The organism is Paractinoplanes polyasparticus (assembly GCF_019710575.1).
Taxonomy (GTDB): Bacteria; Actinomycetota; Actinomycetes; order Mycobacteriales; family Micromonosporaceae; genus Actinoplanes; species Actinoplanes polyasparticus.
Genome location: NZ_JAHWFK010000065.1, coordinates 1 through 57,671, shown reverse-complemented (window position 1 = coordinate 57,671; position 57,671 = coordinate 1). Strand labels below are relative to the sequence as shown.

Sequence of the window (57,671 nt, the reverse complement as noted above, 5' to 3'; positions counted from 1 at the left end):
AAAAGTCGTGCCCGAGTCGATGAACGTCGACCCGGTTGCGTCCGTTCTCAGGGGACACTCGCGTTGGAGAGGACACCCGAGGCAATGAAGATGGTGATCGGCCGGCTACGCGGGCTGGGCGCAGCCGGCGTGCGGGCCGCGCGCTCGTTACGCAGCACCAGGCAACGTATCGAGGTCGGAGTGGCACTGCTGGCAGCCGTAGCGTGCATTGTGGCCGCCGGCATCCAAGTCGGCCCGGCGCTGGCGGAGACGAAGATCGAGGGTGAGAAGGTGCCGGCCTCGATGTTGCCGGCGATCGTCGTGGGTGCGACATCCTGCCCGGCGGTGACCGCACCTCGGCTGGCCGCCCAGCTGATGGCGGCCTCGAGGTTTCAGGCCACCGCTCGGACTGACACCGGTGAGGGCCTCGCGAACCTGAACGCCGAGGACTGGAGGAAGTGGGCGCCGTGGGCGGAGGCGCAGCGCAGCGACGTGCTGGCGAGTGTGCTGGCGCTGGCCCACCAGACGTGCAATTTCGTCGGGACGGCCAGGGAGAACGGCGTCGACGGCAGCGAATGGGAAGCGGCCGTGGCCGGTGACCTGGTGGGGATGGACGAAGTCCTCCGGGCCGGGGCGGTGCCGGAGGCCGCCCGCCGCCATGTCGAAACCGTGGCCGGTTACGCCAACTGGTACGCAGACCAGCCACAGTTCAGCGACCCTGCTGACGCGGAGCCGTCCGGGTCGCCCAGTCCTCCGGCCAACGTGGTCAAGGTACCCGAGGAGCTGGTGGAGCCGATCCGAGCGGCCGGTCGCATCTGTCCCGGCGTGCTGCCGGCGTCGCGGGTTGCGGCTCAGGTGATGGCGCTGTCGGGGTTCAACGCCAGTCTCCGGGGCCCGAACGGTGGTCAGGGCATTGCCCAGTTCACCGAGTCGATGTGGGAGCAGTACCAGCCATCGTCACTCGCCTCGGTCTGGGACCCTGCGGTGGCCATCCCGGCCATGGGCACGGCGATGTGCGATTTGCGGAATCAACTTTCCGGCCTGCAGCCCGACGATTCGTCGGGCGATTCGTTCACCCTGGCGATGGCCGCCTACCAGTGGGGACCTACCGCGGTGCGGGCCGAAGGTGGCGTCCCTCGTCACGCCCGGGTGAAGCAGCTGCCCGACCTCGTCGCCCGCTATTTCTCCACCTACCAGGCCGATGCCCGCCTGGGGGAGCCGAAGAAGGAGCCGGTGGAACCGGCGAAGCCGGTAGAGCCGGTGCAGTCCGGGGAGCCGGAGAGCAAGCCGTCGACCTCGACCGGACCATCGGCCGCGGCGCCTACTTCGTCCTCGGCGTCGCCGAGCCCGGCAGCGTCGGATCAACCCACGCTCCCCCTGGGGCCCGGCGCGGTGCAGCCGACCGGCCCCAAGATCTGGGACACCGCCACCGAGTTCCAGATCGCGAATGTGCTCAGCGGCCGGGTCATGGATGTGCCGGGCAAGAACACGATCACGGCTGCGCACACCACGATTCAGCTTTACGACAATGACAAAGGCGCGGATCAGAGGTGGCGCATCGCCAACGCGAGCGATCCCAAGTACGTCGTCATCACCAATGTCCACTCCGGCAAGGTGCTGGGGATGCGGGGCGGCAAGCGGGAGAACGGGGTCGAGCTGGTGATGACGAATCGGGTCGCCGGCGACTTCAATCAGCAGTTCCGGCTGCAGCCACTCGGTGTCGGCAGCTACGCCATGATCAACCGCAGGAGCGGTAGAGCCCTCGACATCATGGGCAACGACTGCTGTGCCAACAACGCTACGCCCATCACCCAGTGGGACCTGCAGACCAAGGAGGTCGACATGCGCTGGAGCATCAAACCCATAGCCAAGCCGAAGAGCTGAGCCGGCCGTGCCGGCCACTGCCCGCTGCATTCCGGTCCGCCGGATTGCAGCGGGCAGTGGTCAGCGGGGGTTGAACTCCCGGTTGTCGAGAGCCGCACGCATCGCGCGGAGTGCGTAGAAAGTCCGTGACTTGACTGTGCCGGCGGGAATGCCGAGCAGCTCAGCGGTCTCAGCGAGCGACAGGTTCCGGTAGTAGACCGCGATCAGCGTCAGGCGGAAATGCTCCGGCAGCGATCGCAGGGCCGCGCGGACCTCCTGCGTATCGATCAGAGTCTCGACGGGATCCTCGGTCATCGGATGCGCGTCGGACTCGGTGTCCTGTAACTCGATCGGACGCGCGCCGGCCGCTCTGATCTGATCGATGAGGATGCGCCGGGCGACTGTATAGATCCAAGCGCTGTTCCACTGCCCCTGCTCGTTGCGGGACTCCGGACTGCGCCAAGCGCGCATCAACGTCTCTTGAACGATGTCCTCTGCTCGGTGCACATCTCCCCGGGTTTGCCGGGTCAGATAGCCCAGAAGTGCTGGTCCATGGGCCTGCTGCAGGTGATGCAGCGCGGCCTCATGGTCCGGTGTGGTTTCCGGCAATGCGGCCATTCCAGCGTCAACTCCTGCGACGTCCGTAAATTAGTCTCACGGCGTGGATATTGAATAGCTAGAGACTAACCGAGGCATGATCGGGGAGCCCTGCCCGCGCTCGGACGGGAGGGACATGTGCCCGTTCGGTCGTGGAGGATTCCCCCCAGATTCGAGGAAACTGCTGCAACCGTTGCCCGGACCGTCGGTCGGCGGGAAACCATGCGGAACATGGTGCTGTCCCGCATGCTCGGCCGGCGGCGGCCACCGACCCGTCCCGAACCATCACGACGCCTCCTTTTCGTGGAATGGCTCGACCAGGCCGCAGTCGTGTCCCACGCCGACGACCCACCCCTGGTGCTCTGGCAACTGCTGCGCAACGCTCAGCGGCCCGGCGGCGACCTGTTGATCACCGCGTCGCCGCGGGCCGTCGGTGATGCCGCGTGCGGTACCGTCCTGCGTCGCACGGTGGAAAGCGCGGCGAAGGTCTGGGGAGTGCGGCGCGCCTGGCTGGCCGTCGACTACATCGGCCGTCCCCAGGAGGCGTACGCCTCCTGGTTGTTGCGCCTTGCCGAACGGGCCGGCGTCGAACTTCTGGCCCCGGACGGTCCCCTGCACGTCACGCCGGACGGCACGTTCTACGTCGCGCCGGACGCCGGGCTGGGCTGGCGGTCGTACCGGAGCGGAGGCGGTGCGCTGGTCACGACTCGCCGCTACCCTCCGCCGGTCTGGGAGCAGATGCTGCCCGACCGCCCGATGCCGCTACCAGGCCTGGTCGCCGAGCCTATTCCGGCCGGGCTGCTCCTCCATTCAGCCCGCCGTTCGCCCGGGCCCGACGATCCCGCATATCACGTGCCGGTGGATCCGGCCGGTCCGGTTCTCGTCCTGCGCCACATCGGCGATCCTCCGGTCGACCCGCGCCAGGTCGCCGAGTTGTTCACCGGGCTTCCGGCCGGCATCCCGGTCCTGGTCCGGTCGGACGGGCCCACCATTGCGGCCGGCTGGCGGGAAACGCTCGTCCGTGCGCTGGCTACCACCTCCGGCGAGGCGGTTGTATCGCGGCCCCGGCTTCCGATGGGGGTGGGTCCAGCGCCTTTGCGGGACGGTTGGGTACGGGCGGCGGAACGCCTCTACCGGCATCGGGCCGTACGAGGTCTGCTGGCCGAGGTCAACTCGGCCGGGATCGTGTTGCGTGCGGATTCGGCGTCCGGTCAGGACAGCGGCGCGCTGGTCGATCCGGACGAGGGGGTGCTCGTCGTCGACCGGACTCTTTCGGATCCGCTGACCGGCATGCTGACGTCGTTTCTCACGGCAAGCACAACCCAGCCCGGGCTGGCCCTCGTCGGTGAGGGAGCACCCCTGGTGCAAGCCATGCTCGATCGAGGAACTCGAGCCGGTCCGGCTCCGGTACTTCCCGTTTCCGAGCCGGTTCCTGCGGCCACGGCCGCGCCTGCTCCGGCTGCTGAGCCGGTGCTGGTGAGCGAGCCTGTGCGGAATGACGAGCCGGTGCGGGATGACGAGCCGGTCGTCGCTACGCCGTCGGTCGTTCCCGCTGTTCCCGCCGTCGCCGTGGCGCCGGTGATGACAGTGTCCGGTCCGGAGCCGGAGCCGGAGCAGTCATTCGCGACAGCGTCGGCCGGCTCGCCGGCTCCTAACTTCGCGGCTGTGCCGGCCGCTGAGCGGAAGATCCCCGTTCGGCCGGCCGCGTCGCCCGCGGTTTCCCGGTACGAACCGGCCGTCCCGGCCGCGATCACCGAGCGAGGCAGCACCGGCGACGAGCGACAGGCATTCGTCACGGCGCTGGGCCCGGCTTACACCGACTCGATCACCACCGTCAACGCCGCGCTGGCCGCCTGGCCCGCCCTGCGTCAGGACACGTCCGCCGCCGCCAAGACGGACCTGGTGGCCGTCCGGGTGTTCTTTGGTTCCTCCGCCGCCGGCGCGTCCGAACTCAATGTGGAGCTGCGCGCCGGCCGGTCCGCACCGCTGGCGGGTTACCTCCCCTGTCTGATCTCCGGGCTGCGCCGGTTGCCGCCTTGCCGTCGGGCTGTGGTGTGCCAGGCCCGTATCGGCGTACCGGCCGAGCGCCTCTATCGAGAGGGAGCGACGCTGGTCGAATCCGGCTTCCGAACCGCCGGCGGCGCCGACGGCTTGTCGGTCGCAGACGCTGACATCGACTACCTGATCTGGTCACGGACCGCCCGGCAGGCCGGCGTGCTGGGGGAGGAGGGGCTGGACGAAGTGGTGTTCCTGGCCGGCGCCCGGTTCAAGGTGCTCGGTGTGCGCACCGGCGAAGCGGACACGGCCGGCCTGCCCCGGACGGCCGTCCTGCTGCGCGAGTTACTGGTCGGCGAGACGACGACGGCGGGTCTCGACGACGCCGACCGGTCGGTGCTGGGCCGGCTGGAACGGGCTCTGGCCCGTCGCCGGTCGGCGCCCCGGATCGATCTCACCGAGGCCGGCTCGGACGCCGCCGGCCGGTTGATGGGCCCGCCACTCGGCTTCACGGACTCGGGTGCGGCCTGAAGCGTGTTCTGACGTGAGAACAAACCTCTGGTTCGCGTGAACATGAGTGCTCACCTTGCCGTTTCCAGTGCGCGGCCGCGATCGGAGCGGCCGCGACGGAGGTGACGGTATGCAGCGGCGACGGACGATGGTGGGTCGGAGCTTACAGCTTGCGGCGTTGGGTGAGGTCTACCGCGAGGTTGCCGATGGTGGGCGGTTCGTACTGGTCACCGGCCCGGCGGGCAGCGGGCGCACCACCCTGCTGGACGCTGTGGCCGACGGCTGGCGCGCCGACGGCGCCACGGTGCTCCGGGTGCACGGCCATGGCGCCTCGAACCCGGTGGCCGGGTTCACCGCCGTCCTGCACGCCCTGCGGGAGCAGTACGAGCAATTGGCCGATCCGCTGCTCGGGCGGCCGCTGAGCATGATCGCGGCACTGTGCGCCGGCTCTGAGTCCTCGCCCGTGCTGGCCCAGCAGACCTCGGTCGCGTTCGAGGTGGTCAGCCGGCGCGCGCCCGTGGTGGTGGTGGTGGCCGATGACGTCGACGTTGCGCCCGGTCTGACCACGGCGCTGGCGGCGGCCGTTCGTGATGGATGTCTCGTCGTGGCGGCCGCTCCGACGGCGGCCGGCCGGCCGGGGGCCCTGGCCGATCGGATCGTCGACCTGTCCCCACTGGACGCGGACGACATCCGTGAGCTTCTCCACCGGCGGTACGGCGCGCCGATCGACGACGGGGTCGTGCCGGCTCTGACCGCGGCGCTCGGCCCCCTTGACGGCAACACCGCCACCGTGGTCGACGTCGCGGCCGACCTTGTCCGGAGCGGACGGCTCGGCGTGGTCAGCGGTCATCTCTGTCTGCTCGACCCCCACCTGCCGATCGCCCTGCCCGCTGAACACCGGCTGGTCGTCGCCGTACGGGACCGCGGCGCGGCCGCCGTCCGGATCGCCACGACGGCCGCCATCACCCGGCTGAGCCTTGACGACCTGCCGTTGTTCGCCGACGCCACGCTCGGCCGCCCGGGAAGCTACGGCCGGTTGGTCGACGAGCTGACCGAGGCCGGTGTGCTGGTGCCTGGTCCTCAGCGCGATCTCCGGCTGTCTTGTCCGGCGCTCTCCGCTCGATTGGTCCTCGACGCCGGGCCGGTCGCTGTGGCCCGGCTCCACCGGGTGTACGCCGCCGCCATGTTCCGCCGGGCCGGTGGGGCCGTCGACCGGGCCGCGCTGGCCGATCACGTCGCCCATGCCGGCCTGGCCGTGCCCACCGATCGTCGTACCGCCGTCGACCTCGCCACGACCGCCGTCGGTGCGACAGACCGGGAGCCGGTTCGCGCTGCCGACTGGCTGCGGGCCGCGTTGTGGCACGCCGGCGGGGGAGAGGCGGCCGACGACATTCTGTCCCGCCTGGTGCGTGTCCTTGTCCGGACCGGGCAGTTCGGCCGCCTGGCCGAGGTGTTGGCCGCCGCCGCTCCGTCTCGGCGGCCCGGCGAACTGGCCGCGGCAGCCGGGCTGGCCTCGGTGCACACCGGCGTCCGGATGACGGACGTGCTGGCCCGGTGCGGTCCGCCCGGCGAAGGGATCCGACGGTTCGTGGACCGCTGGATGGACGGTGTCCCTACTGCGGCCCCGGCGGGCGGCCCGCTGGAGTTCGCTCTAGTGGATCGGGCGATGGGCGAAGGTCTGCAACCGGGCGACGGCCCGGTCGACGCGTTGCTGACCACCGGGGGAACCGGCGATCTGGGAGGGCTGCTCCGGACGGTGCTCGGCGAGCACCGCTACGGCGTTCCCATCGAGGGACCGGTTGCCGCCTACCACCGTTTGCATAAGTGTTATGCCGCAGGCGATCTGACCGGTGTGCTGTCCGCCGCACGCGAGCTGGAGCTGCCCGGCGCGGAGAGAACGATGCTGCAGCGGTTGTCCCGGATATGGGCGGCCGAGGCGTTGACCCTGCTGGGTCGTGACGACGAGGGCGCGGCCTGGCTGTCGTTGGTTCCCGATGAGCCGCCGTACACCGCTCTGCGCTGGTGGGCGCAGACGAGTGCCGCGGCCGTGCCCGAGCAGCTCGAAGCCGCTCGGCGAGCCTATGACCGGCAGCTCGCACACGGCAGCCGGATCGGGGTGGAGCTGCTCCTGGTGCGGGCCACCGATCTGGCTGCCCGGTCCGGGCTGAACGTCCAGGCGCAAGCCTTCGCCGTCCTCGCCGACAAGGCCGGGCCGCGCCATGTCAGCACGGAGACAAGGCTGCTTGTCCGCGCGCTGGCCAGGGAGGACCTCCCGGCCGCGACAGCGGCTCTCGATCTGATCCGGGCCCGCGGGCACCGGCCGGCCCTCGTCCGGGCCGCGCTTGCCGTCGCCCGGATGGCCGACGATCCGCGGCCGTGGCTGCAGGAGGCGCAGGAGACTGCCGAACGATCAGCCTCGCCCCGGCTACGATCCGACGTGGCAGCGGTGATGCGTGACCTTTCCGTACCGGTGCGGGCGCAACGGCCGCTACGGTCGGCCTACAGCGACATCGAGCTCCAGATCATCGAGTTGATCCGGCGGGCCCACACGAACCGGCAGATCGCCGCCCGGATCCAGATGAGCGAGAAGACCGTCGAGAACTACCTCACCCGGCTGTTCGCCCGGACCGGCTGCCGTTCCCGGGTGGAATTGGCCGCCATCAGCCTTCCCGCGGGCATGGCTGCGTGACGATGACTGCCGACTCGTTCTATTCTCTGCCGTCCGTACTCATGGACGTTCTGTCTCGCCCGGCCGGCCCGCCGCTGACCGTACTCACCGGACCGGCCGGTGTCGGCCTCACACACGCGCTCGGGGACCTGCGTGGCGCCTTGACGCGGGCGGGCCGCCCGGTGCTGCAGATCCGGCTCGCGCCTGAGGACCGCGACGAGGACTGGTATCTGGTGGGCCGGTTGCTCTCGGGCCTGGCGCGTCAGCCGGCTCGTCCGATCGCCGGGACCGGGTCCCGGCTTCCGACCGAGCCGACGGGAGAAACGCTGGCCCGGGTGCTACGCGACGAACCCGATCTGGTGGTGCTGATCGACGACGCACAATGCGCCGATCCGCGGTCGGTGGCAGCGCTGCTGGCGGCGCTACCCGGGTTGACCGGCACTTCGGTGCGGTGTGTGGCCACCTGGCGGGCGGGAGCCGAACTCGGTACGCCGACGGCCGGTGAGGCCGCACTGGCCATGCAGGCCGACTTGATTCGCTTCGCCTGGGTGCGTCCGCTGACGGCGGCGGCAACGCGCGAACTGGCCGGAAAGATTCTCCAGGCGAATCCGCACGAGTCGCTCGCCGTACCTTTGAGCCGGCTCGCCCGGGGCCGGCCCGCCGCCGTGCACGCAGTCCTCGAGAGCTACGGCCGATCGGGGACACTGCGGGTGACCGATCGGAACGCCTTCCTGTCCGATCCGGACGCTCTGCCTCGCATACCTGAGGACCACGCGCTGCTGCGCCCGATCACCCGTCTCACGAGGGACGTGCGGCTAGTGGCGTGCGCTCTGGCGGCGCTGGCACCGCTCGGTCAGGCGGCCCCCGCGCTCATCGCCGACAGCCTGGGCATGGCCGGGGTTCGCGTCTACGCAGCCCTACGCGAGTTGCGACGGGGCGGGGTGGCGGTCTTGTCCGCTTCCGGATGGCAGGTGGCCGTGCCGGCGGTGGCAATTGCCTTGCGGGATGCGTTAGGTCCCTACCGTCGGGCGCGGCTCGCTCAGGTCGCGGTCGAGGCGATCTGGTCCGGACACGCGCACTGCGCCGACCCCGAATACCTGCCCGATCAGGTGGCAGCGGCCGGCACCCTGGTCGACGTCCCCGCGGCAATCATGCTGCTGCGGGAGCACGCATCGGGTGCGGCAGTCACCGCGCCCGCCGCCGCTGCCCGTTGGTGGGCGGCCGCCGCGGCGATGAGCGGCGAGCCGGCCGACCGCGTGGAGGCACTGCTCAGCCAGGCCGGCGTCGACCTGCGCACCGGCCGGTACAGCCAGGCCGGAACCGCTGTGCGCGCTTTGCTCGACGGATACCCGGGGGACCTGTCGCCGGCGGCCCGGGCCGAGGCCAGGATGATCGCCGCGGCCTGCGCGGCGTCGCCGTCATCGGTTGTCGTGGAGCAGATCGTTCCGGATCGTGGGAGCGAGGCGGGAGACAGCCGTCGGGCGGCCACGGCGGTCATCGACCGGCTCGGCCGGACCCTGGTCCTCGGCGATCTGATCGGTGCAGAGCGGGATCTGGCGGCGTCCGATCTGCCGGCTTCGGCGATTCCGGCGCCGGAGCGCTGCGTGCGGGACTGGCGGGCCGGCCGCTGGGAGGCCGCGCTGGAGGCGGCCATGTTCAGCACGGCAGCCGACCTGTTGCGCGGCCGCCCGGCCCTGGGCTCCGTCGTCCATCGGGCCGCCGCCGAGATCCTCCTTGCCCGAGGCCGACCGGCCCGAGCCCGGACCGTGCTCGCGGCGATCGGCCCGGGCCACGTCGGGCCGATCCTGCCGGTGGTCCCCGCGGCCGAGCTGGACTGGATGCTGGGCGATGTGACAGGTGCCTCCCGTACGGTGGACAAGGCCTTGGCCCAGGCCACCCAGGGCGCGGCCGAGCCCGGTCTGGACGAGTTGTGGCTGATCCGCGCCGAGCTCGCCCGGAACCGGGGTGACCTGCCGGGGGCCTGGGCCGCGGCCGGGCGTGCGGCCGCCGTTGCCGCTGAGCTGGGCACCGAGCTGGCCGCACTGCATGCCGCCACCGCCCGGATGGTGGCGGCCGGGGAGAGCGACGACGAGGTGCTCGTGCGGGCGCGGGCTCTGAACCAGCCGTACGTGCTGGCTCGCACGCTGGAACGGATGGTCCGCTGGACCGGCCACGAACCGGGGTCGCTGGCCGAGGCCTACGAACTGCTCGGTGACCTCGGTGCCCTGCTGCACCGGTCACGGGTGCGCCAGGCGATGCGTGAGCACGCCCTGACCATGCCCGGCCGATCCCGGACCCTGGCCGAGAGCGAGCTGCTACTGGCGACCCTGGTAGCCGACGGGCTGTCCAATCGGGAGCTGGCGTTGGCCACGCAGAGCAGTGAGAAGAGCGTTGAGGGTCGGCTGACCCGGCTGTTCACCCGGGCCGGATACCGTTCCCGGGTCGAACTCGCGGCAGCCGTGCTGGCCGGTGCCTTTCCGACGGGCTGAGTCTTCATCCGGCCTGATCGCCGGTCAGGCTGGACAGTGGCAGGTCGATCCCGCGGGCCGAGGTCCGCCAGCGGTTGCCGTCGGCCAGCAGCACCTCGTCGACCCGGGTCCGGGCCCACACTCGCTTGGGCAGCAACAGAGTGACTCCGGCGGCGACCAGTTCAGGCAACCGGGAGCGTACGGCGGCCAGCTCGACGAGACCGGCCGCGGTGGCCGTGACGTCGATCGCCCGGTTCGCTTCGATCGTCAGATGCACCAGCCGATGGCCGGGCTGCACCTCGGGCCGGCGCGTGTGCAGGGCCAGATGATCACCGGAAGGCGTGGCGGCGTCCAGGGGGAGTACGGCCCAGGCGCCGCTGCCGCGCTCGGCCCGGGGCCACGGCACCACTTCGTTGGGCAGACCGTCGGTGCCGTGCCGAGCCCCCGTGCAGCGCAGGAGCAGCGGATGCGGCGGTAGTTCCTTCTCGTCGCCGGGCCGCCCATGCTCGTCGATCCGGTACATGGTCTCGGTTTGTGCCTGGTCCAGCCACCCGGCCGGCAGCACGAACACGGACCCTTCGGCGGCGAGATGCCGAAGATCAGCGGGCACGTCGGGTACCCGGCCGAGATCGACTGCCGCGCCGGCGGCGACCCGCAGGCGAAGCAGATGCCGCCGGGCGTTGGCCCGGGCCGTCCGTTCGCCGTCCAGGTTGCCGGCCAGGAAGAGATTGGCCGACGGTACGCCGTGGGTGGCGACCCGTTCGGCCGGCCAGTCGCAGGCGACGTAGAGAGTCATCGGTACGGCGTTGACCTCCGGCTGCTCGGGCAGCCACCGGACGCCGTGCGGACGGCGCCCGCGCGCGGGTAGGGTCAGCGCCGGACGCGAATCAGGCGCCGGCAGCACCCGTTCGGGTTCAGACTGCGCGGCTACCACCTCCACCTCGATCTGCGGCTGCGGCGGCGGTGACGGGACCGAGCTGGACGGCGTCGTGACGACCAGCCGGTGGCGGGGAATGAGCCAGCCGTCGTCGTTACGCCATCGGCCGGTCTCGGTGACGTCTTCGGGGCTCCCGGCTCGCCGCCACCGGGCCGGCTCCCCGTTCTCGTCGATCGCGCGGGCCAGCCCTCTGGCGATCCCCAGGGACGCGCCGGGTGGCAGCGTCCAGATCTCGGTCCCGAGCTCTTTCTCGAGGTGGGTGAGATGGCCGTGCAGGCTCGCCACGTGATCGAACGCCACCGGGGTCAGCAGCAACAGGTCCTCACCCGACCATCCGGCGGCCTCGAGCCGGGCGTGCAACTCGGCCGGACCGGCGGCCAGGTCGGTGCCGTCCTCGTGGTGCCACGCCAACCGGCCGTCCGTCAGCACTGTGAGGTCCAGCAACATGCTGCCGTGTTCGGCCGTCACCTCGGCGTAGCGCGTGCGCAACCACTTCTCGATCTGCCGGCCCGTGCTGACCACGGCCACCCCGCCGGCCCGGAAGACGTACGGGGTGCTCCGGGGCATCAGCCGGCCGTCGAGGTCGGTGACGAACCGGGCCTCGCCGATCGGCCACGACGGTGGCCGGAACTCGGTCCAGCCGGTGATCTCGCCGTCCCTGTTCCGTGCGGACAGGTCACGACAGCCACGGAGCAGGACCGCCTCGTCACCGATATGTGGTGTCCAGACGGTGGCTCCGGTCGCTTCGGCCAGCGCCGACAACTGCCGGGTCAGCCGGGACTGCTCGGCGGTGTCGTCCGGCCAGCGCAGCCACAACCGAAGGTCGCCGCCGTAGAGGTACACCGAGGACAGCGCGGCGGCCAGGTCCTGTCCAGTGGCACTGCGACCGCGGCTACCCTGGTCGTAGGTCGACAACCGGAACTGGCCGTCCCGGGCGGTCACCGCCACCGTAATCAGGCCTGGGTGCCCCGCTCCCAGCGCCGCTGCGGCCGCCCGGCGCAGCACGAAGTCGTCCCGGTTGGCGAATTCGAGTCCTCCGCCGGCCAGGGGCAGGGTCACGATCCCGGACCGGGGTAGCACCAAGCCGCCGGCGAGGTCGAACCACCCGGGCAGAGCGGTGGTCAATGACGGCGGCTGAAGCAGTACCCAGTCGGCGACGCCACCGCTGACCCGTTCGACCGGCACCGCTTCGCCCTTGCCGCCGCCGGCGCCGACCAGGACCTCCAACCGGGTGCCGGTCGGGGTGATCAGCAGGTCGCATCCCAGCCCTTCGGCGACCAGACCGAGCGTGGTCGCGTTCCGGGCGCCATCGTCCACCAGCACCCGGACGTCGCGGCCGGGCGACGTGACGGAACGGGCGTATTCGATCAGCTCTTGGGCGGTGAGGGCCGCGTCCGGCGCCGAAGGCCGGGCCAGACCGCCGGTGGGCGTGCGCACCAGCTGCAGATCGGTCAGCCCGGCCAGTGGGAGTGGCGCCTCCACGGACGCCTTCGACGATGACAACGTTCCTCGCTAAGTTCGAGTGCCGAACCGGATCGACCAGCGTGCGGCCGGTGCGGTGCCGACGATGACGGGTATGGTCCGATGCGGGCCGTGCGGCACAGGACCCAGCCGGGCCCACAGTCCGGCCGCATCCGCGCCGTCACAGACGACGATTTTTGTCCGGCGGATCGGCCGGTTCCCGTCCAGCAGCTCGACCGAGGCGATCCGCTGCCATGGTCCCTCATCGCCGAGAGCATTCCCCACGACCACCACTTCGGTGTCGTCGCCCAATTGTGCGATCAGGGTCCGTGCGTGGCGCCGGACCGTCTCGGTTCCGCCCAGGATCGTCATCGCGTCCGGAGCCATCGTCAAGTCCATCCACATGCGACGGCCGCCGGCGGTACCTGCGATCACGGTTGTGCTGGACGGCGGCGGCTGGTCGTCGTCGGCGAGCCAGCCGTACGCCGGGCCCCACCGGCCGGGTCGGACGCCGATCAGCCGGACGGTGGCGGACTCTGTTCCACACATCACGTCGGTCTCGAGAACGGCGAGCGGTGCCGGAGGCGCGCCCGCCGGGGACGACCGGGGGCGGGAGGCCAACTCCGTTTCCAGGTCGTGACCACGCGGGCCAGGCGCCGCTACCGGGGGCGCCGGGGCCGGAGGGGCCGGGGCCGGGACGGGATCGCCGAGCGGGGCCGACGAGCCGGTCGGACCGAGCAGTCGGTTCTCGATGCGCGGCGGTACGGGCACGATCGGCGGTGCCGGCACGCGCACCAATTGTCCGGCTGTCCGGGCACTGCGGCGCCGCGCGACAATCGCCACCTGTGCCCAGACGACGAGCAGCACGGCCAGCACCAGCAGAGCGATGCGAAGCGCGTTGGCGGACCACGGCGTCGAGTCGGTCTTGCGCTCGGCGGCAGGCACCGAGCCGGCCGGCGGCTTTTCCACCGGGGCCGTCGGCTCGGACGCGGTGGAGGGCTTGGCCGACGGGGACGGCGGGCCGGTTACCGGCAGCGGCCCGGTGCGGACGCCCGGTCCTTCGGCGTCAGAGGGCAGAGCCAACACCCAGCCCGGCTCCACCCGGGTCGCCTCGGTCATCGTCTGGCCGCCGGGCTGTGCCCGGCCCTCGTTGAGAGCGAAGATCTCCCGGTACCGGTTGCCGTCGCCCAAGGTTTTGGCCGCGATGGCGAAAAGGTACTCCGGGCGGCCGTTCACTGCCGGCCCGACCACGTAGTACTTGCCCGTCTCGGCCGGCGCCCGCCCCTGGTGTGCGACCGGCTGATAGGACACAGTCCCTGGCGAGCGTTCGCCGGCGACCGGCGGCACCAGCAGGAGCGCGGCGGCAATCACCGCAATCCATCGCATGTCCACCTCATTTTCTGACCGCGAGGAACTCGTGGCGCCAACTCGTGAACCGAGAAGGTACCCGCTCCGTTTCCAGGGAGTCCCCAGCTGCGGAGGCACAATGATCGGAATTACACCACATGAGCGGAATGCAGGCACTGTGACCGATGTGTGTCGCCGCGCTGCCGCCGAAATCGATGAGCGGCTGTCCAGTCTGCGGAACATCCTGGCCCTCATCGATCCGGCGGCGTCGCTGATGTCGAGGTCCCGGCTGGACGATCTGCTGGCCGGCTTCGACATCTACCGCAGGATGCTGGGTGACGCCTTGCACGACATCGCGGACGCTCTGTCCGGAACGGCGGCCGCCGAGGAAGGGCCTGTTCATTGGGAATCTGTGAGGGCTCCGACGGATACCGGAAAGGTCGTGGCCGACCGCGTGATCGTCGAGTCGGCCACCATGATCGCCGGCTCGTTGGCGGTTCTGCGTCGTCACCTTCTTCCGACTCGCGAACTCTGGGACGGCGACCGGGTATCAGTCCTGGGTCCGGCGGTCGAGTGGACGATCGCGGCAGACGGACTGCTCGGCCCGGACGGTGTCCTCGGCCAGATCAGCCGGGCGATCGCGGTGACCTGGCCGGAGCTTCCCGGTACCGGCTGGGCCGCCGGGACCACCCCGATCGGTCGCGGATGAGTCCGTCGGTGGATGACGTGCACTGTGCCGACGAGGACATCCGGACACTGCTCGGTTTCGTCGCTCTGGGCCGGGCCACCGAGGAGGAGCACCAAGCCGTCACCGCGCACCTGACTGCCTGCGCAGCGTGCCGCGCGGAACGGGTGGAGATCGACCAGGTGGTCGCCGCACTCGGCCTCTTGTCGGTCGCCGACGTCCGGGAACTGATCGAGGAGTCGAACCTGCCGGAGGCTCCCGCGCAGCCGGCCGCTGACAGTCATTTGTTCGGCGCTCCGGGCGCCCCTGACGCGCGCGCACTTCCGCGGCCGTCACCGATCGCGCAGCGCCGAGTGCTGAGTCGTGACGATGATCCGAGTTCACGGGGCCGCGCGTCGAGCCGGCGTATCGAAGGCTATCTCGCGCCTCGGCCGGCGACCGGTCCGCTGGCGCGTGGCCCTCACCCGCATCGCCGGGCTCGGCTCCGGCGTTCCTCCGGCGCGCTCGCATTCGGCCTCGTCGGGCTGATCGCGGCCACGGCCGGCGTGTGGGCCGCGGCCGGCCGGGGGCCGGCGGCCGACGAGCTCGGCCCCGTGGTGGCCGTGGCGGCCACCACGGACGACGGCAGCGGCGTCGACCTGTCGGCCACTCTGTATCAGGAGGCTCCTGACCGGGTGAGCATGCGGCTGACGGCGTCCGGGCTGGGCCCCGGGGAGTACCAGCTCTATGCGGTCACGGACAACGGCGAAGACCTTCTCCTCGGTCGCTTGGCGTCCACCCCGGAGGGTGGCAGCTTCGCCGGTGACATCCCGGTGGGCGCGAACAACCTCTGGTATCTGAGCATCAAGGAGAACGACGGCACCGTGATGGCCCAGGCGACCGTAGAGGCCGGCTCACCCCCGGATTAGGCCACCGAGGTCATCACCGGACGCCGGCGAACTCAGTGACAAATCCCCGGTCGGCATGAACCCACCGCCCATCGCTTCCGTTCACAGGTCACCATTGGTGGAGAGGGAAGCAGACCGTGGCTTTGAAGAAGGCAATCGGCCGGATCGCGGGAGTGTTGGCTGCGGTCGTCCTCGGTGTCGGCCTGTCCGGGGCACCGTCGTCGGCGAAGGCGGACGAGTACGTGCAGTACTACGCTGTGGGGTCGTCGTCGGAGACCCTCCGGCAGGTCGCTGAGCGCTTCCTCGGCTCTGCCGGGCGTTCCACCGAGATCTTCAACCTGAACACCGGCCGGCGGCAGCCCGACGGCGGAAGTCTGGGCGACCCCGCCCAGCTGAGCGCGGGTTGGTATCTCGTCCTGCCCTGGGATGCATCCGGATCCGGTGTCCAATACGGCGTCCTGCCCACCGGCAAGCCGTCGACCGGCAAGCCGCAAAGCGGTGAACCGTCCCCCGGCCAGCCGGACGACGACTCGGGACCGGCGGGTGCTCCCGGCCCCGGGGTCGTCGGGGACGACGGGGCCATCGGGCAGGGCGTCCGCCCGGTCGCGCCGAGTGCCCCGGCCGGTGGCAATCCGGGTGACCTGCCGACGACCCCGCCTCCGGCTCCTACCGGCAAGTGTGTGGCGGCGACCGCGGCCAGCCGGCCGTCGAACTGGGCCATGGATCGTCTCGCGGTCGCTGAAGCCTGGACGGTCAGCCGAGGCACCGGACAGTCCGTCGCGATCATCGACTCCGGGGTCGACGGCCGCGCCGCTCAGCTCACCAGGCGCGTGGCGGTCGGCGCGAACATCGTCACCGGCGAGGGCCGCGGGGACAGCGACTGCCTGGGCACCGGGACCGCGATGGCCGGCCTGGTCGGCGCCGAGCCGGTCGGCAAGCTCACCTTTGCCGGGATAGCGCCGGAAGCGGTGTTGATGCCGGTCAGAGTGGTCACCGACGGCAAGACGCCCGGGACGGCCGATCCGGCCACTGCGATCGAGGTCGCCATCTCGGCCAACGTCACCGTGATCGCACTCGGATCGGCGGTCGACCTGCGCAGCGACACCGTGGTCCGTGCCCTGAAGACGGCAGTGGACAAGGGAATCGTGGTGCTCGCACCCGCTCCGGCCGCCGGTGGCGCCGGGTCCGACGTTCCGCCGCCGGACGGCGTCGTTCTGGTCGGTGCGGTCACGGCGGACGGCAAGGCCGCCCGGCAATACGCACCCGGATCGGTCGACCTGCTCGCGCCCGGGGTCAATGTGACCAGCATCGGCGCCAACGGACGACCGGGCTTCGTCGGCAGTGGCGATCGCTATGCGGTCGCCTTGGCGGCCGGAGCGGCTGCGCTGGTCGGCTCATCACATCCGGAGCTTGATGCTGCACAGATTGCCCACCGGCTGACTGTCACCGCCGACCGGGCCGGCGGCGCGGAGGTCGGCCTGCTCGACCCGGTCGCCGCGGTCACTCGTGAGCTGGCCGAGGAGATCCCATCGGCCGCCGCGCCCGGCGGAACGGTGGGTCAGGAGGTCAGCGGTGGCGACGGCGTCCGGATCGCCTTCGTGATCACCGTTCTGGCCGGCCTGCTTCTGAGCACGCTGCTGGTCTTCCGGTTCCGCCGCACCATGCGCCAGAGCACGTCCGACGAAACCGGTGAGCCCGATGCTGCCGATGCTCTGGACGAGGACTGGCCGGCCGCGCCCGAACCCGCTGCTGCGCCACACTGATGGCCGGAGTAGGTACCAGCGCGGCCGCCCTCGTCCTGGCGCTGGCCGCGCCGGCCACCGCCGTTCCGGTGCCGGCGCCGTCCCCCTCCGGCGGTAGCTGCCTGGGACCTCCGCAAAGCGTCGAGACCGGTGTTCCGTGGGCCCAGTCGAGGCTCGGTGTCGAACGTGTCTGGCCGATGACCCGGGGCGCCGGCGTCACAATCGCGGTGGTCGACACCGGCGTGGCCGCGAACAGCCCGCAGCTGCGCGGTCACGTCCGACGGGGCTTGGATCTAACCCGCGGCGGCGGACGACGCGCCGATACCGACTGTTTCGGTCACGGCACCTTCATCGGGGGCATCATCGCCGCGCAGCCCACCGGTGGGACCGGATTCGCCGGGGTCGCCCCGGACGCCACCCTGCTGCCGATCCGGGTCGCCAACAGTATCGACGACGGCACCGCCGGTCTGCTCGCCAAGGGCATCCGGTCGGCGGTCGACGAGGGCGCCTCGGTCATCAACGTCTCGGCCAGCACGGCCTCTCCGGAGGCCGGTCTGGTCGCCGCCGTCAAGTACGCCGAGGAACGGGACGTCGTGGTGGTCGCCGCCGCCGCCAACGGGGCGGAGCAACAGCGTTCGGTCGCCTACCCAGCAGCGCTGCCCACGGTGCTTGCCGTGGGTGCGATCGACAAGCAGGGCTTGCTGGCGAAGTTTTCCCAGCAGGGACTCCACCTTCGGCTGGTGGCGCCCGGCGTGGACGTGGCGAGCATCGGCCCCGGCGGACCGGGCCACTGGCTGGGCAGTGGGACCAGTTACGCCGTGCCGTTCGTGGCCGGGACCGCCGCGCTGGTCCGGGCCTACCGCCCGGACCTCACCGCCGCTGAGGTCCGCCGCCGGCTCGTGCTGACCGCCGACCACCCGGCGACCGCGCTACCGAATCCTGGGCTGGGCTGGGGGGTGGTGAACCCTGCGGCCGCGGTGTCGTCTGTCTTGCCGGAGGAGAACACACTTCTGAGTGCACCGCGGCCACCGGACTCGGTACGCCGCCCCGCCCAGCCACCCGCGGACGGCATCGGGCCGCATCTGGCCACCCTCGGCGCCGGGTTGGCTGTCGTGCTTCTCGGTACCGTTCTGCTGCTGACCCGGCTGCTTCCGGCGGGATATCGCCGGCGCTGGCGGCCGGCGCGGGCGGCCACGGTGCGCCGTGGCCCCCACGCCTGACCGGCGCCGTCACCCGGCCGGCGTGGCCGGCTTCGGCACCTCCGGTGTCTGCAGCAGCCGCACCGACCGCCGCCGATCGATGTATTGACCCCGAGCGGTCGGCAGCGTCCGCGGCTTCACGTTACCGAGGAACGCGCCCTCCTCACGCGGACAGGACAGCAGGATGCCCGGTGAGCCGAGCTCCCAGGCCCGGCGGAGGACCGGATTCATCATGGCCCGGGAGGCGCCGGCGGTGCTGCGAGCCACGATCAGGTGCAGCCCGACGTCGGCGCCGTGCGGCAGCAGCGGCAGCAACGGCGTCAACGGCGAGTCCCGGCCGCTCTCGATCAGTTCGAAGTCGTCGATCAGGATGAACAGCCGCCCGCCGGTCCACCAGTCCCGTTTCGGCAAGCGGCTCGGTGGCACGTCGGGTCCGGGCACCCGCTCGGTGAGCACCTGACCCGCCTCCAGCAACGTCGCGGCCAGCCGTTCGGCCGACATCGAGTAGCCGATCTGATGCGCCTGCGGGATCGCATCGTGCAGCTCACGGCGGAAGTCGCCGAAGACCACCCGGGCCTCCTTCGGCGTGTGATGTTTGGTGATGGCCTGAGCGATGTGCCGGAGCAGATTCGTCTTCCCGGTCTCGGTGTCGCCGAAGATCAGCAAGTGCGGGCTGGCGTCGAAGTCGTGCCAGAACGGTTCGAGGTTCAGATCGTCCAGGCCCAGGGGGATGCGGATCTCCGCCTCTTTCGACGGCGCCGTGGCCGGCGGCAGCTCGGCCACGGACAGCCGTTCCGGCAGCAGCTTGACCAGAGGCGCGCGCGGTGCCGACGGCACATCCAGCGCCTCGACCAGCTCCGCGGTCGCCTCGGCCAGGTCCTCCGTCTCGGGTGAGCCGTCGATCCGGGGCAGGGCGGTGAGGAAATGTTGCCGATCGACGGTGATGCCGCGGCCGGGCACCTTCGGCACGGTCGCGGCCACCCGGCTGTTGACCTCGGACTCCACCGGATCGCCGAGCCGCAGCTCGAAGCGGGTGCCGAGCACGTCACGCAGCCATGGCCGCATCTCCGTCCAGCGGCCGGCCGACACCACCAGGTGCACGCCGAAGCTGAGCCCGCGCGCGGCCAGCTCGCCGAACTTGTCGTCCAGCTCCTGGAAGTCCTGCCGTGCGGTGTACCAGCCGTCCACCACCAGGAAGACATCACCGTAAGGGTCGATGTCGTGATAGGCGCCGCCGGCCCGGAGCCGCCGGTAGCTGGCCATCGAGTCGATGCCGTTCTGGCTGAAGATCGCCTCGCGGCGGGTGATCAGGTTGGTCATCTCGAGCACCGTGCGGGTGACCTTGTCGCGGTCGAGCCGGCCGGCCACACCACCGACGTGCGGCAGCCGGGCCAGGGACGACAGCGCCCCGCCGCCGAAGTCGAGGCAATAGAACTGCACCTGCCGCGCAGTATGAGTGAGAGCCAGCGAGCAGAGGAGCGTCCGCAGCAGAGTGCTCTTGCCCGCCTGCGGGCCACCGGCCACTCCGATGTTGCCGGCGCTGCCGGCCAAGCTCGCGGTCAGCAGCTCCCGTCGTTGCTGAGCGGGTAGGTCGACCAGTCCGATGGGCGCCACGAGCTGACCCGCGCCGTAACCGCCGATCGGGGCGAGACCGGTCTCCAGGTCTTCGACCAGTGGTGGCAGCAGCTTCTCCAAGGTGGGGCTGGAGGTCAGCGGGGGCAGCCACACCTGGTGCGCGGCCGGCCCGTGCCCGCGAAGCGCCTCCAGGAGCACATCGGCCAGCACCGGTGGCTTCTCGCCGCTGTCCGGCTCGGGATCCTCCTCCACCGGTGTCTCCGGGACGAGGTGCTCGGTGCCGAACGGCACGACCCCGCCGTGACCGGTGTGCCGGCGCTGCTGGTGGGGTGGACGCCAAGGACCCGAACAGTAGGCCGCCTTGAACCGGATCAGGGTCTGCGTGTCCGGCCGCAGATAGCCGTTGCCCGGCACGTTGGGCAGCTCGTACGCGTCCGGAACGCCGAGCACGCTACGGCTCTCCATGGACGAGAAGGTGCGCAGACCGATGCGGTACGACAGGTGTGTCTCGATGCTGTGGATCCGGCCCTCGTCGAGCCGCTGGCTGGCCAGCAGCAGATGCACACCCAAGCTGCGGCCGAGCCGGCCGATCATCGCGAACACGTCGATGAACTCCGGCTTGTTGCTGAGCATCTCACTGAACTCGTCGACGACGATGAACAGCGCCGGGAGCGGCTCGAGCCGGGTCCCCTCGACGCGGGCGCGCTCGTACTCGCGGCGCGACGGGTAGCCGCTGGCCCGCAGGTGCTCCTGGCGGCGGTTGAGTTCGCCGGTGAGCGCGTCCTGCATGCGGTCGACCAGCTCCAGTTCCTCGGAGAGGTTGGTGATCACTGCGGAGGTGTGTGGCAGCCGTTCGAACCCGGCGAACGCCGCCCCGCCCTTGAAGTCGACGAGCACGAGGTTCAGTTCCTCGGACGAGTGTCGTGCGGCGAGCGCGAGTACCAGCGTGCGCAGGAGTTCGCTCTTGCCCGATCCGGTCGCGCCGATCAGCATGCCGTGCGGCCCCATCCCACCCTCGGCCGCCTCCTTGATGTCCAGGTCGATCGGCTGCCCGTCGGAGGTCATCCCGATCGGTACCCGCAGCCGTTGCGAGCCGCTGCGCCCGGACCGGTAGGCCGCCGGATCAAAGGCGGTCAGGTCGCCCAGCCGCAGCAGCCCGGCCAGGTCGTAATCGGTGGCCAGCGGCTCGTCGGTGTCGTTGCCCTGACCGACGCGATACCGGGCCAGCAGCCGGGCCAGTGCGCCCGCGGCGATCCCACTCATCCGGTCCGGGACGCACAGTGGCGTTTCGCGGGACTTGCCGAGATGGTCGAACGCGACGATCGACAGCTGCTGCTCGGTGGACAGGAACAGCAGCGTGTGCGGCATGGGCTCCCAGCCGCAGGCGGCGCCGATGTCGAGGAGCAGCACGTTACGGTACCCGCCGGCGGCCAGCCGATGTTCGACCGGCAGCACCGGACCGTCCAGGACCACCACGACGTACGGCTCCACCGCGGTGACTCCGGTGCCGGGCTCGTACGGCGGGCGTTGCGAAAGCCCGAGCGCGGTCAGCGCTTCGTCCAGCTCGCCGGCGTCGGCCACGAAACGGCGTCGGCTGCCGGTCACGTCGGGCGCGCTCTCGTCCTGGGCGTGCGGCAGCCATTTGGCCCAGTCCCATTCCTGATTCGAGCTGCTTGTCACGAACAAGAGCTGAAGTTCGGCGGGGGAGTGGGCGACCACGAGCTGGGCGATCGTCGCGCGGACACCCGCCCGGACCGCCGGGAGATCGCCGCGGTATGCGATCCGGGCAAAACCGCGAAGGAATATCGAGATAGGCGAGTCCTGCAAAGTCGAGTACGCCCGGAGGAACCGCCGCAACGCGTGCGCGGCCATCGGCTCCAGGTCCTCGATCGGCTTACCGCTGGGGGTGATCAGCTGGGTGGTCGAACGGCGGGCTCCGAGACCGATCCGGACCTCACCGAAGTCCTCGTGCGACGTCCTGCGCTCCCACAAGCGCTGACTCAACGCCATCGACCACAGTGCGCCGGGATCCGGATGCAGCCACCGGGCGGCCCGCCGCTCTGTGGTCAGAGCCGACCGCACCTTGCGCCGCACCTGACCCAGATAGCGCAGGTAGTCGCGGCGTTCGCCGTTGAGCCGGTGCTTGTGCTGTCCGGCCGTGCGCATCATCGGCACGATCATCATGGCGACCGCGGCGAGCACCATCAGACAGACGCCGACGTAGGCCAGAGCTCCCGCGTTGGGGCGCAGGAACATGAGCACCAGCGCAAGTGAAGCGATACCCATCGGCGCCAGCATCAGCACCGCGCTCATCCCGCGCTCGGCTGGTTCCGGGATGGCCGGTGGCTCCTGCAGAGCGATCTCTTCACCCGGTGCGGTCGGCCCGGCGCGGCGCGCCTTGCGGGAATACGGAACGGTGCCCACGCACGTCTCCTTCGGTGAGGGGTTTCCCCCGAACGGGCGGAAGGCCGCGGTGCCGCGAAGCGCGACCGGGATTGTCCGCCTACCGTCTGGGACGTTTCGTTCGATGCCGTGGTGGGCCAACGAAATGTAGCAGGAGTGGTGCCGGCGCGACAGACAGCGAGGTGGTGGGCATGCCGGACGAGACCAGGGCCGATCTGGCCCGGCTGGCGGACCTTGCGGCGTCGGTCGGCTCGCTCATGACCGAGTGCCGGCAGCATGCCGAGGCGCTGTACGGCTACTCCCCGGCCTTCGGTGACTTCGACGTCGCACAGTGGCTGGGGGAGACCGTCACCGATCGGCGGGACGCGGTGCTGGCGCATGTCGCCTATCTCGACCGCGCTCTGGCCGAACTCGCCGAAGTGCTGGAGCGGGTTCCGGCCGAGCTCGGCGAGGTCGACGCGGCAAACGCCACGGTGATCACCGGTCTCGAGGGGCCGCACCACCGGTAGAGATTTTGTCCTGATTGTTGTGACGAAAGGGTGATCGTGGCCGCGGAGACGAGGGTCAATGCGCAGAAGCTCCGGGACATCGGCGAGTTGATCGGCTACATCGTGGATGAGCACAAGGCCGCCATCAACGACCTGGCCGAGGTGGAGCCCAATGCGGGTCAGTTCGATGCGGCCCTGTGGCTACGCGACCTCTTCATCGATCGACGTAACGCGGTGCATACGCACAAGCAGTATCTCGAGTCCGCGTTCGCGGAGATGAGGGACGGCTTGGTGCAGATGGCCGACCAGTTCGAGAGCATCGACGCCGAGAACGCCGATGCCGTCGCGAAGTTCAACGCCGATGCGAAGAGCATCGTCACCGGGATGGGCGAGGCCGAGTACGACCCCGCGCTCGTGGAGAAGAAGGATTCCTACGAATCCGGCGATGACAAGGTCATGGGCGACGAGGACTTGTTCGACTTCTCCGACCCGGACAATCCGACGATCCGCGACTTCGACCCGTCGAAGGTGCCGGGCATGGATGAGTTCATGACCACTGACAAGCTGGGTCAGAACGACGACCAGACCGTCGATCTGGCCGAGCAGGACGATCTCAAGAGCGACGACGGCATCGAGGTCGACCCGGGCGCGCCTGAGGACGACGGCGATTCTGAGGACGACGGCGATTCTGAGGACGACGGCGATTCTGAGGACGACGGCGATTCTGAGGACGACGGCGATTCTGGGGATGGCATCTCGGAGAAGCCGGAGCGGCTGGAGGATCCGGACGACGAGGAGAAAGGCGTCGACGGCTCGAAGACGCAGGGCGACGACACGTACGAGTATTACCTCGACGACACCGGCAACCATCAGACGTACAAGGACAACGAGCTCTGGTGGAAGGACGACAAGACCTACATCAGGGAAGACGGGCACTTCTTCGAGTACTCCACCGAGAACGCGGACGGTGGGCAGGACCCGCCGCCGGTCGAGACCAAGGACCTCAGCGAGCACGATGAGGGCAAGGCCGGCGAGTCCGAAGAGTCGGGAACCAGTGATCGCACGTACCGCTATTACAACGACGAGGACGGCAATCACCAGACCCACAACGGCAACGAGATCTGGTGGTACGACGGCGAACCTTATCTGCGCGTGGAAATTGACGGTTTCAGGTACTTCACCGCGTACAAGTTCTAGGCCCGGACATGGATCGACTGACACGGCGCCGCTTGGCCGCGCCCGTACGGCTGAGATTTGTGCTGGGCGACAAGGCGGTCGACGTGGCGCTGCCGGGCGAGGTGCCTCTGGTCGAGTTGCTGCCGGCCGTCTTGATCGAGCTCGCTCCAGAGGCGGCCGATCATGGCGCCGAACACGACGGCTGGGTCGTTCAACGGCTCGGTGAGAATCCTCTGGACGAAGAGCGTTCGGCTACTGAATCAGGCTTGCTTGACGGCAACACGCTGTATTTTCGGCCCCGGGCCGACCAGTTGCCGCCGCTGGACTTCGACGACCTGGTCGACGGCGTCGGTGAACAGGCCCGGACCAGTGCCTGGCGCTGGACCGACGACCGGACCCGATGGATGTTCCTGGCCTTCGGCGGGTTCATCCTGGTCGGCGGGCTGGTGCTGCTCGGCCTCAGCGGTGCGGCCGTGTGGCGGGCGACTGTTGCGGCGGTGCTGGCGGTTGCGCTGCTCGCCGCGGCCGGACTGGTCAGCCGAGGGGTTCCCGACGCCCAGACCGGGACCCTGCTCGCTTTCGCTGCGGCCGGCTATGCCGCGGTGGCGGGCTGGGCCGGCGCAGCCGGCTTGGCCCCCAACTCGCCGGTCGAGGTGCGCCTGTCGCTCGCTGTCCTCGCTGCACTCGTCGTGCTTGCCGCAGGGTTGTCAGCCGTAGCCGACTCGGCCCTGCTGTTCACCGGAACGCTCATCGCGCTGGTGTGTATAGCGGTTTCGGCTGTGCCGGCCGCGGCCGGCCCCATGACCCTCCAGGAGGCCGCCGCGTGCGGCCTGACCATGACCCTGGTCCTGACCCTGCTGTTGCCCCCGCTGGGCTTCCGTCTCGGTGGGCTCGCTCTGCCGCTGCTGCCGGGCAAGCCGGAGCAACTCTCGGAGGATATCGAACCGGCGCAGCATCGGATCGTCGTCGAGCGAGGCTCGGCCGGGCTGGCGTACCACGCCGCGTTGGCTGTCGGTGTGGGCGCGGCGCAGGTTCTGATGGCGGGCGCCCTCATCCAGCCGGGCGGTTTCTGGCCGATGCTGCTGGCCCTCGTGGTGGCCGTGCTGATCAGCATGCGGGCTCGGCATCTCACCTCGGCGTTGACGCGCTGGGCGAGCATGACGCCCGCCGTCGCACTCGTGGGGTTCGACCTGATCCGGTTCGGGGCTGATCAAAGCGACGTGCTGCGGGCCGCCGTGCTGGCACCGGCCGTCGTCGCGGCGGCGGCCGCTGCGCTGACGGCTGCGGCCACCCTGCCGGGCCGGCGGCTGCGTCCCTACTGGGGCCGGGCAGTGGACATCCTCGAGATCTTCATCGCGGTGGCGCTGGTCCCGGTGCTCCTCGCCGTGCTGGGGATCTATTCGATGGTACGGGCCTGGGCGAGCTGAGATGGAGTCTCGTCGAGACCAGGTCCACGCCTACTTCTACGTCGTCGGCCGGCTCAACGCCGCGGTCATGCAGGGCCGGCCCGACCCCTATGAGGCCCCGAACCGGCGCCCGATGCTGGGACTGCTCATCGGCATGCTGCTGGCGGTGGTGATCGCTGGCGGCTTCGGCATCTACGGCATTTTCCGGCCCGGCGGCGACCGGTCCTGGCGGCAGAGCGGTGTGGTGATCGCGGTCCGCGAGACCGGAGCCCGCTACCTGCTCATCGACGATCAGCTGCGTCCGGTGCTCAACTACGCCTCGGCCCGTCTGGTGCTGGGCAGCGGGACGCCGGCCAAGGTGACCCAGGTGGCACAGAACTCCTTGAGAGGGTTGCCGGTGGGCGCACCGATCGGCATCGCCGGCGCACCCGATGCGGTCCCGGCCGCCGACCGTCTTTACACCGGCGACTGGACGGTCTGTGCCCAACCCCCGTCGGCGGCCGGGGTGCCGGCCGCGACCCTGATGCTGGGCGGGGTGGCCGACTCGTCACCGGTCGGGGCGGAGGGCGGCTTCCTGGTGCGTACTGCGGATCGGCAGACGTACCTGATCTGGCAGGGCCGGCGCTTCCGGCTGTCCGGGCCGGGTGCGGTCGCACTGGGCTACGCGGCAGTGGACGCCGTCCCGGTGACGCCGGCCTGGCTCAACCCGATCCCGGCGGGACGGGATCTGGCATTCCCGGTGGTGGCGGGCCGGGGCCGGCGGGGGCCGGTGATCGGTGGCCGTGCCTCCGTGGTCGGCCAGGTCTACACCGTGCGCAACCCGGCCAGCGGTACGGTCGAGCAGTTCCTCGCCCGCTCGGACGGGCTGGCCCGGCTCAGCCCGACCGTCGCGGCACTGGTGCTGGCCGACCCGGCCATCCGGCGGGCGTATCCGGGCGCGGCGGTGAGCCCGATCTCGGTACGACCGGACGAGATGGCAGCCGCCACCGTCACCGCCAGCACCGAGTTCGTCGAAGGCTATCCACCCACCCCGCCCCGAGTGCTGAACGGTGAAGGTCTTCCGTGCATCCGGTACGGGTGGTCCGGTGGCAATGTGACCGTGGCGCTGGCCCGGGTGCGGGCCGAGCAGGTTTCTCGAGCTTTGCCCGTCCCCCGGGCGGCCATCGCTGGTGGCACAGTGGACCGGGTACTGATCGCTCCGGGCATGGGCGCTCTGACGCGCAATCCTTATGCCCCGGGGGCGCCGGGTGGGGCGGTGTTCCTCGTGACCGAGTACGGCGCGAAGTACCCGCTGCCCCCGGCCGGGGTCGAGGCGCTGGGCTACGCCGGCCGGCCGCCGGTCGACGTCCCGGCAGAGCTGCTCGAACTGCTGCCCACTGGAGCGGTCCTGGACCCGGCGGCGGCCTTGCGGACCCAGATGGTCGGAGGTTGACGGGGGAAACCCCTACACATCAACCGTTCGGACTCTTGCCCGGGCCACTCGCCGGATCTATCTGATGTCATGGTCCGGTCGGTCAAATCGTCTCGATGAAAGGTGAGATAAGTATGCCTAACACCTTCCTTGATCATGGGGTGGTCGTCGCGGTGACGGCCGCTCACCGCGACACGGTCACCGAGATCCGTCTAAAGGCGGAAGATGTGCGGAAGGAGACCGAGCTTCTGAAAGCCAATTACCCGGGAAGAATGACAGGCGCTGTGGCCTTTTGTGGTGATGAATGGGCACGCGAGGCCGAGAGCATCGTTAAGCACTTGGAAATCATGATCGAAACAGTCGAAGCGGCCGACGCGGCTATGACGGCGGTGGATGAGGAAAACGAGCTGTCGGTCAAGAATCTTCTCGGTGGACTCTGATTCCTGCGCGCTTGAAAGAAAGGACGATTTCACATGAGCGATTCGTTCAACTATCAGTACGGCCCTCTCTCTGACTTTACCGAGTATCTGGATACGAAGAAGAGAGAGGTGCAAACTTTGATCGATGGGATGATGAAAACGACGAACAGCAGCCTGGAGGGTTGGGAGGGCAACGCCGCAGATCGATACAAGACGAACTCGAACGATATCCAGACGGACCTCACCGACCTGAACGAAATCGTCCAAAGGCTGGCGATCGAAGTGCGAGAAGGTGCGGAGAGAATGCAAGACCAGGACCGGCGTTCCGGGGACAACTTCGCAACTCGCTGAGAAGGCCGGCCGGGCGGCCACGCTGGTCGCCCGGCGCCCTCCCACCACAATTAAGTCGGACAAGAACGCTGGAGTGAACTGTGGCCACGGGCGAAGTCGGGACCTTTGACGAGAAGACGCCACCGACACGAGAGACGTTCGGTGACTATCCGACGTGGACCACTCTCACGCCGTATGTCGAGGACCTCATCGATCTGGGCAAGAACCCGGCCGTTGAGTGGTATCACGGTGGTGATGCCTGGACGGCTTCGCTGGGCTCTCTCGAGAACATGGTTCAGGACCTGCTCGACCTCACCAGCGACCTCACGTCCGGCGACGAGCCGTTCTTCGCGGGCGAGGCGGCTGACGCGTTCGTGGAACACGTGAACAAAACCGTCGAGAAGAGCCGGACCGGAGTGCAGGACGTCATCCGCTCCGCCAACTTCGGTGCGGCCGTCTATGGCGTCGGCACCAGTATCGACAACTTCCGCAGCGAGTTCTGGGCGATAGTCGATGCCGGACATCGGCTCACCGACAAGCTCGAACAGTATGCGAGCGATCAGATCGACGCGATCTACTCCGGCATCGAGGGCGCTGACGCACAGCGCGAAACTGATCGTCGAGAGGCGATGGACGCCGCCTATCAGGCCGGCGAACGCTGGATCATGTCCAACCTGCGGTCGCTGCTCGTGCAACAGTCGCAGCAGTACCGGGATACCGGTCTCAGCCTTCCGCAGCTCACCGTCGGTGTCCAGGAAAACGTCAAGTCCGACGGTACTGGCGACAGCGGTACCGGTGACAGTGGCGACGGCGACGAAGGTTCCGGCGGCGAGGGTGACGAAGGTTCTGGCGGCGAGGGTGACGAAGGTTCTGGCAGCGAGGGCGACGGCGACGAAGGTTCTGGGAGCGAGGGCGACGGCGACGAGGGATCCGGGAGCGAGGGGTCCGGTAGCGAAGGAACCGGCGGAAGCGGGACCAGCGACGACGGTGTGAACGACGTTCTCGACGAGGCCGAGGGCCGGGTCGACGACGCGATCGCCGGGCTCGGGAACGGCGACCCCGAGCACGATGCCGCCCTCGACGAGGCCAGGGACGCTGCCGGGGCGGTCTTCGACGATCTGCGGCAGGACACCGACGGTGGTCAGGCGCCACCGGAGACCTTCGGGACGGGCGGCACCGGCGGCACCTCGGGCGGAGGCAACATCCCGCCGGTGGAGTCGGTCGCCCCTGAGGCGAGCACCGGCGCTCCCGGGCCGGGTTCCGTCAGCGCGCCCACCGGTAGCCCGGGATCCGGCTCCGGCTCCGGCAGCTCCGGCGGCGCGCCACCGGATGGGGGCGCCGCCCGGGACCAAGCCCTCAAGGACGCTCAGGTGGCCGCCAACGACGCCATCGGCGGCCTGATGGAGGGTACGCCGGCATCGGGCGGATCCGATCTGCCCGGCGGCACCGGTAGCACTCCGCCCATCGGCCTGGGGCCCGCGATGAACGGTGCGCCGCCTGTGGGTTCTCCAGGGTCGTCCGGGCTCGGCTCCCCGAAGTCCTCGGTTCCCGGCTCGCCCGGCGCCGCGGTGGAGCAGGAACGCCAGCGCGCTCTCGACGATGCGAAGGATGCGGCGGCCAAAGCCATCGACGGTCTGACGGGCGGCTCCGGAGGTCCGCCCGGAACCACGGACCTGCCTGCCACCACATCCGAGGACCCGGCGGGTTCGCAGTCTGCGGCCGACGACCAGTTCCGGCGGCCCCTGGGCGAAGAGGCCCTGATCGAGGGTGTGCCCAGTTCTCCCGGTGTTGCGCCGGACGGCGATAGTGTGCCCGGTTCTCCGGGTGTTGCGCCGGACGGCGATAGTGTGCCTGGTTCTCCGGGTGTTGCGCCGGACGGCGATAGTGTGCCTGGTTCTCCGGGTGTTGCGCCGGACGGCCTCGGTGACGACCGGCCCGCCGGTGATCGGTCGGCCGAGGAGCAGGCGGCCCGCGATGACGCGCTGGCCGACGCCCGCAAGGCTGCCGACGATGCGATCGACGGGCTCCTGGACGACGACGCGATGGCTGAGGGACTGGACTCCAACGGTGACGGACGGCCGGACGGCGACCTGAACCGCGATGGGAAGATTGACACCGACGAGGCGGAGGCGCTGCGCGATGACGCACTGGCCGACGCGGACAAGGCCATCGCTTCCTCACTCGACGACATGATCGAGGACACCAAGGCCGAAACCGGTCGCGACGATCTCACCGACGAGGAGCGACAATCTCGAATCGACGCCCTCACCGAGGCCAAGGAATCGGCCGGCCGGGCGGTCGACGACCTCGTCGCGGAGAACGGCGACCACTCATCGATGTCCGACTTCCTCCACGGTCGCCGAGAGATTCCGGCCGGCGACCCCGGGGGAGGCGTCGCTCCGCGTGGTGACATTCCGGGCGGTGACCCCGAGCAGCGTGCCCCGCTGGAACTTGCACCGGTGACCGGGGCCAACGCGGCGGTCTCGTCTGCCGAGGTGCCTTTGTCCAGCGGTACGCCGGCCGGCAACGGGGGAATGCCGATGTCGCCGCCGATGGGCGGGGGAATGAGTCCCCAGGGTGATCGCGACCGGGAGCGCAACACCTGGCTTGTGGGTGAGGACGGTATGTGGGGTGAAGACGTCGAAGACGTGGTCGCCAGCAGGCCGCTGGGCAGGAACTGACATGAGCGCGACACGACCCGCGACCCTTGTCGAGGTGGCCGCCGCCTTGGAGTCCGCAGCACCGCCCGAGATGGAAGAGGGTGCCGGTGCGTTCGACGACGCCCGCCGGGGATTGCGTACGCTCGCCGGGCGTCTGGAGAGGCTGCAGAGCGAGCTGGAGGACGCTTGGCAGGGCGCGGCAGCGGCCGGGGCCCGGCTCGACGAGCCACTCCGGCGCACGCGCCGGCTGCTGCACCAGCTGGACGAGAACGAATGTGGACGTCACCTGCGGGTCGCCGCCGGCCTGCTCGCCGACGGTCAGACCCGCGTCCGTGATCTGATCGTCCAGCGTGCCTCCGGCCTCGGCGATCTGCCCTACGACCAGCAGGCGCAACAGGTCCTGAGCGGTGTTGCCGACGGATACCGCGATGTGGGCCACGCGCTCGGTGGCCGGATTCCGCCGCCACCCGTCCCGGTGGAGGAACCGGGCTCCGGTCGTCGTTCACTCGCCGCCGCACTGGACGGATCGGCGCCGGCCCGGCTGGCCGCGACCGACCCGGCCCAGGTCTTCCGGCCGGTGGCGCCGGCCTCCGGACTGGGCCAGCCCGGCGACGCGATTGTGCCGCCGGCCGGGGCGGGCGGGGCCGGCGGCGGCGCACCGATGATGCCGTTCATGCCTCCGATGGGGGGTGGCATGGGCGGACCGGGTGGTCAGCCCGCGGATGCCGCCAGCACCAGGAGGCCCGGCTTGCCGGGCGAACCGGGAGCCTGGGGTGGCAACCAGCGCGAAGGCTGGGATGTGATCGGTCGCGCGGACCGCATCGAAGCTGCCCGTGACCAGTTCCGCAAGGATTTCGACGATCAGATCGCCAAAGTGACGAGAGGAGATCGCGATGTCTGACGAGAGGACGGGCGGCGCCCGCCGGCTCGACACCATGTTCGCCTTGTTCGCCGAGGAACAGCGCAAACTGGCTGAGTTCCAGAAGAAGATGGCGTCCGCCAGCACGGTCACCGAGTCGGCGAACAAGATGGTCACAGCGACGTTCGACGGTCGCGGTGAACTGGTCAAACTTGTTTTCAACAACACCAAGTACCGCAGCATGGCCCCGGCCGAGCTGGCCACGATGGTGACCGACACCATCCGGCGAGGGCGCGCGTCGGCATTCGGCAAGATCGGCGAGATGGCCGGCGGCCCGGTGATTCCTGGGGTCGACTTCGGCGACCTGGCGGCCGGCCAGGTCGACCTGGACAAGGTGGTGAATTCGATGTTGAGGTCCGCCTTCGGTCGGCCGACCGTTGCGGAGAAGGCCGAGAAGAGCCCGGAGCCATCCGATGGCTGACCGGACCTCCATCGACCCCGAGGGGGCGCGCCGAGTCTTCGCCGCTTTGGCCGACATCGCCGCTGAGCTGAACGTGGCGGTGGAACGGGTCATGACGATCAGGACGACGCTTCCGGAGCCGTGGGGCACCGACGAATACGGCAAAAGGTTTTCCGATGAACACGAACCCTACGCTGTGATGACGCTCGACACCCTCAACGGCAGCTTTTCGTTCCTCCAGGAGTTCGGCGCCACGGGCACTGCCGTGATCGAGCAGTTCATAGCACTCGATGAGGACAACGGCGCAGCTGTGGCACCGACCGGGCAGCTGCCGCCGCACCGGCCCGGACCCGATTCCGCGCAGGGGCAGGGGTCGACGCAGTGAGTCGCCAATCCATCACGGTCGACCAGTCGGCCGGATCCGGATACCGGACATTAGGGGCGGCGCTGGCCGTCGCCTCGGACGGTGCGGTGGTTAATGTCCGTCCCGGCACCTACCAGGAGAACGTGATCCTGACCCGAATCGTCACCATCCGGGCCGAGAACGGCCCGGGAACCGTCCGTATCGCGCCGCCGTCCGGTATTCCCGTTGCGCTCGTGGCCGAGTCGGCCGCCCTCAACGGACTGTCCGTCCGGGCCGCCGACCAGCAGAGCCCGGCCGTAGCGCTGACAGCCGGACAGCTCAGTGTCACCGAGTGTGAGCTGGAGGCCGCGGCATGGACCGCTGTCTTCGTCCGTGACAGAGGCTCACTGATCATGCGGGACAGCCGGGTGACCAATGCCGCGGGGGCCGGCGTCGTGGTCACCTCGAACACCGGCAGCACTCTCGCCGATTGCCGCGTCGAGGATCTCGGGACCTCCGGAGTCGTCGTGGCCGAGCACGGCAACCTTCAGGTACTCGCCTGCGTCGTCCGCGAGGCGAAGGGCAACGGGATCTGCATCAACGGGCATGGCACCATCCTGGTCGAGGACACCGAGATCAGCGGCACTGGGAAGCCGGCTTTCGCTGCCGAACAACAGTCCGAGGCGGTGGTGCGCCGGCTGACCGTTCGCGAGGCGCGCGGGGTCGGCATCTATCTCGCCACCACGGGCGCGTCCACGCTGGAGGACTGCCGCGTCGACGGCAGCAACGCCGATGGGGTCTTCATCGGCGAACGTTGTGCCCCGACGCTACGGAGGCTACGGGTCAGCGGGGCACAACGTAGCGGTTTCCGTTTCACCGGCCGTTCCGCCGGCCGGATCGACGAGTGCGTCGCTACGAAGGTCGCCGGCATCGGTGTGTCGATCGACGCCAAGAGCACGCCCGAACTGACCGGCATGGTGGTCAGCGACTGCACCGGGCCCGGGGTGCGCCTGGATAGCGGTGCCGATCCCTTGCTGCATCGGCTCGAGATCACCGGCTGCGACGGCGCCGCGGTCGAGGTGGGGGACGGCGCCCGGGGACGCTTCGAGAACGTGACGATCGACGGATGCGGTGTCGGCATGACGGTCAGCGGCGGCGCCCAGCCGTCCCTCAGCGGCCTGAGTCTGCGCAACAGCCCAGGTGACGGGCTGATGGTGTGTGAGGCGACGGCGTCGTTCAGTGACTGCGACCTCGCCCGTGTCGGTGGTGTCGGGGTCACGATCGGCGCGGGGGCGCAGATATCGCTGACCGACAGCCGGGTGCACGACGGCGCCGCGGACGGCGTCGTCTTCTCCGACGGCGCGGCCGGTACCATCGTCGGCTCGGAGATGCTCGGGAATGCGGGCGACGGGGTGGCGGTTCGCACCGCCCGAGCCGTACGCGTGACCGACTGCATCGTGCGCGACAACAAGGGAGCCGGGTTGCGTCAGGCCGAACCGGTCGGCGCGCTCACCGTGGAACGCCTCGACAGCGCGCGAAACGGTCAGCCGGACTCCTACGGCACGGCTGCCTCCGCGGTGGCGGCGCCGCCGGCGCCGGCCGGGACGGGCCGAGTCGTCGAGCGGGGCGGTGATCCGCTGCGCGAACTGCAGTCCCTGGTCGGCCTGCATGGGGTCAAGCAGGAGGTCACCTCGCTGATCAACCTGAACAAGATGTCGAAGCGACGGGTGGAAGCCGGCCTGTCCGCGCCGCCGATGGCCCGGCACCTGGTCTTCGCCGGGTCACCGGGCACCGGCAAGACCACGATCGCCCGGCTCTACGGCAGAATTCTGGCCGAGCTGGGAGTCCTGAAGAAAGGCCATCTGGTCGAGGTGGCCCGGGCTGATCTGGTCGCGCAGATCATCGGTGGCACTGCGATCAAGACGACGGAGGCGTTCACCTCGGCACTCGGTGGTGTGCTCTTCATCGACGAGGCCTACACGCTGAGTAACAGCCGTGGTGGCACCGGGCCGGACTTCGGCCGGGAGGCGATCGACACACTGGTCAAGCTGATGGAGGACCACCGTGAGGAAGTGGTCGTGGTGGCGGCGGGTTACTCGGCCGACATGCAGACCTTCCTTCAGGCCAACCCGGGCCTCGAGTCCCGATTCAGCCGGACGATCGAGTTCGCCAACTACAGTCCGGCCGAGCTGGTGACGATCGTCGAGAATCAGTGCGAGCGGCATGACTACACCCTGGATCCCGCCGCGGCTACCGCGTTGCTGAACCATTTCGACCGGATACCGAAGGACGGCACCTTCGGCAACGGGCGTGAGGCCCGCAAGGTTTTCGAGCGGATGGCCGACCTTCAGGCATCCCGGCTCTCCGCTCTCCCCGACGTGAGCACCGCCGAGTTGTCGCTGCTCACGGCGGAGGACCTTCCGGTGATGGCGTCGACCGACTGAACCAGCTCGCTGAACGAGGTTCGGTACCGGCGAGGACGCCGGTATTTGTCCTGTAGATGGCCTTTGGCCGAACTGGGCGGTTCACCTCTGGTGAACCCGGTCGGGCCGGGGAACGTCTCCATCGGCATGGTCAACCCCGATGACGTGATCAGGCATCACGCGGAACTCTCAAACGTGTGCCAGATGCCTTCCGCGCTGGTAACTAAAGCTGCGGACAGCTCTGATGCGGAGATTACTGGTGCTGACCAGGCCTCAGACGAATGGCTTCGATTGCTGCGATCCCAGGGCCGAGTTCATGACGAGGGCCTCCGTCGACTGCACGAACTGCTGATGCGGGCCTGTCACCACGAGGCGCGCCGGCGCGCCGAACGCTTCGGCATCAATGGTCCTGAGCTGGACGACCTCATCGGCCAGGCCGCGTCCGATGCGATGATCGCCATTTTGCGTAAGCTGCCTGAGTTCCGCGGCGAGAGCCGGTTCACGACCTGGGCGTACAAGTTCGCCATTTTGGAGGTGTCGGCCAAGCTCAGCCGGCACCACTGGAGCCTGACCGGGACCAAGGTGGAGCATCGGCTGGACGCCGACACGTGGCAGCGGCTCCCTGATCGGCTCGGTGTGTCCCCGGCTGACGTGTCCGGTGGGCGGGAGCTCATCGAGTCCGTACGTCGGGTCGTCGCGCAGGAGCTGACCGGTCATCAGCGGGCGGTGTTCGTAGCGCTCGTCGTCGACGGAGTGCCGTTGGACGTGCTGGCCGAGCGGATGGGCAGCAGCCGCGGCGCGATCTACAAGACGATGTTCGATGCCCGGCGTAAACTGCGCGCTGCCCTCGTAGCAGACGGGTATCTGGGCATCGAGCGAGCGAGGCGGAAATGAATGGATGGGCGAACCTCGATCGTCTGTTACGAACCGATCCGCGCGATGCCGGTTGTGGTGCGGTCATCGAGCTCTTGGATGTGTACGCCGAGCTGGCCGTCGCCGATCCGGCCCGGGCGCGCCGCCGTCAGCCCGGCATCGCCGCCCACCTGGACGCCTGCGGACCGTGCGAGGAAGATCTCGCGGGGTTGCTGGCGGCTTTGACCCAGGAGCTATGACCGCGGCCGCGATCGTGACGAACGGCGTACCGCCAGGCTGACGAAACGCAACGGTCAGTGCTCCTTCATGTATTGGACGAGGCCGATCACGTCTTCGGGCACGAGCCGGCCGATGGCTCCGGTCGAATAGACGCTCACCAGGACCTTGCCGGTGGGATCGAGCACGAAGCCGGTGGACTGCAGGTGCACCGGGTCCGGGTTGACGAACGCCCCGGTCGCTTCGGCGACGGCGGGTGCGTCCACCCCGTACCCGAAGGGGAATTCGATCTTGTGCTTGTCGGCGATCTGTCGGGTCGTGGACTCGTCGTCGACCCAGAGCGCGACGACCTTGACGCCAGTCTCGGTGAGCTTCGGCAGGGAGCGCTGGAACGCGCGCAGCTGCCCGACGCAGTACGGGCACCAGGCGCCGCGATTGACGAGCACGACGCCGTAGTCACCGGCGAGCGCGCCGGGCAGGGTGATCTCGCCGGTCAGGGTGGTCAGGGCCAGGTCCGGGAAGGTATCTCCGGGGATCAATTGAGTCATGCAGGGTTAGCGCGTCGCCCGGCTGCAGTCTTACCGCTGACCCTCAGCCTGGCAGTGGACTGTCCGTTTTACTCGCAAGGCCGGGACGACTGTTCGCCGAGCCGCCGATCACGACTCGTCGTTGTTACGGTCCAGCGGTGACAATCCGTGAGCAGACTACCGAGATCAATTCACGTGCGGTCTTCGGCACGGTCCTGGTGGCCGTGTTCCTGTCGAACCTCGACCTGTTCGTCGTCAACGTGGCTCTGCCCCAGATCGGCAGCGACTTCGGCGGTGCTTCCCTCGGGGCATTGTCCTGGGTGCTGAACGCTTACGCGATCGTCTTCGCGGCGCTGCTCGTGATTTGCGGACGGCTGGCTGATCGTAGTGGCCACAAACGAGGTTTCCTCATCGGCATCGCTGTGTTCACCGTCGGCTCCGTGCTGTGTGCGGTGGCACCCGGAGTGACCCTTCTCGTCGTGGCCCGGGTCGTCCAGGCGTCCGGCGCTGCCCTTCTGCTGCCGACGTCGTTGGCGTTGTTGATGGCCGCCACCGCGCCCGAGCGCAGAGCGGGGGCGGTGCGGGCCTGGAGTGCGGCCGGCGGGGTCGCCGCTGCGCTGGGCCCGGTGGTCGGCGGTCTTCTGGTCGAGCTCGACTGGCGTTGGATCTTCCTGGTCAACGTTCCGGTCGGCGTGGTGGCGATCGTGGTGGGCCGGCGCGTTCTGCCCGAAAGCCGCGAAGCCGAGCCGGGGCCGTTGCCCGACATCCTCGGCGCGGTCCTGCTGACCCTGGCGGTCGGCACCCTCGCGTTGAGCCTGGTGCAGGCGGATGACTGGGGGTGGGGCTCGCCGCAGGTCATCGGCGGCTTCGTCGTCGCGGCCGCTCTTGCGGTCTGGTTGCTGATCCGATCGGCCCGCCACGCTTCGCCGATCATCGAGCTTCGTCTGGTCGGCGCCCCGGCCTTCGGCCTGGCCACCATCGCCACGCTGCTCTACTCGGTGGTCTTCGCGGCCATTCTGCTGTCGGGCATCTTGTGGGCGCAGGACGTCTGGGGGTATTCGGCGCTGCGTACCGGCCTGGCTGTTGCTCCGGGGCCGATGATGGTGCCTGCTCTCGCTATCGGCGCCGCTCCGCTGGCACGCCGCCTCGGCCCCGGCGTGGTGGCCGCCGCGGGCAACTTCCTTCTCGGCGGCGGTGTCGCGTTCTGGCTGTTCAGACTGGACGGGACGCCCGACTACGCCGCCGACTACCTGCCTGGTTTGATCATGATCGGAATCGGTGTCGGCCTGGCCCTGCCCACCCTTTTCGTCGCGGCTACCGGGTCGCTGCCCGCTGATCGACTGGGTACCGGCTCGGGCATCGTGACCACCGGCCGCCAGGTGGGAGCCGTGATCGGGGTCGCGCTGCTGGTCGGTGTCCTCGGCACGCCGGCGACCCCGGCCGCCGCGCTGGAGGCGTTCCGGGACGGCTGGACCGCGATCGTGATCGTCGCGATCATCGCTGCCGTGACCAGCTTGTTCATCCCGCGTACTCCTGCTCCGCCCAGCCCGGAGGCGGTGATTCTGCCCGGCGGTGTGGCCGAGAGTGACTTGCCGGCGAGCGGGAGCGCTGTTCAGGATGATGAGTCTGCCGGTTTGGCTGAGAGCGACGTGCTCGTGGGCGCGGTGGAAGATGATTCGTCCGGGAGCGCCGTTCAGGATGATGAGTCTGCCGGTGTGGCCGAGAGCGACGTGCTCGTGGGTGCGGTGGAAGATGATTCGTCCGGCAGCGCCGCCCAGGATGACCGGCCCGTCCGCCCGGAAGAGGCCGAACCGCCCAGCGCGGCCGAGGGCGATCAGACCTCCGGTTCGGCTACGGAGAAGAACAACAAAGCGGAGGAAAAGGTCGCGCCTGATCTGAAGGCCGAGGACCGCGACGGCGTGGACAAGGGTGATCCGATGCTCGCCGAGGATCGAACCTAGACCGGACCGGCCCGTCGCCGACCGGGATCGCCGGACACCCTTCGCCGTGCCTCCGCGCCCCATCTGTGGTGATAACGTTCTCACTCGTGGTCTCGGACGGGCAATTCGACTATCGCGTCCTGGGACCTTTGGAGACGTTGCACGACGGGGTCGCCTTCTCGGTCGGCGGCCCGCGACATCGCGCCCTCGTGGTCGCGCTGCTGCTCCGCCCCAACACGATCGTTGCCGCCGACCGGCTGGCGGAGGCTCTGTGGGAGCAGCCTCCGCCGCGGTGGAAGGAACTGCTCTACGGTCGCATCTCCGAAGTCCGGCTCGCGATGCGCAGGGCCGCCGGCCGCCCGGCGACGGAGCTCGAGACGCACACCGCCGGCTACCTGCTCCGTGTCCGGCCCGACGCGCTCGACGCCGAGTTGTTCGAGCGGCTGGTGACAGCGGGGCTGTCGGCCGCCCGAGCCGAGCGGCACAGCGAGGCGGCCGACCGCCAGCGCCAGGCTCTGGCGCTCTGGCGCGGCTCAGCACTGACCGAGCTCGCTCACCTGTCCGAGGCCGCAACGGAGATCGCGCGCCTGGACGAGCTCCGCATGCGGTCGATCGAGGCGCGGATCGACGCCGACCTGGCCGTCGGCCGGCACCATGAGGTCACTCCGGAGCTGGTGGCCCTGGTGGCTGAGCACCCGCTGAACGAACGCCTGTGGGAGCAGCTCATGCTTGCCCGCTATCGAGCGGGGCAAGTCGGTGACGCCCTCGCCACTTTCGACGCCGCCCGCCACCAGCTGGACGAGCAGCTCGGGGTGGAGCCGGGGGCGGCGCTGCGGCGTTTGCGTCAGCAGATCCTGCAGCAAGACCCGAGCCTGGCTTCGCGGCCGCCGGCCCGCCGTTCGTCCCGCTCTCTGCCACGTCCGCTCACCAGTTTCGTCGGACGCGATCCGGAGCTTACTGCTCTGCGGAACCTGCTCGGAGCGCAGCGGTTGGTGACCGTGACAGGTGTCGGCGGGGCCGGCAAGAGCCGGCTCGCCATGGAGGTGGCGGCCCGGGCCGGGGCCCAGGACACGACGGTGTGGTGGTGCGAGCTGGCCGCGCTCACCCAGCCCGACCTGCTGGCGGACACCATCGGGGACACTCTCGGCGTGCCGTCGCACAGCACCAGGCCCCGGCTCGACCTCATCAAGGAGCACCTGCACGGCAGCGATGGACTGCTCATACTGGACAATTGTGAGCATTTGGTCAATTCGGTGGCCGACTTCGTGAACGAGGTCTTAGCCGCCTGCCCCGGGTTGCGGGTCCTCGCCACCAGCCGGGAGCGGCTGGGAGTCACCGGCGAAGTGCTGCTGCCTTTGTCCGGGCTGTCCCAGCCCACCGTGGAAGTCGAAACGCCGGAGGCCGTGGGGCAAGGCGCCGCCGCCCGGCTGTTCGTCATGCGGGCCCAAGCCGCTGACCCGGCTTTCGCCCTGACCGACGAGACCGCGGCGGCCGTTGCCACGCTCTGCCGGGGGCTGGACGGGTTGCCGCTGGCGATCGAGCTGGCCGCGGCGCACGCGAACGCGTTCTCGGTCACCGAGATGGCGGCCCGTCTCGACGACCGCTTTGCCTTCTTCGGCGCCGTCAGCCGGACGGTGGAGTCACGCCACCGGACCTTGCAGGCCGTGATCGACTGGAGTTTCCGCCTGCTGGACGCCGATGAGCGTCGCTTCTTCGCCCGACTCAGCGTGTTCGCCGGCGAGTTCGAGCTGACCTGGGCCGAGCAGCTGAACGTCGACCTGTTCGCGGGGGACCGTATCGCCGGGCTGATCGCGGCCCTGGTCGACAAATCGCTGCTGCTGCGGGAGGCCGGCCGGTACCGCATGCTCGAGACGTTGCGGGCGTACGGCACCGAACGGCTGGCCGACCAGAACGAACTGGACACGGCCCGCAACCGGCACGCCGCGCTGATGGCCCGGCTCGCCGACGAGCTGGGCGCCGGATATGTCGGCGCTGGGCGCCGCGAGACAGTGCGACTGCTGGGCGCGGCGATGGAGCAGTTCCGCGCCGCTATGGACTGGGCCGTCGCCAGCGACGACGCCGAGACTGCGCTACGGATCGCCTCGGCCCTGGCCATCTACTGGCACATCACCGGACGGTACGCGGTGGGCCGCCGATGGCTGCAGCAGGCCCTGAACTCCGAGGGCGAGGCGTTGCCGCCGGTGCGTGCACAGGCGCTGAGCGGGCTGGTAGCGCTGACGACCGTACAGGCCGATCTGACGGCAGCCTCCGCGGCCGCCGAGGAAGCGGCTGCGATCTTCGAGCAGGCCGGTGACGTGGGCGGCTATCGCCTGGTGTTGCGTCGCCTGGCCACTGCGGAGGCGTTTGCCGGCAACCTCGAGCGAGCTGAGCAGTTGCTGGTTCACCTGCTGACCACCGCGCAGGACGCTGAGCCCTGGCTGCGGGGCTGGGCGCTGACCCAGCTCGGGCTCGTGAGCGCCTTCCGCGGTGACTGGGTCCGCACCGCCCAGCTCGCCGCCGAAGCCGAGCAACTTTTGTTCGATGTCGGTGATCCGGAGGTTCTTGCCTACGTCTGGCTGCTGCGGGCGGAGGTGGCCCGGCAGACGGTCGGGCCGACCGCAGGAGTCGACTGGCTCTGCAAGGCCCTGCGTCTGCTGGATCGCGAGTCGATGCGGTGGAGTATCACCATCGGGCTGCACTATGCGGCGCTGGTCTATGAATCCCTCGGCCGGACCGGGCACGAGCTGGTTCTGTTGTCGGCCGGACACGAGCTTCGCCGCCAGACCGGTGGTGCATTCTTCTCTGACCTGCTGCAGCACCAGGAAGAACGAGTGGCGCAGCTGTCGCAGACCCTCGACGCTGAGACGTTCGGGGTGCGATGGGAGGCCGGCCGGAAGCGCCCGGTCAGCGAGGTGATCGCCGAGGTCTGCCGGGAACTCACCGGCCTGGTGCCGGGGCCGTCTGCACCGACGCCCTCGGCCAGTGGCGGACGCTGAACTGTCGAGGGATTTCCCCGTGATACCCGCCGCGAGTCCCACTACCCCTGATCATCGTCCCCCGGTCAACGGAAGCTGCTTGATTGGCGCAGGCTCACGCGTGCGCCGATGAGGGGAGCTGGTGGTCGGTCATGGATGTTCAGATTCCTGACGAGCTTCAAAATCTGCTGCTGGCTGTTGTGGGGCAGCGGTGGCCGACCGGTAGTGAGAACGCGATGTGGGCGCACTCCGACGAGTGGGAACGCCTGCGGGATGCCATAGATGCGGCCATGGACCGGTTGCGGGGTCAGGCAGCGGCGGTGCAGGACGTCATGGACGGAGAATTTTCCGACGGTGTCGTGGCATCCATCAACGGTCTCCTCAAAGACCTGCAAGGAGCGCGGGACGGCGTCGAGTCGACGCGAAAAAGTCTGAAGAACGGCGCCGCCGATCTGCAGCAGACGAAGATCATGGTCGCGGTTCAGCTCGCGTTGCTGCTCATTCAGTTGTTTTGGCTCGCCTATTCGTTGTTCGGCTTCCTGGCCGTGCCGGCGGTGATTGCCGGTTTTCGGGCGGTGATCACGGCGATTCTTCGTCAGGTCCTGGTGGAGACGCTGCAGGAGCTGGCCGAAGAACCCGGCCTTATGCTCTTCATTCAGCTCGCGCAGAACGATTCGGGCACGCGCGAAGGGGTGGACTGGGACAGCATTGGTGATGCGGCGATCGCCTCGGCCATCGGCGGAGCCGCCGGCGGTCTCGCCAACGCCTTGAACGACGAGGCGATCAAGTGGCTCGCGCGGAAGTTCTGGGTGGACAAACTGCAGGGAGAGGAGTTCATCTTCGAGCACACACTTGAAGACATGGCTTTCCGCTTCGAGACCATTCTGAGTAAGGGTCTTACGCAGGGCGCGGTGGGTGTGCCGTCGTCGATGGCCGGACAGGCAGCGACAGGGGCGCCGGTCAGCGCCGACTGGTATGTGTTCACCAGCCAGTTCGTCGGCGGTCTGTACGAGAACAACTCCGGCGAGCCGTCGGATCTGGTCGCCGAGGCGCGGCAGTCGTGGGCCGGCGTGCAGCGAGCACTGGCGAGCGTGTGGCAGTGGTTGTCGGGCAGCACCGACAATCCCCCGCCGTACGTCGAGGCGCCGGAGCCACCGCCTTCCTACTCCGAGGGGGCGCCACCGCCCCCCTACTCCGAGGAGGCGGCGCCGTCCGCCTCGGAGGACCCGCCGTCGTACGAGCATGCGACAGGGCTGGACGGGGCCGAAGGCACGCAGGATCGGTCCGGGGAGGTGAAGAGAAGTCAAGCAGAGCAGAACGAGAACTTCACCGGGCAATCCGGCGACCGGGACGACACGAACGGGGCCCCGGCCGACCCGGCGCTTCGGCCGCACACCACGGGAGGCGCCGCTCCCGGCGTTGTCGGCCGTCCCGAGACCGCAGCACCGGCGTTCGGACCCGGCAACTTCAGCACCAACAGCCAGCCAGATGTCGGTGCGTGGACGGAGACGCCCGGCGACGAGCATGGTTTCACGGCGGTACGAGGGGAGGCCGACGCGTCAGGAGCAGGCAGAGGGGCCGGCGGGCAGGTCGATGTCGAACGGAGCGGCGTAGTCGACCAGGGGAACAACGGTGCGGTGAGCCGTGAGCGGACCGAGAGCAACCAGAACGCGGCCGGCAATGCGTTCGAGCGGGGCGCGCAGTTCGGCGGGGTGACCGATGATGCCGTCCAGCAAGGCCTGAGTCGTGGCCAAGACCCGGCAGCCGTCCAAGGCGGTACGCGGACCGAGGCTTCTCCCGTTGGAGGGGAGGCATCCGGTGCAACCGGGGACGCCCGCCCCGCGGTCGTCACCGACCGGGCCGGCTCTCCCGAAACGCTCGCCCCGAGTTCGGAGTACGAACAGGACAGCGCTGACAAGTCGCAGGCGTCTGCTGCGCTCGGCCGCAGCGAAGCCGCCCCAGGCGTCACCTCGATCGGTCACGATGCGGCTTGGGCCGGTCAGGACGCATCTCAGTCCAGTTCCGCCAGCACGTCGGCGCCGGACCGCTCAGGGGTGGCGCCGGGCGAGCCGGTCGGCGCAGTGGGCGGGACAGCGACGACTGGTCAGAACGTCGTGTCGGCCGCGGAGGTCGCTCGAGATGGGACCGTGACCGAGATCGACGGCACTGCTTCCGCCGCCGGTCCGGAGACGCAGTCAGCGGCCCGGGCAGAGGCGTCGGGGCATGTCGCGGAGCAGACCGGCACCACTCAGGTATCCAATTCCGGCGGATCGCAGTCCGACCGCGGCGAGTCCGGCCGTGGGACTGACGCGCAGTCGGCGGTGGCCAGGGATCGGTCGGCTCCGACCATGCCGGCCACGCCGGAGCAGATTGCCCAGGTAGCCACTGAGACACTGCGGACATTGGACAGCGTCACCGGACAGACCGAGTCGCTTCTTGACCGAGCCCTGACCGAGACAGCCGGTGTCAACGGCGACAGCAGTCACGCGGAGCGCATCGAATCGGCGCGCGAGGCGTTCCACGCGGCGAAGGACGGACTGGCCCGCTCGGCCGAGGCCGATGGGATCGGGCCGGTGTCACGACAGCAGGCGAACTTGCTGGAGGCACTTCGGCAGGTGGACCAGGCCCGGGCCCAGATCCGGGAGGTGACCGGTCAGGACGTGGTGCCGTCGGCGACGGACCTGTTGGGCGGCGAGACCGGTGACCGGACCGCGGTGACGGACGGAGCGCCGATCCGAACCGAGACGAGCAGATCGTTCGATCAGGTGGCCGCCGAGGTGGTGAATACCGGGTCGGAGAGCGAGGACAGCTTGGCTGCGGGGGCTGGTGGTGACCGGGCTCAGGTTTCTGATCTGTTGCAGGTGCTGTCGGTTGATGAGTTGGGATTGCTGTCTGATCGTTTGCCGGATTTGTTGGATGGCTGGGATCGGGTAGTTGCTTCGGTTTTCGGTCCGGTCGAGTTGCCGGCCGAGTGGGTTTCCTTCCGGTCGGTCTATGGTTCGTTGCTTTCTGCCGGCCCGTTGTCGGATTCGATGGATGTTCGTGGGCCGGTTCATGGGTTCTTCGATGCGTATGCGAGTGCGTGGCAGGCCTTTGATGGCGTTCCGGACGTGATGCTGCGAGATCTGGCGCAGATCATGCTTCCTGCTCCTGCGGCGGCGGTGCGAGGGGCATTGTCCGCTTCAGGTGTGAACGTGGACGGTCTGGCCGGTCGAGTTGCGGGGCCGGCTTCGGTGGTGGCGGCTTTCCCGGTAACAGGAACAGACCCCTCGGATCCGATCGACGTGCCTTACGGCGATTCGGGTATCGATCTTCACAGCTATGCGGGTATCGATCTCAGATCGCCGGATGCGAACGCGGGTCCGTCGTTCCTGCGGGGATTCAAGCCGGAGCCGGGCGAGGGTGAGGGGGGTCAGGTTCCGGTTTCGTCGCATCCGACCGATGTCCCCGAGTACGACGGTATCGATCGCGATGCCTATCCGGGGGTCAATTTTGATTCGCTGGACGTGAACGCGGGTCCGTCGTTCCTGCGGGATTTCGAGTCGGAGGTGCGGAACTCGGAGCCGGGCGAGAGCGAAGGCGAGGAGTCGGAGTCTGACTCGGGTGGCCGGGTTCCGGTCTCATCGTCCGCGCGCTATGTGGGGTCATCCGGAGTCGATATCGAGATGGACTTGGGTCCGGCCTATGGCGACGACATGGCCTACGACGCGAACTCCCCGGACACCCACTCGCCGACCATGGACGCGAGACTGTCGGGTCGGCCGGACGGGGCCGCCTATGGGGAGTCTTCCGGCGTGCGCGATCGCGGGCAATTCGAAGCTGTTCAGGAACCGGCTGATCTTCGAGCGGAACGGCTTCCCGAGCCTGATGAATCTATGTCGGCCAGTCGCGCCGAGGTGTATGCGAGGCCTCCCGGTAAGATAAAATTGCACCATTTAGTGGCCGCTCGGAAATTGGCTGATAGTCGAGGCGATCGGCTCTCCGTGGTTGCGTCATGGGCTGTATTATCTTCGGTTCGCGCATCGAATTTTGTTCCACCCATTCCTGCGGGCTTTTATCAAATGTCATCGACAGAAGGTGACAAGGCGATGGTTCGGGCTTTGATTCTCGCGGAGAATCATAGTGTGTCGTTCCTGGGATGGCCTGGTAGTGGTGCGGCTGGCGTGGCGAATTTGAATTCTTTCCCTGCCTATCGCGAGGAGGTTTTCAAGAATCGCGAAAATCCGGCAGGTCACGAAAAGGCAACGGCTCGGGAATTGGCTGACCGACTTGGGGAGAGGCTCTCTGAGGTCGCTCGTTGGGCTATGCGGACTCGAGCCGACGAACCTTTCCAGCCTGGTCGGCCTGACGGCTTTGATCGGATGTCGCCGGAGGAGCGTGAGAAGGCAGTGGTAGCGGCCGTGGTCATGACGGACAACCACCTTGTTCCGTTCCTGGGGTGGCCTGGACTTGATGCAACAAGTTTGGCGGAGCTGAATTCCTCCAGCGTCTATCGTAAAGAAATATATGAATGGCGCGAAAAACCTTCAAAATTTGAAATTGATAAGGCTCGGGCACTGGCGGACCGGCTTGGAGAAAAGCTATCGGAGGTCGCTGAATGGGCTGTGCGCCGGCTTTCCGACCTGCTTTTCCAGCCTGATGAGCCTGAAGGCTTCGATCGGATGACGCCGGAGCAGCGTTCGAAGGCAATAGCCACGGCCGTGATCATTGCGGAGAACCATCTTGTTCCGTTCCTGGGATGGCCTGATCGGGATGGTGCGGACGAGAGGGGGGAGCGTTCCAAATTCCTTCCCGTCTTTATGATGCCTGACGTCAGGGACCCCGAACTGCACCGGAGAAGGCAAGCTGCCCGAGATGCAGCTGATCGTCTGGGGTTAAGGCTCTCTCAGGTTGCCCCTTGGGCTGAGCGCCAGTACGAGCACCCGAGTTTCCAGCATGACCAGCCTGAAGGCCTTGATCAGATGTCGACGGAGCAGCGTCAGAAGGCAGAGGCCCATGCTGCGATTATCGCGGAAAACCATCGTGTGAAGTTCCGCGGGTGGGATGATCCTGGACCGGGCGAGGCGACCGCTCGTGAGACCGAGTCCCGTGACGACGCGAGCAGGTACGCCCGTGCGCCTCGACACAGTGACGGTGCAGGTGACGCCTCATCCGTTCGGCAGAGTCAGTTGCCGACCAGGGGGACCGCACTCGCCGTCGATACCTCAGCGGGCGACGGCAGGCGCAGCGGGTCCAACGTGCATCAGCGACTCGCCGATGAGACCGCGGTCCTCGATGACCTGGTGTCGCAAATTCTCGCACCACTGATCGGCCGGGCCGACGAGGAAGGCCGGCGCAGCCGGAACATCCACGAACAGTGGACCGCGTTCCGCTCAGCGGTCGACGACAGCAGGAACAGCTCGGACGCATTCCCGACCGGCGTGATCGGGCAATATGAGTCGGTGGCGGGCGAGATCGCCGATCTTTTCCACGACCGGGTGCGTGTCGGCCCCAATCCCCTGCCCTCGGCCGGCGACCTCACCCGGTTCGTGCTGGAACCCGAAATTCAGGGAACGCGGATTCTCACCGGGGCCGGAAGGCCGACCGGCCGCGCCTTCATCGATCCGAATGACTGGCCGCGGCTGGGGCTCGACCGAGTTGACCTGACGGTGACGACCTTCGCCCGCGTCCACACGGTGGAGGAGGGCCGGGTGGGATGGCGGTCCCAAGCGGATGTCGGTCGAGTGCCGTGGGACAGCGCAGCTCGTGGCTATGTCGCGGCGGCTCACGCCGAGCAGGGCGAAGTCCTGTTGTTCCATCCTGACGAGACGATCACCACGACGTGGGAGGACTTCGGACGCAGGGTCGGCGGGTCGCCGACCGTGCAGAGCCAACACTCCGACCATGGCGACTTCATCGTCGTCCCCAACTGCGACGCCGCGATGCTGGACGGCGGTGTCCCGCACGCCCAGAAAATCGCCGACGCCGCCGGCGTCAGGGTAGTCATCGGCCGGCACGGGATGACCTTCCTGGGGCATCCCGACGCCAACATCGGCGTGCTGCCCGGGCCGAACGGGGAACCGGGGGAACTCCTGGTGTTCGAGCCCGGCGGCTCGTCGGTGACTGCGGTAACTCCGGAGAGCGCCGGCGACTCCGCAGACAACGATCTTGTCTGGGCCGGCGACACCGATCGGTTCGGGCTGGCAGATCTCTTCCGGGCATCCCCGGCCCAGGAGCAGGCCGTGTCGGACCGGCTCGGCATCGAGGTCGGCTCGGTGCTGGACGGCAGCCGGACCTTCGGCCGGGCGGTACTCGATCGTATCGACTCGGTGCTCAGCGCACTTCCGGTCGCCCACGTCCGCGATAATCCAGAGTTCGTCGGCGTGAGCCGGATCGACGGTTCGCCGGACCGGAATGCCAGCGAATATGACTATGCGACCCGAACCATCAACATCGTCTACCCCACGCTCAATGGTGTTCGCCTTACATCATCTGTCTACTCGGTGTTGAATCGAGGCGTCGCCTGGGAACGTCGGCTGATGGACAAAGCCGTCCTGAAGGTCCTCGCCGGGGTCAGCGAGTCCGGAGATCAGGCTTTGGGCATCAGAAGCTCCGACCGCGAGGTCATGGCTGGTGTCTCCGCCGTCCTGGCTCACGGCAACCTGCTGGAATGGACCGTCCGGCATGAGTCGGGACACGCTGTGGACAGCCGCGTCGGCTGGTCGGAGCGCTTCGCCGACCAAGAGATGTTCGGCGGCTGGCAGCACCATCGCAACACGGACGGCTTCGCTCGTGTCGCTGAGGCTTTGCTGACCGAGGTCGGCGTCGAGCATGATGCCGACGAGCTGTCCGGGCTGACCGACGCCCTCAGTGCCATCCTGGATCTGCCGAACAGCAGAGACCTCGCCGTTGACACTGATTTGCTGCGCGCCACTGAGAATCGTCTGGAAGCAATGACCAGATGGTTCCCGGGACTCGGCCGAGAGGTGGCGGGCCAATTGACCCAGCTGATCAGACAGGCGGTTACGCCGGATCTGGCCAGGGCGGGCGGGAGAGCTTACGGCTTTTCTGGCAATTTGGGGTGGTTCAGCTATCAGGTCAACCCGGAAGATCATCTCGTTGATCGCGTCTACTACGGCACCAATGCTCTTCCGGGTCTTGCTCAGACGTTGATGAAAAAGGCTGGTGTAGCAGGTGAGTCATACTCTGAAGCGCTCCAACAGGATTTGAGCCGGTGGCTGTGGCGATCGGCTAAAGATCACGACCCTGAATTTCTAGAGTTTATTTGGGATCGTTTTCCCGATGTTCCGCGCGATGCTTCCGAGCGTATTGACGCCTTCGTTCGATCAGGCTTGGCTCACCCGTGGACGCTGCCGGATGGTGGCGGGGAAGCCGTCCGTATCGGCGACCGTAGCTACCATGTCGTCGATGGCGATTGGGTCAGTTACCTAGTCGCCGCTCGTGATCAACACGGGCTGTCGAACTACCAGTTCTCTGCCCCGAAAGAGTGGTTCGCCGAGGCGTACTCCGCGTTTTACGACACGAAAGCCGCTCCTCGGGAGCGGCTCGACCCGGCTGTCCGGGAGTGGTTCAGCCGCGAGCTGCCCCGCATCCTCGAAGGTTTGCCCCTCGCGAGTTGGCCGCCCTCCGGTCCGGTCTCCCCGCCCGTACCGCCGAGCGGAGGGGGTTACAACCGGGTGCCGGTTGCTTCATCCGGGTCGAGAGAGTCCGATGACGAGGTACGCCTCACGTATCTGCCGGCGGTGCCCGGCGATTGGATTGAGCGTCACGAGATCGATCAGCTTCGTGAGCAGGTGAGCCCGAGGTCGGTGTCACGGAGAGGTTTGATCGACAACGTCGAGGTTTCGGCTGCGGCGGTGTCGGAGATAGTCCGTGATTCCCACCGTCGTGCGGGGCTGGAGGTGCCGGACCCGAGTGCGGTGATGCCGCAGGTCGATCATCGGTTGCGGGATACCGCTTATGATTATCGGTTGTTGGTGACGCCTGATGGGCAGCGGATCCACGATTTGAGCATTCGGCTGGCGGTGCCTTCGCTGACGCCCGACCGGGCGAGGCAATTTGAGGCGGCGGCCGACACGTTCTACAACCAGCGGTATGTGATCGGACCGGGCGGCGATCAGTTCAATGTGAATCTCAAGTTTGTCAGCGATGCGGCGGGGACGCACCAATTGATCGGTGCGGCGGTGGCCGATGACCGGTCGAACCAGGTTGGCTGGTCCAGTGACATCACCGTTCTGGACATGTTGCACGAGGTCGGCCATTTCCTGGGCTTGTCCGACACGTATGACCTGACCGGCCCGAACGCGATGCGGGACGCGGGGGGCCGTGAGGCGCGGTGGGTCCTGAGGCGGCATCGGCCCTCGCGAGATCCGGGTGCGGCCATGTCGATCATGCAGACCACCCGGGCCGCCGATCGTCCTGTGTTGACTGCGTCTGATCTCGATCAGATCGCGCGTGAGATCGACGAGGTTCCCGGACTCGGTGAGGTGCCGGCTGGTTCGGCGGCGAACTCGGATGCGGAATCGGTCGCATCGAGCGACGACCGCGTGGATCCGGCCGTCGAGGGGCGTTCCGAGCAACCCGACCCGGCATCGCTCAGGGACAGCCTGAGAATGTTTCTGACCGGGGACGAGCCGGCCGGCGACCCGGGGACGGCGTCCGGCGGGGCGGGTCGTCCGGACCCCACCGGAACCGTGGATTCCGAGGTCAACGCCTCATCGACGCGCGATTCCCGGGTAGCGGCGGGCACAAACCCGTTCCGCCGTGCCGGCGCTGGCACGACGAAAGCCACCGCCGAGACCACCGTGGTGGCTGACCCGATCGACGTGACCACCGGCCGGATGATCCTGACGGAGACCGATCTGGTGCTGCCGGGGCTGCGGCTGGAACGCACCTACCGGTCGGACTACCGGTGGGGCCGTTCATTCGGTGTCTCGTGGGCGTCGACGATCGACCAGCGTCTTGTCGCCGACGGTGATCAGGTCCGCTACCTTGCGGCGGACGGTTCAGTACTCACGTTCGCGTTGCCGGCTGAGGGAGAGTCGGCCCGGCCGGAGCTGGGGCGTCCGGCGCGGCTGACGCGTCTGGTCGGTGGCGGTTGGATGCTGGACGAGGCGGCGAACGGGCCGATCCTGCTGTTCGCGCCCGCGGACGACGGCGAGTTCCTGATCAGCGACGTGTTCGACGGGCGCATCCGGTGGTCGTTCGGCCGCGACCAGGACGGTGTCGTGACGTCGATGCGGTCCTCGACCGGTGGGTCGTTCACCATCTCGGCCACTGACGGGCTGGTGACCGCGGTCCAGCTGCCCGAGCCTGACGGCGGGTTGACGATTGCGGCCCGGTTCGGCTACGACGACGACCGGCAGTTGCGAACGGTCGTCAACTCCTCCGGCGAAGCGGAGCGCTTCGAGTACGTCGACGGTCGGATCGGGCGCTGGGACGACCGCAACGGCGAGTGGTACACGTACACGTACGACGACGCCGGCCGATGCATCGGCACGGACGGCAAGGGCGGATACCTCAGTTACCGGTTCGCCTACACCGACGGGCTGACCGAGGTCACCGACTCGCTGGGTGCGGTCCGCCGCTACGAGCTCAACGACCTGTCGCAGGTGATCGCGGAAACAGACCCTCTCGGCGCGACGACGATCAACGAGTGGGACCACAGCCACCGCCTGCAGGCCGTCACCGACGCGCTCGGCCGCACCACCCGATTCGAGTACGACAGCACCGGCCGTCATACGGGTACTGTCCACCCGGACGGCAGGCGGTCGCCAGTCGAAGACTCGGCCGCGGCCGGAACCGAGGCCGCCTACGAATACGACCACCTCGGTCGCGTCGTCGTGGAACGGACCGGCGCGGGTCTCACCCAGTTCGGCTGGACGATCGAAGGTGAACTTGCCTGGCGCTCGGGTCCGGACGGTGCCCTCGAGGAGTTCTTCTACGACGGCGAGGGCAATCTGGTGGAACACATCAGTGCCGACGGCCGCCGGACCGTCCGGGAGTACGGAGCCTTCGACCTGGTCACGGCCCAAACGGACGAGGGCGGGCGTACCGAGTACACCTACGACACCGAGCTCCGCCTGACGAGCATCACCAATCCCCAGGGCCAGACTTGGAGCTACACGTACGACGGGAACGGACGCAAGATCGCAGAGACCGATTTCGACGGCGTCACCCATCGATATTCCTACGACGCGGCCGGACAGGACACCACCCTCACCCACCATTGACCAGGGCGGACCTGGCCCGCGTGAACCCGATTCCCGCCGTCACCGTTCAAGCAGGCATGCTGCCCCATCTCGAGTCGCGTCCGTGGCGGTCCGGAGACTCCGAACTCCTCACCGCCGCCGCTGCATCCTTCTCCATGCCCACCCTGTCGCGCCGCTTCCTGGTCGGCACACCGCGGTTTCCCGCCCGTTACGTTCGCAGCCTGCGTGATCCAGCCGGCTCGGGTCTTGCCCGCCTGGCTCAGGTGGCCACGGTCGAGGGGCAGCTGGTCGGTCTGGCGGAATGTGTCTGGCGGCTGGACGGGCCGGAGCTGCCCGACCTTGCCCTGCTGGTCGCGGATGCGTGGCAGCGGCGAGGGATCGGTAGCCGCCTGCTGAGCGAGCTGACCGACCGTTGTTGCGATGCCGGGCTGAAGCTGGTGACCGCGGAATCGGAGGCCGACAACGCGGGCGCTCGGGCGCTGGCGCGACGGTTCCAGCGCGAAACGCCCCACCACGAGGGGACTGTCACAAGTCCGCCGGGCGCAGGTCACATCAGCTACGCCATCACCTTTCCGGGCTGTCCGGAGCACGTCGACCCGGCGGGTTCGGGCCGACGGAATCTTATGGTGCGCCGACCGGCGGAGGTCAGCCCGTGAGCGACGCCGCTATCCGCGACCCGTACGCTCCATATTCCTCGGTGCCCGAGATGCTGTTCCACCGCGTCAAGGCGACACCTACTGCCCGAGCTTTCGCCGGACCGGGCCCGGACGGTTCCGGCGTGGTCTGGCACACGTGGGCGCAGATCGGTGAACGCGTCACCCGGATCGCCGCCGGCCTGCGGCAGCTCGGCGTCACCACCGGGGAGCGGGTGGCTCTGCTGTCCGGCACCCGGGTCGAGTGGGTTCTGGCCGACCTCGGGATCAACGTGGCCGGGGCCGCGACCACCACCATCTATCCGACGACCGGGGCCGAGGACGCTGTCGCGATCGTCATGGACTCAGGGGCGATGGTTCTCATCGCCGAGAGCCCGGAGCAGGCAGCCAAGCTCACCGGGAGAGTACCGGCGGTGACGTCGGTGGTATTGATCGACGGCAATGCTGACCGTGACGCACAGCCGCCACAGCTGACCCTGGCCGATCTCGAGGCGCTCGGCGAACAGGCGCTGGCCGCCACGCCGGCCCTGATCGACGAGGTCGTAGCGGCATTGGGACCGGACGACCTGGCCAGTCTCGTCTACACCTCGGGGACGACCGGTCGCGCACGAGGGGTCGAGCTGACTCACACCGCCTGGATCTGGCAGGCGGTCGCTCAGGAGCAAGTTGACCTGCTCTCGCCGGACGGCCTGCTCTACCTGTGGTTACCGCTGTCGCACGCCTACGGCAAAGCGCTCTGCTGCGGGATCATCCACGTCGGTTCACCCACCTACTTCGACGGGCGGGTCGACAAAATCGCTGAGCTGCTGCCGGTGGTCCGGCCCACGATCATGCCCGCGGCTCCGCGCATCTTCGAGAAGATCCACAACCGGATCGTCCTTAATGTCGCCGAGAGCGGAGGGCTCACCTCGAAGATCTTCTCATGGGCGGTGGCGACCGGCCGCCGGAAAGTCGCTCGCGAGCAGGCCGGCCGAGCGGTCGGCGCCCTGCTCCAGGCTCGTTACGCGATCGCCGAGAAGCTCGTTTTCAGCAAGCTGCAGAACCGTCTCGGCGGCAAGGGCATCGTCCTGATCTCGGGCTCGGCCCCGCTGAGCCGGGACATCGCCGAGTTCTTCGCGGCGGCCGGCCTGCCGATCCTCGAGGGCTACGGCCTCACCGAGTCGAGTGCGTCTACGTTCTGCAACCGGCGGGGCGCTAATCGCATCGGCACCGTCGGTCCCGCCCTGGGTGATCTCGAAGTGAAGATCGCCGACGACGGTGAGATCCTGCTCCGCGGGCGAGCGCTCATGCGCGGCTACCACGGGCTGCCGGATGCGACCCGGGAGGCGTTCACCCCGGACGGCTTCCTGCGTACCGGCGACATCGGTGTTCTCGACGCCGACGGTCACCTGAGGATCACGGACCGCAAGAAGGACCTGGTCAAGACCTCTGGCGGCAAGTACATCGCGCCCAGTGCCGTCGAGAATCAGTTCAAGGCCGTGTGTCCGTACGTGGCTCAGGTCATGGTCGTTGCGCACGGCCGCAAGTTCGCGTCGATGCTGGTCACCCTGGACGAGGAGGCAATCGTCGCCTGGGCCGGCGGCGACCGCCCGTACTCGGAGGTCGTCGCCGCCCCGGACACCGAACGCCTGATCGCCGGGTACATCGAGCAGCTGAATGCGAAACTGAATCGCTGGGAGACGATCAAGCGGTTCATGATTCTGCCCCGCGAGCTCAGCGTGGACCGGGGTGAGGTCACCGCTTCGATGAAGATCAAACGCGCGGTGGTCGAACGTGCCTTCGCTGATGAGATCGCCGAAATGTACGACCAGGCCCGAGTGTGATCCGCCGGTGAGTGTGCGTGGCACCCCGGCGGCCGGGGTGCCACGACGAGGCATGCCGGTCGTCAGTTCCCGGCAGGTGCGATGTTGTGGTTGAAGCGGAACAAGTTGTCCGGGTCGTACTGGGCCTTGACCGCGGCCAGGCGCTGGTAGGTGGTGTCGTCGTAGGCCGCCCGGGCGCCCCGCGGCGAGGCGTCGGCCGTACCCATCGCGTTGAGCATCGTCGTACCTTCGCTGAAGGGCTCGAACCGGGCCAGAGCGTTGTCCAGGCCGGGGCTCAGGACAGCCTCGCTCAGATCCGGCAGCAGGAGCGCGACGAGCAGCAAGTTGTATCTGGCGGTCTGTGCCGTCGCTGCGCTCGTGATCTGCGTGGGCTCGTCCAGGGCGCCGCCGAGGTGGCGAAGCTCGAGCAGCATGACCGGGTCCTCGGCGGCTGGTCCGGCCGCCTTCAGCACCGCCTCGATGGCCTCGTCCGGAAGATCGGTGAGCAGGGCGGTCCGCTCCAGGGCGGGCGGCGAGGCGGGCGGATCGTTGTGGATGGTCGCCAGAGCGGTCGTCGGCATCTCGACGACCGAGTCGAGCAGCAGCGGGGCGGCCGCCCGCAGCGGGGCGATGAGGTCGGCGCCCTCCTCAGCCGAGCCCAGGTGCGACAGGCGCACGTGCAGCACGAGACGCCCCCGCAAAGGCTCGGGAACCATCGGGAGGTCGGGCATCGTCATGAGCGCGAGCGACGTGCTGAGCTCACGTGGAGCCGAATCGGTCAGCTCACGCCAGGCCGGGAGCACGACAGGGGCGGCGCTGCCGTCGAAGAACAGGCCACCGCCGTACAGGCGGGTCACCGGGATCAACCGGAAGGTGAGGGAAGTGACGACGCCGAGGTTGCCTTTCGCGCCGAGCAGCGCCCAGAACAGGTCGGGGTCGGTGTCGGCGGTCACATCCCGGGCGGCGCCGTCCGACGTGACCAGCCTCATCGATTCGACCTGGTCGGCCGCCCATCCGTGCAGGCGCCCGAAGAAGGGGCTGTGGCCGCCACCCAGGGTGTAACCGATGACGCCGACACCGGGTGATGAGCCGCAGAGGGGGGCCAAGCCGAACTTGGCCGCCGCTTCGACGACCTGACCCCACCGGGTGCCCGGCCCGACCCGGGCCGTCGCGGTGCCGGGGTCGATCTGTACGTCGTCGAGCCGGCGAAGGTCGATGAGCACCGCCCCGTCGATGGAGATCGGCTGGCTGTGCCCTGTGTTGCTGAGCGCGATCGGCACCCCGGCCTCGGCGGCGAGCTGGACGGTGATCCGAACCTCCTCCTGCGAGGCCGGGGCGACGACGACCGCTGGGCGGTGGGGGACCAGGGAGTTGAAGAAACCGGCCGTCACCTCGGCGAATCCGGCGTCATCGGGAACAAGGACGGAACCGGTGAGCCGGGCGCGAAGCTTGCCGGCGAGTTCATCACGGTCGTGCATGCTGAGAATGTCAATCGAGCTGGTGTCCGCAGGAAACGTCATATCGCCAAAGACGGCGTATGCCGACGAGTGGTTCACGCGACGGCCTTTGACAACGCCTGTGGACGGACCTTCCTGGTCGCGAGAAAGACTTTGCCGCGGGAATAGGGCCGCGGTGTGGTCTAATTCGCAGCTGAGACGGAGCTCTGCGGGACAAACTTGCTGGTCGCTATCGGCAATTCTGGGCACGACGTCTCGTCTGTGCCTTCCTCTGGTCCGCCGGAATCATGACACGGATCCGGGCGGTGGAGACGTATGTGTCGTACTTTCGGTTCTCGCAGGGGTACCTCTCACTTCGGCAGTCCAATGGGCCTTTTCCATCCTGCGTAGCTGTTGGCTTCGGCGAGGTTCCGCGATCGGCTCCGGCGATCACGGCCACCGGCCGTTGTGCTTGCCGTCGCCCGTGCGAGCGCCGACGTCTCCCGACCGCACGGCCGGGAAGAATGAGTCGTTCGCTCGGGCAATAACATCCAATGGGTGGACATGATCAGCGACATCGTGGGCACGATGCGGGCCGGAGGGGCCGCCGGCGGGCACGTGTTCCGGCGTTCGGGCCAGTGGGATCTGCGTTTAGCAACCATTGCCGGTGCCGGCTTCCACCTGATCCGGCACGGCGCAGCGCGCCTGTCCACGCCTCATCAGCAGCCGATGTCGGTGCAGGCCGGGGACATCGTCTTTTCCCCTTACGGTGCTGAGCACTCCTTCTCCGCCCGCCGCCCGCCGCCCGCCGGCCGACGTCGAGCTGGTCTGCGCCGGCTACCTGCTCAATCGCGGCCAGTTCCACCCCTACCTGCGCACTCTGCCTGAGGTCGTGGTCACGTCCCCGCGGACGGACCAGCATTCCACGCTGTACTCACTGGCCAGCCTCATGAGCGAGGTTCTCCGTGACAGTGGCCGCGCGACCGGGGCTGCGCTGCCAGCGCTCGTTGACCTGCTGCTCGTGCACGGTCTCGACTGGGCGCGGGAACAGATGATTCACCACGAGGTGCCGCCGGTGGCCGACGCCGCCATCGCGTCGGTGCTGCGGGCGGTGCACACGGGTCTCGACTCGCCGTGGACGGTCGAGCGTCTCAGCGCCGTCGCCGGCATGCCCCGGGCCGGGTTCAGCCGGCGGTTCCATGCGCTCCTCGGCGAACCACCGATGGCCTATGTGCTCAACCGAAGGCTGAGCCATGCCGCCGTTCTGCTGCGAACGACCAGGGATCCGCACTCGGTTGTCGCCCGGCAGGTCGGCTACGCCAACGAGTTCGCCTTCGCCACCGCGTTCCGGCGACGATTCGGAATCGCACCCGGACGCTATCGGCACGATGCGGACTCATCACAAAGGTTCACGTCCGGATGAGACATTGTGCCGGTCGACGCTCCGCTGACAAGCTCGGGAGGTCACCAGTAGCCCAGCCGGAAGGCCACCGTCATGACATCGACTCAGCCCGACTACGACACCATCGCTTGGAGATGGGATGCCCGCGAGTACCTGAGGGAACCGGTGTCCGCAGCCATCCTGGATCGTCTGCCCTCGTTGGGGGACGGCGCGCTCCTGCTCGACATCGGCTGCGGCACCGGTGAGCCCGGATTCACTTGATGGGCGTCGACCGCTCGGCTCCGATGATCGATCTCGCCCGATCGAAGGCAGTCGAGCGCGGGCTCACCGATACCACTTTCGAGGTCGGAGAGATGAGCCGGATGCCCGTGCAGTCGGCGTCCGTGGATGCCGTTGTCTCCCGCTTCGCCTTGCTGTACGAAGACTTCGCCGACGTCCTCCCGTCGCTGGCCGAGACCGCCCGGGTACTGCGTCCCGGGGGCGCCTTCTCATTGGCCGTGTGGGACCGCGCCGAGCTGAATACGCTGATCGCCCTGTTCCACCACGTCGCGAGCGACGTTCCCGGGGCAGACGCGTTGCCGGATCCGTTCGCGTACGACGTCCTCGCGACTCCCGGCCATCGGGCCGCCCTGCTGAGCGGGGCCGGCTTCGCCGCCGTCGAGGAGACCGCATTCACCTTCGACTACCGGGTGCCCGATCAGGCGGCTCTCGTCGAAGTTTTGCACACCAGCCCTTACGGTCCGCACCTTGACGCCCTCGAGCCGGCCGAACGGACGACCGTCGAGAAACGGCTCGCCACCCACGCCGCCGGCTATCGGCAGTCCGACGGCAGCTACCAGATCCCGATCACCTGTCGTCTGCTCTGGGGCCGGCGGTGAGCCGGCCTCGCCGCGGCGGGAGGGCAGGGCGGTCCGCTCCCGTGACCGATTAACTGCTTAGGATCGACGGCCCGATGGCGTTCACCATCGGGCCCGTCCGCAACACCGGCTTTCGAATCCGGCCGCCGTCATCTCCGGACGCTCGTCAGGCGACGTTCGACCGGATGGTCCGCGAGGGTGACGGTTATGTGGGCGGGGCATCGATCTCGGCTTTCTTCACCCAGCCACGCAACGCCTCGGGATGGATCCCGAGCTGATCGGCGATCCTGCGGATCGCACCGACGTTTGACGCAGGGTCCCGGCGGGCCTCGACCGCCAGCCGTCGCACGCTCACGCAGCTCATCAGGGGTACTTCTTCGGTGCCGGCATAGCTAGACATCTTTTGTATTGGGGGTCTGTGTCTGATCCACTGTGACGCCTGCGGGTGATCGTCACGGCCGGTGGGGGTCGGGTCTGCTGGTCACATG

The 57,671-nt window shown here is 68.7% G+C and carries 36 protein-coding genes and 1 pseudogene (1 of these 37 running past the window's edge); 30 read left to right on the top strand and 7 right to left on the bottom strand.

Features of this window, described 5'->3' with window-relative positions; translation table 11 throughout:
• On the top strand, positions 1–1,863 hold the 3' portion of the coding sequence (locus KXC43_RS46435) for an RICIN domain-containing protein (RefSeq protein ID WP_221382695.1). The gene continues 78 nt to the left of window position 1, outside the view; 1,863 of the gene's 1,941 nt are visible here — the last part of the coding sequence; its start codon lies off the left edge, out of view; the stop codon is at positions 1,861–1,863.
• A 60-nt stretch (positions 1,864–1,923) separates the two neighbouring features.
• Here the strand turns inward: KXC43_RS46435 and KXC43_RS46430 are convergent, their stop codons facing one another.
• Positions 1,924–2,460, bottom strand: a complete 537-nt coding sequence (locus KXC43_RS46430; protein ID WP_221382694.1) for a sigma-70 family RNA polymerase sigma factor — start codon at positions 2,458–2,460, stop codon at positions 1,924–1,926.
• A gap of 210 nt (positions 2,461–2,670) precedes the next feature.
• On the opposite strand from KXC43_RS46430, the gene KXC43_RS46425 reads away from it, so the two are divergent.
• From KXC43_RS46425 to KXC43_RS46415, 3 genes are all read left to right on the top strand, one after another.
• The gene (locus KXC43_RS46425) at positions 2,671–4,965 is read left to right on the top strand and encodes a hypothetical protein (protein ID WP_221382693.1); all 2,295 of its coding nucleotides are present in this window, start codon (positions 2,671–2,673) and stop codon (positions 4,963–4,965) included.
• A gap of 109 nt (positions 4,966–5,074) precedes the next feature.
• Positions 5,075–7,633: a helix-turn-helix transcriptional regulator gene (locus KXC43_RS46420; protein ID WP_308129571.1), complete on the top strand. Its 2,559-nt coding sequence runs from the start codon at positions 5,075–5,077 to the stop codon at positions 7,631–7,633.
• A gap of 41 nt (positions 7,634–7,674) precedes the next feature.
• Complete coding sequence (locus KXC43_RS46415) at positions 7,675–10,101, top strand: helix-turn-helix domain-containing protein (RefSeq protein ID WP_221382691.1); 2,427 nt, start codon at positions 7,675–7,677, stop codon at positions 10,099–10,101.
• Positions 10,102–10,105: 4 nt separating this feature from the next.
• Here KXC43_RS46415 and KXC43_RS46410 read toward each other — a convergent pair whose 3' ends face one another.
• Both KXC43_RS46410 and KXC43_RS46405 read right to left on the bottom strand, forming a co-directional pair.
• A complete protein-coding gene (locus KXC43_RS46410; protein WP_221382690.1) occupies positions 10,106–12,499 on the bottom strand; it encodes a hypothetical protein in 2,394 nt (797 codons plus the stop codon).
• A 30-nt stretch (positions 12,500–12,529) separates the two neighbouring features.
• Positions 12,530–13,864: a hypothetical protein gene (locus KXC43_RS46405; RefSeq protein ID WP_221382689.1), complete on the bottom strand. Its 1,335-nt coding sequence runs from the start codon at positions 13,862–13,864 to the stop codon at positions 12,530–12,532.
• 139 nt (positions 13,865–14,003) lie between these two features.
• Between KXC43_RS46405 and KXC43_RS46400 the strand changes: the two genes are divergently transcribed.
• From KXC43_RS46400 to mycP, 4 genes are all read left to right on the top strand, one after another.
• Positions 14,004–14,534, top strand: a complete 531-nt coding sequence (locus KXC43_RS46400) for a hypothetical protein (RefSeq protein WP_221382688.1) — start codon at positions 14,004–14,006, stop codon at positions 14,532–14,534.
• 8 nt (positions 14,535–14,542) lie between these two features.
• Positions 14,543–15,418 carry a zf-HC2 domain-containing protein gene (locus KXC43_RS46395; RefSeq protein WP_221382687.1) on the top strand — a complete coding sequence of 292 codons (876 nt, stop codon included), beginning with the start codon at positions 14,543–14,545 and terminating at the stop codon, positions 15,416–15,418.
• A gap of 116 nt (positions 15,419–15,534) precedes the next feature.
• Positions 15,535–17,160: a S8 family serine peptidase gene (locus KXC43_RS46390; RefSeq protein ID WP_221382686.1), complete on the top strand. Its 1,626-nt coding sequence runs from the start codon at positions 15,535–15,537 to the stop codon at positions 17,158–17,160.
• The gene (gene mycP, locus KXC43_RS46385) at positions 17,160–18,359 is read left to right on the top strand and encodes a type VII secretion-associated serine protease mycosin (protein ID WP_221382685.1); all 1,200 of its coding nucleotides are present in this window, start codon (positions 17,160–17,162) and stop codon (positions 18,357–18,359) included. The genes KXC43_RS46390 and mycP overlap by 1 nt, the downstream gene beginning before the upstream one ends.
• A gap of 9 nt (positions 18,360–18,368) precedes the next feature.
• Here mycP and eccCa read toward each other — a convergent pair whose 3' ends face one another.
• Positions 18,369–22,337 carry a type VII secretion protein EccCa gene (gene eccCa, locus KXC43_RS46380; protein WP_308129570.1) on the bottom strand — a complete coding sequence of 1,323 codons (3,969 nt, stop codon included), beginning with the start codon at positions 22,335–22,337 and terminating at the stop codon, positions 18,369–18,371.
• 170 nt (positions 22,338–22,507) lie between these two features.
• Between eccCa and KXC43_RS46375 the strand changes: the two genes are divergently transcribed.
• From KXC43_RS46375 to KXC43_RS46315, 13 genes are all read left to right on the top strand, one after another.
• Positions 22,508–22,825: a hypothetical protein gene (locus KXC43_RS46375; protein ID WP_221382684.1), complete on the top strand. Its 318-nt coding sequence runs from the start codon at positions 22,508–22,510 to the stop codon at positions 22,823–22,825.
• Positions 22,826–22,861: 36 nt separating this feature from the next.
• Entirely contained in the window at positions 22,862–24,001 is a 1,140-nt protein-coding gene (locus KXC43_RS46370) for a hypothetical protein (RefSeq protein WP_221382683.1), read from the top strand.
• Between the two features lie 8 nt (positions 24,002–24,009).
• Positions 24,010–25,407: a type VII secretion integral membrane protein EccD gene (gene eccD, locus KXC43_RS46365; protein ID WP_221382682.1), complete on the top strand. Its 1,398-nt coding sequence runs from the start codon at positions 24,010–24,012 to the stop codon at positions 25,405–25,407.
• Between the two features lies 1 nt (position 25,408).
• Positions 25,409–26,818, top strand: coding sequence for a type VII secretion protein EccB (gene eccB, locus KXC43_RS46360; protein ID WP_221382681.1), 1,410 nt, complete (start codon positions 25,409–25,411; stop codon positions 26,816–26,818).
• A gap of 113 nt (positions 26,819–26,931) precedes the next feature.
• Complete coding sequence (locus KXC43_RS46355; RefSeq protein WP_221382680.1) at positions 26,932–27,237, top strand: hypothetical protein; 306 nt, start codon at positions 26,932–26,934, stop codon at positions 27,235–27,237.
• Between the two features lie 33 nt (positions 27,238–27,270).
• Positions 27,271–27,567, top strand: a complete 297-nt coding sequence (locus KXC43_RS46350; RefSeq protein WP_221382679.1) for a WXG100 family type VII secretion target — start codon at positions 27,271–27,273, stop codon at positions 27,565–27,567.
• An 80-nt stretch (positions 27,568–27,647) separates the two neighbouring features.
• Positions 27,648–30,227 (top strand): hypothetical protein, encoded by a 2,580-nt coding sequence (locus KXC43_RS46345; protein WP_221382678.1) that lies wholly within the window; start codon positions 27,648–27,650, stop codon positions 30,225–30,227.
• A 1-nt stretch (position 30,228) separates the two neighbouring features.
• Complete coding sequence (locus tag KXC43_RS46340) at positions 30,229–31,107, top strand: hypothetical protein (RefSeq protein WP_221382677.1); 879 nt, start codon at positions 30,229–30,231, stop codon at positions 31,105–31,107.
• Entirely contained in the window at positions 31,100–31,546 is a 447-nt protein-coding gene (locus KXC43_RS46335) for a YbaB/EbfC family nucleoid-associated protein (RefSeq protein ID WP_221382676.1), read from the top strand. The genes KXC43_RS46340 and KXC43_RS46335 overlap by 8 nt, the downstream gene beginning before the upstream one ends.
• The gene (locus KXC43_RS46330; RefSeq protein ID WP_221382675.1) at positions 31,539–31,910 is read left to right on the top strand and encodes a hypothetical protein; all 372 of its coding nucleotides are present in this window, start codon (positions 31,539–31,541) and stop codon (positions 31,908–31,910) included. Before KXC43_RS46335 ends, KXC43_RS46330 begins: the two co-directional genes overlap by 8 nt.
• Positions 31,907–34,312 (top strand): right-handed parallel beta-helix repeat-containing protein, encoded by a 2,406-nt coding sequence (locus KXC43_RS46325; protein WP_221382674.1) that lies wholly within the window; start codon positions 31,907–31,909, stop codon positions 34,310–34,312. The genes KXC43_RS46330 and KXC43_RS46325 overlap by 4 nt, the downstream gene beginning before the upstream one ends.
• A 63-nt stretch (positions 34,313–34,375) precedes the next feature.
• Entirely contained in the window at positions 34,376–35,185 is an 810-nt protein-coding gene (locus tag KXC43_RS46320) for an RNA polymerase sigma factor (protein ID WP_221382673.1), read from the top strand.
• Positions 35,182–35,403, top strand: coding sequence for a hypothetical protein (locus KXC43_RS46315; protein ID WP_221382672.1), 222 nt, complete (start codon positions 35,182–35,184; stop codon positions 35,401–35,403). The genes KXC43_RS46320 and KXC43_RS46315 overlap by 4 nt, the downstream gene beginning before the upstream one ends.
• 54 nt (positions 35,404–35,457) lie before the next feature.
• Here KXC43_RS46315 and KXC43_RS46310 read toward each other — a convergent pair whose 3' ends face one another.
• Entirely contained in the window at positions 35,458–35,928 is a 471-nt protein-coding gene (locus KXC43_RS46310; protein ID WP_221382671.1) for a redoxin domain-containing protein, read from the bottom strand.
• Positions 35,929–36,065: 137 nt separating this feature from the next.
• Between KXC43_RS46310 and KXC43_RS46305 the strand changes: the two genes are divergently transcribed.
• The 5 genes from KXC43_RS46305 (at position 36,066) to KXC43_RS46285 (ending at position 53,509) form a co-directional block, all read left to right on the top strand.
• Positions 36,066–37,868 (top strand): MFS transporter, encoded by a 1,803-nt coding sequence (locus tag KXC43_RS46305; protein ID WP_221382670.1) that lies wholly within the window; start codon positions 36,066–36,068, stop codon positions 37,866–37,868.
• 86 nt (positions 37,869–37,954) lie between these two features.
• On the top strand, positions 37,955–40,843 hold the full coding sequence (locus KXC43_RS46300) for an ATP-binding protein (protein ID WP_221382669.1): 2,889 nt from the start codon (positions 37,955–37,957) through the stop codon (positions 40,841–40,843).
• 131 nt (positions 40,844–40,974) lie between these two features.
• The gene (locus tag KXC43_RS46295) at positions 40,975–51,054 is read left to right on the top strand and encodes a DUF6531 domain-containing protein (protein ID WP_221382668.1); all 10,080 of its coding nucleotides are present in this window, start codon (positions 40,975–40,977) and stop codon (positions 51,052–51,054) included.
• The gene (locus tag KXC43_RS46290) at positions 51,051–51,689 is read left to right on the top strand and encodes a GNAT family N-acetyltransferase (protein ID WP_221382667.1); all 639 of its coding nucleotides are present in this window, start codon (positions 51,051–51,053) and stop codon (positions 51,687–51,689) included. Before KXC43_RS46295 ends, KXC43_RS46290 begins: the two co-directional genes overlap by 4 nt.
• A 50-nt stretch (positions 51,690–51,739) precedes the next feature.
• A complete protein-coding gene (locus KXC43_RS46285; RefSeq protein WP_221382705.1) occupies positions 51,740–53,509 on the top strand; it encodes an AMP-dependent synthetase/ligase in 1,770 nt (589 codons plus the stop codon).
• 62 nt (positions 53,510–53,571) lie between these two features.
• Here KXC43_RS46285 and KXC43_RS46280 read toward each other — a convergent pair whose 3' ends face one another.
• Entirely contained in the window at positions 53,572–54,966 is a 1,395-nt protein-coding gene (locus tag KXC43_RS46280) for an FAD-binding oxidoreductase (RefSeq protein WP_221382666.1), read from the bottom strand.
• A gap of 522 nt (positions 54,967–55,488) precedes the next feature.
• Here KXC43_RS46280 and KXC43_RS53415 point away from each other — a divergent pair.
• The 4 genes and pseudogenes from KXC43_RS53415 to KXC43_RS46260 form a co-directional block, all read left to right on the top strand.
• Positions 55,489–55,897, top strand: a pseudogene (locus KXC43_RS53415) (cupin domain-containing protein); the annotation flags it as partial.
• Positions 55,874–56,347, top strand: coding sequence for a helix-turn-helix transcriptional regulator (locus KXC43_RS46270; RefSeq protein WP_369076980.1), 474 nt, complete (start codon positions 55,874–55,876; stop codon positions 56,345–56,347). The pseudogene KXC43_RS53415 and the gene KXC43_RS46270, both read left to right, overlap by 24 nt.
• A 72-nt stretch (positions 56,348–56,419) precedes the next feature.
• Positions 56,420–56,587 carry a class I SAM-dependent methyltransferase gene (locus KXC43_RS46265; protein ID WP_221382663.1) on the top strand — a complete coding sequence of 56 codons (168 nt, stop codon included), beginning with the start codon at positions 56,420–56,422 and terminating at the stop codon, positions 56,585–56,587.
• Positions 56,587–57,204, top strand: a complete 618-nt coding sequence (locus KXC43_RS46260; RefSeq protein ID WP_221382662.1) for a class I SAM-dependent methyltransferase — start codon at positions 56,587–56,589, stop codon at positions 57,202–57,204. Before KXC43_RS46265 ends, KXC43_RS46260 begins: the two co-directional genes overlap by 1 nt.
• A 184-nt stretch (positions 57,205–57,388) precedes the next feature.
• Here KXC43_RS46260 and KXC43_RS46255 read toward each other — a convergent pair whose 3' ends face one another.
• Positions 57,389–57,583 (bottom strand): hypothetical protein, encoded by a 195-nt coding sequence (locus KXC43_RS46255; protein ID WP_221382661.1) that lies wholly within the window; start codon positions 57,581–57,583, stop codon positions 57,389–57,391.
• Between the last annotated feature and the right edge of the window lie 88 nt (positions 57,584–57,671).

What these genes read in the sequence shown, in the direction of transcription:
- KXC43_RS46335 (WP_221382676.1), top strand. Translation starts at nt 31,100, where the DNA reads ATGTCTGACGAGAGGACGGGCGGCGCCCGCCGGCTCGACACCATGTTC.
- KXC43_RS46280 (WP_221382666.1), bottom strand. Translation starts at nt 54,966, where the DNA reads ATGCACGACCGTGATGAACTCGCCGGCAAGCTTCGCGCCCGGCTCACC.
- KXC43_RS46310 (WP_221382671.1), bottom strand. Translation starts at nt 35,928, where the DNA reads ATGACTCAATTGATCCCCGGAGATACCTTCCCGGACCTGGCCCTGACC.
- KXC43_RS46420 (WP_308129571.1), top strand. Translation starts at nt 5,075, where the DNA reads ATGCAGCGGCGACGGACGATGGTGGGTCGGAGCTTACAGCTTGCGGCG.
- KXC43_RS46285 (WP_221382705.1), top strand. Translation starts at nt 51,740, where the DNA reads ATGCTGTTCCACCGCGTCAAGGCGACACCTACTGCCCGAGCTTTCGCC.
- KXC43_RS46415 (WP_221382691.1), top strand. Translation starts at nt 7,675, where the DNA reads ATGGACGTTCTGTCTCGCCCGGCCGGCCCGCCGCTGACCGTACTCACC.
- KXC43_RS46375 (WP_221382684.1), top strand. Translation starts at nt 22,508, where the DNA reads ATGCCGGACGAGACCAGGGCCGATCTGGCCCGGCTGGCGGACCTTGCG.
- KXC43_RS46355 (WP_221382680.1), top strand. Translation starts at nt 26,932, where the DNA reads ATGCCTAACACCTTCCTTGATCATGGGGTGGTCGTCGCGGTGACGGCC.
- mycP (WP_221382685.1), top strand. Translation starts at nt 17,160, where the DNA reads ATGGCCGGAGTAGGTACCAGCGCGGCCGCCCTCGTCCTGGCGCTGGCC.
- KXC43_RS46270 (WP_369076980.1), top strand. Translation starts at nt 55,874, where the DNA reads ATGAGCGAGGTTCTCCGTGACAGTGGCCGCGCGACCGGGGCTGCGCTG.
- KXC43_RS46265 (WP_221382663.1), top strand. Translation starts at nt 56,420, where the DNA reads ATGACATCGACTCAGCCCGACTACGACACCATCGCTTGGAGATGGGAT.
- KXC43_RS46405 (WP_221382689.1), bottom strand. Translation starts at nt 13,864, where the DNA reads ATGCGATGGATTGCGGTGATTGCCGCCGCGCTCCTGCTGGTGCCGCCG.
- KXC43_RS46350 (WP_221382679.1), top strand. Translation starts at nt 27,271, where the DNA reads ATGAGCGATTCGTTCAACTATCAGTACGGCCCTCTCTCTGACTTTACC.
- KXC43_RS46295 (WP_221382668.1), top strand. Translation starts at nt 40,975, where the DNA reads ATGGATGTTCAGATTCCTGACGAGCTTCAAAATCTGCTGCTGGCTGTT.
- KXC43_RS46315 (WP_221382672.1), top strand. Translation starts at nt 35,182, where the DNA reads ATGAATGGATGGGCGAACCTCGATCGTCTGTTACGAACCGATCCGCGC.
- eccB (WP_221382681.1), top strand. Translation starts at nt 25,409, where the DNA reads ATGGAGTCTCGTCGAGACCAGGTCCACGCCTACTTCTACGTCGTCGGC.
- KXC43_RS46340 (WP_221382677.1), top strand. Translation starts at nt 30,229, where the DNA reads ATGAGCGCGACACGACCCGCGACCCTTGTCGAGGTGGCCGCCGCCTTG.
- KXC43_RS46430 (WP_221382694.1), bottom strand. Translation starts at nt 2,460, where the DNA reads ATGGCCGCATTGCCGGAAACCACACCGGACCATGAGGCCGCGCTGCAT.
- KXC43_RS46425 (WP_221382693.1), top strand. Translation starts at nt 2,671, where the DNA reads ATGGTGCTGTCCCGCATGCTCGGCCGGCGGCGGCCACCGACCCGTCCC.
- eccD (WP_221382682.1), top strand. Translation starts at nt 24,010, where the DNA reads ATGGATCGACTGACACGGCGCCGCTTGGCCGCGCCCGTACGGCTGAGA.
- KXC43_RS46330 (WP_221382675.1), top strand. Translation starts at nt 31,539, where the DNA reads ATGGCTGACCGGACCTCCATCGACCCCGAGGGGGCGCGCCGAGTCTTC.
- KXC43_RS46260 (WP_221382662.1), top strand. Translation starts at nt 56,587, where the DNA reads ATGGGCGTCGACCGCTCGGCTCCGATGATCGATCTCGCCCGATCGAAG.
- KXC43_RS46255 (WP_221382661.1), bottom strand. Translation starts at nt 57,583, where the DNA reads ATGTCTAGCTATGCCGGCACCGAAGAAGTACCCCTGATGAGCTGCGTG.